A 56642-nucleotide genomic window follows, 5' to 3' on the forward strand; every position below is an offset into this window, starting at 1 on the left:
GCTCTACAGTAGATCCACGCCATGCGTGGATGGCGGTTACGCCGCCTGCAGCAACCCGCGTTCGATCAACCACGCCCGCGCATCCTCGGCGTCCTGTTCAAACCACGCCTTGGTGGATCCCAGCCGATACGTATACCCCCAGGCATCCATGTCGGCCATCAGCCGCGCAGTGCCAACACCCGGCAGCTGCCCGGCCAGCACGATCTGCAGGTAGCAGGTGGCATCTTCCTCGGCCACCGAGTCGGTGGCGTCGGTATGCACCCGCGCACGCCGCTCCGGCGGCAGCACGATCAGGTGGCAGGCTTCGTGCAGCATCGAATGCACGGGAGTGTCGTCGCGCACGTATACGTTGCTGGCGATGATGCCGGCCTCGGGCTCGCCCCAGTAGCTGCCGGGAATCGCTTCACCGGCCGCGACGTGGTGCAGCCGCAGGCCATGCGCGGCGAGCAGGCGCTGCGCATCGGCGAAGGCGATGTCGCCCACGCAGGTGATGTCCACGGCGGTTGTCGTATCGGTCATGCGGTTCGGGCAGCCCCGCCCATGCAGGCACGGGCGGGGCAGGAGATCAGGGTTTGTCCGGGCCTTCAGGCAGCGCCACGGAGATGTCCAGCACGTCGTGCTGGCCATCCTTCACCAGGTCGACCTTCACCGCATCGACGTCGATGTTCACGTACTTCTTGATCACTTCCAGCAGCTCACGCTGCAGCAGCGGCAGGTAATCGGGGCCGCCACGGTTGCTGCGTTCCTGCGCGATGATGATCTGCAGGCGGTTCTTGGCGGTTTCGGCGGTGGTCTTCTTCGCTTTGAGGAAATCAAACAGGCCCATGCTTACCCTCCGAACAGCTTGCTGAAGAAGCCCTTCTTCTCGACGTTGGTGAAGCGCATCGGGCGTTCTTCGCCGAGGATGCGCGCGACGGCGTCGTCGTAGGCCTGGCCGGCAGCGGACTCGACATCCAGGATGACCGGCTCGCCCTTGTTGGAGGCGTTGAGCACGTCACCCGACTCGGGGATCACGCCAATCGCCTTCAGGCCGAGCACTTCCTCGACGTCGGCGATGCTGAGCATCTCGCCACTTTCCACGCGCAGCGGGGTGTAGCGGGTCAGCAGCAGGAAGGCCGGCACGTCCTGGCCGGACTCGGCCTTGTGGGTCTTCGAATCGAGCAGGCCGATGATGCGGTCCGAGTCGCGCACCGACGACACTTCCGGGTTTACCACCACCACGGCGCGGTCGGCGAAGTACATCGCCAGGAAGGCGCCCTTCTCGATGCCGGCCGGGGAATCGCAGATGATGTAATCGAAACCGTCGGCGGCCAGGTCCTTCAGGACCTTGCCCACGCCTTCCTGGGTCAGTGCGTCTTTGTCGCGGGTCTGCGAGGCGGCCAGCACGTACAGGTTCTCGAAGCGCTTGTCCTTGATCAGGGCCTGCTTGAGGGTCGCTTCGCCGTGCACGACGTTGACGAAGTCGTACACCACGCGGCGTTCGCAGCCCATGATCAGGTCGAGGTTGCGCAGGCCGACGTCGAAGTCGATCACCGCCACCTTCTTGCCGCGCCGTGCCAGGCCGCAGGCCAGGCTCGCGCTGGAAGTGGTCTTGCCGACGCCGCCCTTGCCGGAGGTGACTACGATGATTTCAGCCAAAGGACTTCTCCTGGTTCTGCATGAGTTTGGAGCTGCGTCAGTCCAGCGCAGCGATCTTGATCTGGTCCTGTTCCAGCCACACCTGCACGGCTTTGCCGCGCAGGTTGTCCGGGACATCGTCCAGTACCTTATAGTGGCCTGCAATGGCCACCAGTTCCGCATGGAAATCACGGCAGAAAATGCGTGCCGCGGTGTTGCCCTGGGCCCCTGCCAGCGCGCGGCCGCGCAGGGTGCCGTAGATATGGATGCTGCCGTCGGCGATGACTTCGGCGCCGGCACCGACGGTGGCCATCACGGTCAGGTCGCAGTTCTCAGCGTACAGCTGCTGGCCCGAACGCACGTTGCCCAGCTGCATGCGGCCGGGTTGCGGTGCGGCGGCGTCGGCGACCTTGGCCACCGGCGTGGCCGGCGCCGGCTTCGGTTCGGCACGGGCCGCGCGACGCGGTTCAGGCGCGGACGGCGGCGGAGCCGGCTCGGCCTCGGCACGCTCGTACTGGGCGCGGAATTTGGCCAGCAGGGGCAGCCCGAGCTGCTGCGAGAGCAGGTCGACCGCGCTGGTGCCATAGGCCAACGCCACCGGCAGCACGCCGGCACTGCGCAGGCCATCGACCAGCGCCTGCGCGGTAGCCACGTCCGGCACCTGGCTCAGGCCGCCGAAGTCGAGGATCACCGCCGCGCGGCCGAACAGTTTCGGCGCACGGGTGACGCGTTCACGCATTTCCTGCACAAGGCGCTCGACATCAAGGGTGCGGATGCGCAGGTTGGCGACGCCCACCTGGCCGATCTTCAGTTCACCGGCCTGTTCGTAATCGAAATTCACCGCCACGCTCAGGTCCCCGTCGGCCGCTGTGCCTGTGCCGGCAGCTGCCGGGCACGTGTCCATGCCACATCCGGCAGCTTGCCGCCGTAGGTCTCCTGGACCCACGGGTAGCTGCACAGTTCCTTGGCCAGCATGCTGGCGCGCACATCGACCTGCGGCATGGTGTTCTGGCCCAGCTCGCGGAAGCCGAAGCTGCCGTGGAAGAGCAGGGCGGCATCGGCGCCATGGTCGAGGAAGACTTCGCAGGTCATCTGCGGGTAGCGCAGCTCGGCGAAGCTCTGCGCGTCGGCATAGAACGCACGGCCGACGCCACCGCCACGACGGCGGCTGGCGACCACGATGCGGTCGATATAGAAGAACGGGGTGTCCAGCTGTTGCTTGAACCAGGCGAAGTTGCTGCTGTCGTGCTGGCTGTCGCTGCCGAAGCCGATCAGGAAACCGGCCAGGTTGCCGTCGCGCTCGGCGACGCGGAAATACTCAGCGGTTTCGTAGAACAGGCGCAGGCGGGCCGCATCCAGGGGAAGGATGGCCAGGCCAGCGTTGTTGTTCAAAGCCAGGACGGAATCGAGCTCGTGCTCGCGCACGTCGCGGATGACAATCGACATTGTGACTCCGTGGGGTAACGCGGTTGGTCCGTCAAATTGGACCCTGCGCACGATTATTGCATGCCCGGGGTGGGCTGCGGCATGAACAGGGGGCCGCAGATGCATGACTTCCGTGGGAGTGCGCGACGCAGGCCGGGCCCGTAGAGTGCTGGCATGTTGGGAGTCCTCAGCCATACCCGCGTCCTCCGTCTGGCCGGCCTGTTTACCTGGGTCATGGTCGGCCTGCCACTGGCGTACTCGCAGTTCGAGAACCTGCACAGCCGCAGCGATATGGGCAGCTGGGCGATCCTGCTGTTCGTCGCCTACCTGTCCTTCGGCGCCGCGTACTACTGGCTGACCCGCCTCCTGCGCAGCGACAGCGACAGTCACACCACCTGGCTGGACCGCGGCCTGCTGCTGCTGCTGACGGTTTCGGCGCTGGGCGTCAGCTACCTCAGTGGTTCCGGCCTTGGCAGCATCCTGATGATGGTGGCTGCCGGCGTCATTCCGTGGATGCTGTCGGCGCGCCTGTGCGTGCTGTGGCTGCTGGTCAGCCAGCTGGCGGTGGCCCCGGTCTATTACATGCTGCTGCACTTCCCGCTGTTCGAAGCCGTGATGCAATCGCTGCTGTATGGCGGCTTTTCCATGTTCATCTTCGTGACCAGCCTTGTCGCGCGACAGCAGACCCAGGCCCGCGACGAGCAGCGAAGGCTCAATTCGGAGCTGCGCGCCACCCGCGCCCTGCTGGCCGAAAGCGCCCGGGTCAATGAGCGAACCCGCATTTCGCGTGAGCTGCACGATCTTCTGGGGCATCAGCTGACTGCGCTGACCCTGAACCTGGAAGTGGCCGGCCACCTGGCCGAGGGCCAGGCGCTGGACCATGTGAAGCGCTCGCACGCCCTGGCCAAGCTGTTGCTGGGCAACGTGCGCGAGGTGGTCAGCCAGCTGCGTGAGACCGGCGCCATCGATCTGGCCGCGGCACTGCGCCCGCTGACCGAGAATGTGCCTTCGCTGGACATCCAGCTGGACATCGAGGATCCGCTGAACGTGGAGGACCCGCAGAGGGCCCACGTGCTGCTGCGCTGCACCCAGGAGATCATCACCAACGCGGTGCGCCACGCCGGCGCCCGCCACCTGTGGATCAAGGTGTACCGTGAAGCCCCCGACCGGGTGGTGGTGGAGGCCCGCGACGACGGTGTCGGCGCGGATATGGTCAATGTGGGCAATGGCTTGCGCGGCATGCGCGAGCGCCTGCAACAATGTGGTGGCCAGCTGCAGGTCGAAACCCGCCCCGGTGAAGGCTTCCGGTTGCGGGCGACGGTGCCGGCAACGGTGCTGGTGGCCACCCTTACCAAGGTTCCTGAAGGAGTGCGTTGATGATTCGCGTCTGCCTGGTCGACGACCAAACCCTGGTGCGGCAGGGAATCCGCTCCCTGCTGGCGCTCGACGACGGTATCGAGGTGGTGGCCGAGGCCGGCGATGGCCGGCAGGCGGTCGAGCTGATACCGCAGGTGCGTCCCGACGTGGTGCTGATGGACATGCGCATGCCGGTGATGTCCGGGCTGGAGGCGCTGCAGGTGCTGTCGCGCCAGGAGCAGCTGCCGCCGACCATCATCCTCACCACCTTCGACGACGACCAGCTGGTGCTGGCCGGGCTCAAGGCCGGTGCCAAGGGCTACCTGCTCAAGGACGTGACCCTGGCGCAGCTGGTCGGTGCCATCCGCACCGTGGCCGAAGGCGGTTCGCTGGTGCAGCCGGCCGTGACCCAGCGCCTGCTGTCCGGCCTGGAGCATATGCGCAACGAGTTCGTCAGCCTGGACCGGCCGGACCCGTTGACCGACCGCGAGACCGAGATCCTGCGCCTGATGGCCAGTGGCTTCTCCAACAAGGAGATCGCCAATTCGCTGGGTGTGGCCGAAGGCACCATCAAGAACCACGTGTCCAACATCCTGTCCAAGCTGGGCGTGCGCGACCGTACGCGTGCCGTACTGAAGGCGTTCGAGCTTCAGCTGGTCTGAGGAAAACCTTTTCAGGACAATGACTTGAGGCCCAGGCATGGCCCTCGGGTGGGGTTGCCCCCTACTTCACGGGTATCGGTATGCGGTACCCTTCGAATTCTTTGTCCATACAAATACGCAGCCGGCAGGGAAACCGGTGCGCCAATCCCGATAAACAATGCCCGCGAAGCCTGCTAGGATTGGCGCTTCGCTTCAATCAACCCGGCCGTGGGATCGGCCCCGGAGACTCTCTGAATGACCCGTATTATCGAGTTCCTGATCGCCTTGGGGATCGTGGCTGGCCTGTTCGTCATCATTGGCGTATGTCTGCCGGGCGAGCGTCACATCACCGAAAGCATCGAGACCAACCGCAAGATGACGATCGTGTACGACACGGTCAGCAGCCTGCGCCGCTTCAAGGACTGGAACCCGCTGGTACTGCGCGATCCCGCCGTTGAACTGAAGCTGTCCGGCCCGGCCTCCGGCGTCGGTGCCACTCTCGACTTCACCTCCAAGGACCTGGGCACCGGTTCCTGGAAGATTACCGAAGCCGAAGAGAACAAGCGCGTTGCGATCGCCATCGATGACGCCACCAAGGGTCACGACAAGATCACCACCTTCACGCTGGAGCCGACCGGCAAGGGTGGCCGCAACGTCAAGATCACCCAGGACTATTCGGTGAAGTACGGCTTTGACCTGTTCGGCCGTTATGCAGGCCTGTATGTCAGCCGCCAGATCGGCGACGACATCAAGATGGGTCTGTCGCGCATGGCCAACATGCTGGCCACCGTCCCGAACGTGGACTACCGCACCCCGGAAGCCCCGCTGACCGATCTGGGCATCGTCGATGTGCCGGCTGAAGACCTGCTGGTCGTCAACGCCGGTAACGTGGACCGTGGTCAGGACACGATCACCAAGTCCATCAAGGACAACCAGGAGTGGATCAAGCGCGTGATGGAGGCCAATGGCCTTGAAGCCGCCGGTCCGTTCCGCATCATCACCACCGACTTCGGTCAGGAAAAGTACGCCTTCGACATCGCCCAGCCGGTGAAGAAGAAGGGTGCTGAAGGTGCCACCGCTGAAGAGCTGACCGTCAAGATCGACGGTGGCGCTCCGGTCAAGTACGTGCATGTGGCTCCGCACCGTTCGGCGCATGCCGCCTACACCGGCCACATGGCGGGTCTGGACGTGGCCCGCAACGGTCTGCGTGCCTGGGCCGTGACTTCCGGCAACGAAGTGATCGACCGTCCGTACGAAACCTGGAAGGACGGCATCGACAAGTCGTTCACCCCGGAAGGTACCTACGACATCTACTGGGCCGTCAAGTAAGCTTCGGCTGACCCATGTAGTGTTGGACACGAAAACGCGCCGCTCATTGCGGCGCGTTTTTTTTCATCTGGCGCCCGGCAAGGGCGCTGCGCAAGGAGCCCACATGTTCAATCTCGAACGTCGCGCACGTAAGCCTTCGCTGCTGGCCTGCCTGGGTGCGCTGCTGGCCGCCGCCTCGATCAGCCTGTCGGCCTACGCCTCGCACGGTGTGGCCGACCCGCTGGCGCAGCAGCATCTGAACATGGCGGCGCTGTATGCGTTCGCGCATGGTGCGGTACTGGTGGCGCTCGGACCGCGCGCGCAGGGAGCGATCGCGCACCTGGCGCTGTACGTGCTGCTGCTGGGAGTGCTGCTGTTTTCCGGCAGCCTGGTGGGCGGCGCGTTGTGGCAGTGGCCGACGCGGATGGCACCGATTGGCGGCACCAGCATGATGGCCGGATGGGTGTTGCTGGGGATCAATGCGTTGAGGCGGTGACGGCAGCGGAGATCGGCCAAGCACGACACCGCTGCGCCGTCAGCTTCTGTAGAGCCGAGCCATGCTCGGCTTCGAGCGAAGCGACCCGCTTTTGTCTTTGCTCTCTTGTTCCATCCTGCGGCCATGCACTGATTGCCCCAGGCTTTCGCCACGAGGGGCTCAGCCGTTGGCCGGCTTCCAGCACCAGTGCCACGGTTCGTAGACGATTCCGTGCGGGTTGTCGCGGGGGTAGCTCAGATGGAAGCCGTGCTCACCGGCATGGGCCTGCAGCCACGCGAACGCGTCGGTGGCTTCGAACGATTCTTCGGCCGGCGCGTCGCCCGGCGTGCCGATGTCCAGCGCGTGGCCGCTGTGGTGTTCGCTGAACCCCGGTGCGGCATTCACCTTCAGGATCTCTGCCACGCTCAAGCCGCGCGCCAGCTTCCGTTCGAAGATGCCCAGCTGGTAGGCATGGCTGCGGAAGCCGGAGATCGCGTCCAGCGCAATTCCGTCCTGTGCCGCGTGCAGTTGCATCCGCCGCCAGCCCTGCGCGGCGCCACGGCGCAGCCACAATGGGCGGGCGAAGCGGTCGCGACCGGCGAAGTGCAGCAGGCACGGTTCGGATTCCAGCGGCAAGCCGCTGCCGTCTGCGTAGCGCTGTGCATCCAGGCCAAGCTGCTGCAGGCGCTGCTGCAACCCGGCCAGCGGCAGCCATTGTTCTTCCAGCCCGGCGGCGAAGGGCCGCGCTGCCGCGGCATCCAGCAGCGCCAGTGCTTCCTCGACCCCGGGCTCGCGTGGCAGGCGCGGCACCATGGCGTGCACACCCTGCGCCAGTACCGCCGCCAGGTAGCGGCCATCGCGCTTGCGCCGCAGCACCCAGTGCGCCTGCGACAGCAGGCGTGCATCCAGGTTGCTGCGTGCACGCAGCAGGTGGGCGGGCCACAGCTCGATGGCCTCGGTATTGATCAGCAGGGGGGCGCGTCGTTGCATCGCCGCAGCTTACTGCCGTGGCGCCGACGCGGCCACCTTGCGCAGTGCATCGAGTAGGGCCTGCGGCCGGTCCACGCTGAGCAGCAGCGTGCTGCCATCACTGACCGGCAGGGCGAGGACGCGCGCACGGTCGGTGACCAGGGCGAAGCCCTTGCCGCCGCCCTGCAGGCGGAAGTGGCCCGAGTAGAAGCCCGGCATTGAATAGCCATTGGTTTTGACACGGATGCCGTAGCGGCGGTCACGCTGCAGGTCGACCACCTCGGCCTGGTCCAGCCGCAGCTGCGCCACCGGCACGCGCCGCCGATACATCGTCGAGCGCACGTCCAGCAGGTTGCCGGCCAGCGCCACGCGGCGGCGGAAGAATGCGGCTCCCAGCCCGACAGCGAGTACAGCGATGACGATCAGGCTCCATGCCGCACTGCCGCCCATCCGGAACCAGGGCGGCGACAGCGTCACTTCGATCCAGGGGGCGCCTGCCGGTGCCTTGTACAGCTGTGCGTACAGGCAGACCACGAAGGCAGCCAGCAGCGGCAACACGATCCAGAGCACGCGCAGCGGCGAGCTCTCGGCCACGTCAAAGGGTTTGGGGTCGCTGCCGCCCATGGTTCAGGCCTCCTTCTTGAACACCAGCATCGCCGGGCGCATCGGGGCCGGGATGATGACGTTGACCAGTTCCCAGCCAAGCTGGCCCTGGCGGGTCAGTTCACTCTGGATGTCCTCGGCCTTCAGGGTGCCCATCATCGTGGTCTTCACTTCGATGGTCTGGTAACTCCAGCGCGTGCTCATTCCTTGTCCTCCGGCGATGGCGTGGGTTTCGGCAGGCGTCCTGCCCTGCGCAGGGCGTCGCGCAGCACGTATTCGATCTGCGCGTTGAGGCTGCGCAGCTCGTCGTCGGCCCAGCGCTGCGCCGCGGCCAGGACCTCGGCGTTGATGCGCAGCGGATAGGCTTTCTTCTCACTCATGGGGGCTCCTGGCGGGGCGGTGGGGCGCCCCGTTGCGAGTGTGGCTCAATACAGCGAGCCGGCATTGACGATCGGCTGGGTGCCGCGGTCCGAGCACAGCACGGTCAGCAGGTTGCTGACCATGTGCGCCTTGCGCTCCTCGTCCAGTTCAACCACGCCGTTCTTCTGCAGTTCGGCCAGGGCCATCTCGACCATGCCCACTGCACCGGCCACGATGCGCGTGCGTGCGGCGATCACGGCGTTGGCCTGCTGGCGCTGCAGCATGGCCTGGGCAATTTCAGCGGCGTAGGCCAGGTGGCTGATGCGCGCGTCGATCACCTGCACACCCGCATCGGCCAGGCGCTCGGCCAGCTCGTTCTTCAGGTGCTGGGAGATCTCGCTGGCGTGGCTTCGCAGGGCCAGCTGGCCGTCCTCGTGCTGGTCGTAGGGATAGCTGGTGGCCATCGCACGCAGCGCGGATTCGGACTGGATGTGCACGAAGCTCTCGTAGTCGTCCACGTTGTAGACCGCTTCGGAGGCGTCGACCACCTGCCAGACGATCACTGCGGCGATCTCGATCGGGCTGCCGTCCAGCTCGTTGACCTTCAGCTTGCCGCTCTCGAAGTTGCGCACGCGCTGGCTGACCCGGCGCTTGGCGTAGAAGGGGTTGTTCCAGCGCAGGCCGTTGTCCTTGACGGTGCCGACGTACTTGCCGAACAGGCTCAGCACGGCCGCCTGGTTGGGCTGGATGGTGTACAGGCCGGCCAGGATGAAGACCGCGGCAGCGACCACCAGCACGCCGGCCAGCATCAGCAGCAGGTTGGGCGAGCCGGTGCTGGCCTTGGCCGCCACCCCCAGCACGAACAGCGCGCCGCCGGCCAGCGCAGCCAGCAGGGATCCGGCCAGGGTGCCGAGGCCGTTGAGGGAGGCAAGCGACTTCTCTTTCATGGCGGTACGTCCTTGAGGGTTCGAAGTGAAGATATCAAAGTGATATCACTTGTCGACTACCGTTCGTCGGATGCCATGGCCCGGGTGCCCGGCCAGCTAGAATGCCCACCCGCCTTCACATCGCTGCTGGAACTGCCATGGCCAAGCTTGGAACTCCGTTGTCCCCCTCCGCCACCCGCGTGCTGCTGCTGGGCTCGGGCGAACTCGGCAAGGAGGTGGCCATCGAGCTGCAGCGGCTGGGTGTGGAGGTGATCGCCGCCGACCGTTACGCCGACGCGCCGGCGATGCAGGTCGCACACCGCTCGCACGTGATCGACATGCTGGACGCGATGGCCCTGCGCGCGCTGATCGCCCAGGAGCAGCCGCACCTGGTAGTGCCGGAGATCGAGGCCATCCACACCGAGACCCTGGTCCAGCTGGAACAGGAGCAGGGCCTGCGGGTGATCCCGACCGCGCGTGCTGCACGCCTGACCATGGACCGCGAAGGCATCCGCCGCCTGGCCGCCGAAACCCTGGGCCTGCCGACCTCGCCGTACCGCTTCGTCGATACCGAGGCCGAGTACCGTGCTGCCGTGGCCGCCATCGGCCTGCCGTGCGTGGTCAAGCCGGTGATGTCGTCCTCGGGCAAGGGCCAGAGCACCCTGCGCAGCGAGGCGGACATCGCCCCGGCCTGGGAGTACGCGCAGACCGGTGGCCGTGCCGGTGCTGGCCGCTGCATCGTCGAAGGTTTCATCGATTTTGATTATGAGATCACCCTGCTGACCGTGCGCCACGCCGGCGGCACCTCGTTCTGCGCACCGATCGGCCACCTGCAGAAGGACGGCGACTATCGCGAAAGCTGGCAGCCGCAGCCGATGTCGAGCGCGGCACTGGCGCGCGCGGAAGAGATCTCGCGCGCGATCACCGACGACCTCGGTGGCTGGGGCCTGTTCGGTGTCGAGCTGTTCGTGAAGGGTGATGAGGTGTGGTTCAGCGAAGTGTCGCCGCGCCCGCACGACACCGGCCTGGTGACGCTGGTATCGCAGGAGCTGAGCGAGTTCGCGCTGCACGCGCGCGCCATCCTCGGCCTGCCGATTCCGGTGATCCGCCAGAGCGGCCCGTCGGCCTCGTGCGCGCTGCTGGCGCACGGCGAGGGCGTGCCGTACTTCAACAACGTCGCCGCCGCCCTGCAGGTGCCGGACACCGCCGTGCGCCTGTTCGGCAAGCCGAGCGTGCACGGCCATCGCCGCGTGGGCGTGACCCTGGCGCGCGCTGAAACGATCGACGAAGCACGCGCCATCGCGCGTGATGCCGCCGACGCCATCGGCGTCGAACTGCGCCCGTAAAGCGGTAGCGCCGGGCCATGCCCGGCGGCTTTCCCTGCGCTGCGTAAGTTTCCTGTAGAGCCGGGCCCACGCTACGCTCGGCTGCTTTTCAATCCGTGCCGCGCGCGAGAGCCGAGCGTGGGCTCGGCTCTACAGCGCAATCTGCCTTACGGCTTCACATCCACCCACACCAGGTGGTGGTCGCTGCCGTCGGCGATCTTCGCCTCCGGGCTTTCATTGGCCGGCCAGAAGATGCCGCTGCCGATGTACTCGAAACCGGTCGAGGGCAGTACGTAGTCCAGGCGCATGGTGCCGGACTTCGGGCCGAAGTCGCCGGTGGCGTGGAACGGTGCGCCCTTGCGCTCGATGCCCTTGGCCGCATAGGCCAGGCTGGTCTGCTCACCGCCGACGCTGCGCGGGGTGGGGTAGCGCAGCACGCGGGCGTTCTCGATCAGCTCGACGATCGCCTCATGGCGGCCATCGCCGTCGACCGGGTCGTTGTTGAGGTCGCCCAGGATCACGAAGCGTGCGTCCTGCGCCAGGCCACCGCACTGGCCCTTGTCGTCACACAGCCACGGCTTGTCACCCTTGGAAAGGTACTCCTGCCACAGGCGCAGCTCGTCGTGGTTGCGCGCCGCGTTGCGCTTCTCCGGACCGTCGAACACCGGCGGGGTCGGGTGCGAGACCAGCGCATGCACCACGCCGGCCGGGGTCTTCACCGGCACGTCCCAATGCGACTTCGACGACAGGCGCAGCTGCGACCACACCTGGTCGTTGTAGAAGCTCTGGCCGGTACGCGGATCGACCGGGCGGATGGCACCCGGCATCGCACTCCATTTCAGCAGCTGGAAGCTGCGTACCTTGGCTTCATCGATCGGGTAACGCGACAGCACCAGCATGCCGTACTGGCCCGGGTGCAGGCCGTAGCCCCACGCATCGTTGCCGCGGCTGCGGCCTTCGCCGCCGACCACGCCGTTGTTGTCCAGGTCCAGGCCACTGGGCACGCCGGTATTGACCGGGGCCAGATAGCGGTAGGCGAAGTGCAGCGGCTTGCCGCCGCCGGGCTGGGCGACTTCCAGGTAGCGCTTCTGGAACAGGTCGGCGGCGCGATGGGCGTCGTCGAAATCGAATTCGTTCAGCAGCACCAGATCCGGGCGCACCTGCTGCAGTACCGCGGCGATCTTGCGTGCGTGCTCGCTGTCGCCTTCCAGTTCCTTGATCAGGCCACCGGCGTCGTCGGAGTACAGCGAGGTGTTGTAGGTAGCCAGGCGCAGCGCAGTGGACGGCTTTTCGGTCATCGCGGGGGACGTGGCGAAGGCAGGGGCGGTGGCGCCGCAGAGCAGGGCCAGGGCGAGGATCAGGGGATGGCGGCGGGTCATGTTCATGGGCCGTATTGTGCACCTGGCCTGGTGTCAGCGGTTTGTCAGCGCCCGTCCAGTTCGTTGTCGAAATCGTGCCAGCGGCGGCCGTCGTACGCCTCCAGCGGATGGAAGCGGCGCTTGTAGTCCATCTTCTGGTGGCCGCGGATCCAGTAGCCCAGGTACACGTGTGGCAGGCCCTCGCGGCGCGCCCATTCAATCTGCTGCAGGATCGCGAAGGTGCCCAGCCCGCGCGCGGCGTGGTCCGGGTCGAAGAACGTGTAGACCGCCGACAGGCCGTGCTCGGTGACGTCGGTCACTGCCACCCCCAGCAGTTGGCTGGGCTGGCCGTCGTGGCCGGGCAGGCGCATTTCCATGAAACGGGTGTGCGACCAGCTGCCGATCAGGAACTGCTCGAATTCGTGCGGGCCGTGGTCGTCCATGCCGCCATTGGCGTGGCGGTGGGTGAGGTAGCGGTGATACAGCGCGAACAGGTCGTCGCGGGCGGTGGCGGCGGTGATCCGTACCTCCAGGTCGGCATTGCGGGCGGCGCAGCGGCGCTGGCTGCGGTCCGGAGCGAAGCGCGCCACCGGGATCCGCACCGCCACGCAGGCCTGGCAGTGCGCGCAATGGGGCCGGTAGACCAGATCGCCGCTGCGGCGGAAGCCCCAGCTCAGTGCCAGCGGATAGAGCGCACCGAGGCGGCGGTCGTTCGGGTCCAGCACCAGGTCGCGTGCCACCCGGTCCGACCAGTACCCGCAGGGGTGCTCGCCGGTCTGGAAAAGTCGCAGTTCGTCGTCTCTGTCGCCATGCATCGCCATGGGCACAGCATAGCCCCAGGTTGTCGCAGTGGCGGCGACTGTCCGCCGGATGAATGGCACCGGCAGCGGCGTCAACCGATGTCGCGCCCGGGCGTTGTTGTCCCCGAGGGTGAAGTGATCACCCCGACGCTGTTCCCATCCCCAGGAGTGACCTCATGATCCGTACCCCCCTGCTGCTGGCCCTGCTGCTCGGCACCTCCGCTTCCGGTATCGCGCTCGCTGCCGACACCCCGGCTACGCCCGCGCAGCGTCCGGCCAAACTGGACACCAACGGCGACGGCGTCATCGACCGCGGCGAAGCCGCTGCCAACCCGCGCCTGGCCGCGAAGTTCGACGAGCTGGACAAGAACAAGGACGGCAAGCTCTCGCGCGATGAGCTGCCGCGCTGGAAGCATGGTCGCCGTGGCCACGGCGGTGAGCGCTGGGCCAAGCTGGACGTCAACAAGGACGGCCGCATCAGCCGCGAGGAAGCCAAGGCCGATCCGCGCCTGGCCGCGCGCTTCGACCAGCTTGATCTGAACAAGGACGGCTATCTGGACAAGACCGACCGCGAGCTGCGCATGAAGCAGCATCGTGATGCCTGGTTCGCTGCCGCCGACACCAACAAGGACGGCCAGCTGAGCAAGGCCGAGTTCGACGCCGCCAAGGGCCCGATGCACGGTGGCCCGCGCCATGGCGGTCCGCGCGACGGTGGCGCACCGGCGCCGCAGCGCTGAGGGTCGACGCAGTGAATGACGACAACGCCGGCAGACTGCCGGCGTTGTCCGTTATACGTTTCCGCTGCGCATCAATGCATACACCACCAGGGCGATCACGAAGACGTTCGCGCCGATGATGCCGGTGCGCCCGTAGACGGATTCGTATTGCCAGTTGGTTCCGCTGCGGCCGCGCCGCGCCGAATCACGCGCGATCATGGGGGCCATCACGCGCTGCAGCGGCACCAGACACTGGTAGTTCACCGTACCCAGGCCGATGACGAGAATGGCAAGTTGCAGCCACAGCGGCACCTGCAGCATCAGCGAAACCAACAGGCTGGTGCAGACGACCATCGCAGTGAACGTATTGAGGTGCACGAACCGTCGCACGGCCGCCCGTTCCTGCGGGGTGTCTGCGAAGCGCAGCAGGAAGCGGCCCCCCAGATAGCTGCCGATGATGCCACCGACGACGCCCCCGGCAACGGCGGCCCAGTTGCTGGCGGGTATCAGGTGCAGCTGGCTGGCGGCGGCCGTCAGTGAACCCATGGCTGCGCCGCCTGCGGCACTGACGCCGCCCAGGCCCAGCTTGCTGCCGCCCACGCCGACGCCGGTGCTGAGCAGGATCGCGGCACTGGCGGTGCCGGGTGCGGCCACCAGGACCATCGACACCACGGCGGTGGCGAATGCAGCGCTCGGCGCGCTGCTGCGTGCGAACTCACCGAAGCGCTGCAGCAGGCCGTCGCGCACCAGGGTGCGGGCGCGCGACAGGCGCTTGCGCACCGCCGCGTCGCTGAGACCGAGCAGGTCGGCCACTTGCTGCGAGCGCTGGCCTTCGCGGTAGTACAGCAACAGCACTTCGCGGCTGTCGGCGGGTAGGGTGGAGATGATGTCCTCGGCGGCGATTTCTTCCTCCACCCGCTGCAGGCGATCGGCGGCGCCCGGCGACGGATCTGCGGCCATCCCCATCGCCACCTCGGCCGCCTCGCCGGTCAGTGGACGGCCACGCTGGGCGCGCAGCCAGTCGCGGGCCAGGTTGCGGGTGATCTGCCGCAGCCACGGCAGGAAGCTGGTCGCGCTGCGCAGCTGGTGCAGCTGCTGCCAGCCCTTCACAAAGGCTTCCTGGGCAATGTCCTCGCTGGCCTGGCGGTCGCGGGTGATGGCCAGCGCGATGGCGGTGACCGTGTTCTGGCAGGCCAGCACGATGCGGCCGTAGGCGTGCTGGCAACCGCTGGCGGCAGCGGGCAGTTCGCGTTCCAGGGTCTGGTCGATCGATGCGGCGAACGTCGTCATGGCGGCGGCTCTCCTGCTGGGATTGTGTCCCATGACGGAGCTGCGCGCCCAATGTGACCGCAGATGCTGATGCATCTGCGGTCCGCGCATTCCACCTCATCCCCGCGCCGTTGGCGCACCCCCTTGAACAACAAGGGGGCTCCAATCCTGACGGGTTACGGTGAAGTCGCGACCCTGCTGCCAGGCCGCTGTGCTCGCCGGGCATGGCCCGGCGCTACCGCCTCTTACTTGGAGGGCTGGATACGGACCCGGATTTCTTCCTCTTCCGGCGCGGCCTGAGGGGCCGGTTGCGCCTGCTGCGGCTGGGCCTGCGCGGCAGGAGCCGGTGCGGCAGGTGCCGGGGCGCCGCGATGGCGCAGGCCGATCACCAGCGCCACGCCGGCGATCACCACCAGCAGGGCGATGCGGATGCGCCAGGCCCAGCCGCGGCCGCTGCCGCTCGTTTCGGCGGTGTCGCGGAAGGCGAACTCGGCGGTTGGGTGGTCGCGGCGGGTGGTGTCGAGCAGGCGGGCCTCGCGCAGGATTTCGCGTGCGCGCGGCTGATCGTCGGCGCGCACGATCCAGACTGCCGGGTAGGCGTTGGCGTTGCCCAGGTCGGTATAGCTGAACTGACCGCGGCGGCGGGTCTTGTACGAGCGCCCGTTGGTCACCTTGACGTCGATGCCGTGCTCGCGCAGCAGGTCGGCTACGCCTTCGACGGTTTCCACGCGCTGGCTGCTGAAGATCTGGCGCATCGGTTTACTCCTTGGCCGGCACGGCGGCGGCCGCGGCCTGGTCGGGAACCACGCGGATCAGGCCCTCCTGCGCGGTACTGGCCACCAGCACGCCGTTGCGGGTGAAGAACTGGCCGCGGGCCAGGCCGCGCGAATCCTGCGCGCTGGGGCTGTCCAGCGAGTACAACAGCCAGTCGTCGGCACGGAACGGGCGGTGGAACCAGATTGCATGGTCGAGCGAGGCCATCTGCACGTGCGGGTGGTAGTAGCTGATCCCATGGGGGAACGTCGCCGTGCCCAGCAGATGGAAGTCGGAGGCGTAGGCCAGCAGCGCCTGGTGCAGCTCCGGGGCATCGCCTACCGGCTCGCTCAGGCGCAGCCACACCTGGTGGTAGGGCGGGCGCTTGGGCGGGTTCAGTTCGTCACGCGGGTAGACGTGGCGGAACTCGAACGGGCCGCCGCGCGACAGCCAGCGCTGCACCTTAATCGGCAGCCGCTCCAGCACTTCGGCCGGCAGCGGACGGTTCGGCTCGATGTCTTCCGGCTGCGGCACTTCGGGCATCTTGTGCTGGTGCTCGGCGCCGGTCTCGGCCTGCTGGAACGAGGCCGCACAGAAGAAGATCACCTTGCCGTGCTGGATCGCAGTCACCCGGCGTACCGAGAAGCTGCCGCCGTCGCGGGTGCGGTCCACGTCGTAGACGATCGGGTGGTCGATGTTGCCGGCGCGCAGGAAGTAGGCGTGCAGCGAGTGCACGTGGCGGCCGTTGTCGACCGTGGCCTGGGCCGCGGCCAGCGCCTGGCCCAGCACCTGCCCGCCGAACACGTACTTGGTGCCGATGTCGCGGCTCTGCCCGCGGAACAGGTTGTCCTCCAGCCGCTCCAGGGTGAGCAGGTCGATCAGCTCGGAGACGACGGGTTCGGGCGTGTCGTTCAAGGGGGCGGCCACGGCAGTGAAAGAGGGCCTGATTATACCGGTCAGGGGTCAGTTCCCTTTCGCCCGGCGAAAGGGATCTGACCCCGGGCGAGGCAACCGCTATTTGCCGAGGCGGGCCACGAGCGCCTGCAGGGCGTTCTGTGCGTCCGGCGCAAACCAGGCCTCGACGAAGCGGTCGAGCTGGATCAGGTCCGGTTGCAGCGCCACGTGCAGGTCCGCGCGGGCGATGGCGCGGGTCAGCAGCATCGGCTGGCGCGGCTGCTTGAGCAGGTTCTGCAGCCAGGCCACGGCACGCGCGACCACCAGGTCACCTTCGGCCAGTTCGTCGACCAGGCCGATCTGCAGCGCCTGTTCGGCCGGCACCAGCGAACCGGTGGTCAGCAGGACACCGGCGCGGTGCACGCCCACCGCACGGCGCAGCAGGCGCTGGATGCCCTCCGGTGCGATCAGGCCGACCTGCACTTCGTTCAGGCCGATGGCATACGGTCGCGACGGATCGGCGCTGCGCGCCATGACGCGGTAGTCGCAGCACAGGGCCAGCACGCAGCCACCCGCCGGGGCGTGGCCGGTGATCGCCGCGACCACCGGAATGCGGCTCTCGGCCAGCGTGCGCACGGCGCCAAAGAAGGCGTTCCAGGTGTCCAGCAACTTGTGCTTGTCATCGCCGTGCGAGAGCAGGTGCGGCACGTCCATGCCGCCGGTGAAGATGCGCTCGCTGCCCGACAGCACGATGCCGTGCGCGTCTTCGGCCATGGCCAGCTCGATGGCATGGATCAACTGCCGGCACAGTTCGGTGTCCAGTGCGTTGACCGGCGGCCGCGCCAGGCGCAGTTCGCGAATGGGGCCATGGTTGATCACCTCGATGAGCGTCGTCATGCTGCGGTCTCGTTGCGAAGAAGGAACCTGGACGATGATAACCAAACCATTCGTTGGCGTACTGTTGGTTCTGTGTGCGGCCGCAGCATCGGTTTCGGCGGCGGAACCGGCCTGCGTCACGGTGGAGCAGGGCTGGGCGCGGTTGCCACCGAATCCGGCGATGCCGATGACCGCCGGCTACGGCGTGATCCACAACGGCTGCAGCAAGGCGGTGGTGATCACCGGCGCAGCCAGCAGCAGCTTCGATGATGTGTCGCTGCACGAGACCACGATCGTTGATGGCGTCAGCCGCATGCGCGCGATCGAGCGCATGCCATTGGCACCGGGCGCGCGTGCCGAGCTCAAGCCCGGTGGCCTGCACCTGATGCTGATGCAGGGCAAGGGCGCGCTGAAGGAGGGGCAGGCAGTGCCGCTGCGGCTTCAGCTGGAGGGCGGTGGCGAGGCCAGCGCGACACTGACCGTGCGCAAGGTCGCGCCGTAACGCGTCGCCAGTTTCGCCGGGTCATGCTCGGCGAGACGCTACGTCCAGTCGTACGAGAACAGCACCGTGCGGCTTTCCGGCTCGTACAGCATCACGATGGCATCGGCGCCGGCCGCGCACCAGTTGTAGCCGGCGACTTCGGCCACGGCGAAGAACTTGTTGCCATTGCGGGTGATGGTTACGTCTTCCATGTCTGGCGTGCGATCACGGTCATGCATTGGAGGGAGGATTGAGATCCCAAATGCTGTCGGGATCTCTGCAGTCTCCGTCCAGTTGCCATACGAAATCGCGCCGCCCAGCGCATCCAGCCACGCTTGCTCGCCGGGCTCACCATCGCCATAGCGCGAATAGCTGGCCAGCCTGCCGTGCTGCTGGAAATAGGCCTGGGCCTTGGCATGGCTGCCGCGCATCTCAGCACTATGCGCACGCGCGTCTTCGTCTTCTACTGCGTCGCCCTGGAAATAGCCCTCGTTGCCGAGGAAGCGCATGCGGTTGTCGTCCGTTAATTCGAACGAGATCCAGTTGCTGCCGGTGAACTCGTTGTGGTGTTCTTCGGTGTTGTCGCCGATGCAGCCTTCGTACGGCTCGATCGGGCACAGCATCGTCGCCACCTGGCCAGCCAGTTCCGGGCGCAGCACGCCCAGGTCGATCTTCAGCAGCGGCAGCAGATGCTGGGCGAGCCACGCCTGGTCAGCGGGGAAGACGTCGGTGGGGAAGGGGACCATGCCGGGCAGCAGGTCGCTCAGTTCAGTCTGGTGGATCATGTCAGTCCTTTGAATTGCAACGGTAGCGCCGGGCCACGCCCGGCGGACCAGACGCCGACCAAGATCGGCATCTACCAGAAGCGGATCAGCTCGACGCGCTGCGGATCGCCTCCGGCAGCGGTGCGCTCCTGCCGGTCTGCGTATCCATCCAGACCACCACCACGTTACCGTCGGAATACAGCTTCGAATCGTCCTGCTGGTCGACGATGCGGTGGCCGATGGTCACGCTGCTGTTGCCCAGGCGCTCGACGAACAGCTCGACCAGGATGTCGTTGGGCCACACGATCGGCAGCCGGTAGTTGACGTTGGTCGCGGCCACCACCGGTGCGATGCGGTCGGTCATCGACACGCCTTCAACGCCCAGCATCCAGCGCACGCGGGCTTCTTCCAGATAGGAAATGTACTTGGCGTTGTTGACGTGGCCCATGCTGTCCATGTCGCGCCACCGCACGCTGATCGGGATGCGGGCCAGGATCTTGTGTTCGCTGCTCATCAGGCGTCCTTCTTCTTGCGGGTCGTCGCGGTCTTGCTGGTCTTGCCGGTGCTCTTGGCAGCCACCGCCTTCTTCGCCGGCTTCTCAGGCTTCACCTTGCGTGGCGGACGGGCGTCGGGCTTGTTGGCCACCGCAGCCGGTTGCTCCGGGCGCGCGCTGGTGGAGGGCAGCATGCGGGCCAGGAACTGGCCGGTGTACGACTGCGGGCAGGCCGCCACGTCCTCCGGCGTGCCGGTGACCAGGATGGTGCCACCGCGATGGCCGCCTTCCGGTCCCAGATCCACAATCCAGTCGGCGGTCTTGATCACGTCCAGGTTGTGCTCGATCACCACCACCGTGTTGCCTTCGTCGCGCAGCTTGTGCAGCACGCCCAGCAGCGCTTCGATGTCGTGGAAGTGCAGGCCGGTGGTCGGCTCGTCGAGGATGTACAGGGTGCGGCCGGTATCGCGGCGTGACAGTTCCTTGGACAGCTTCACGCGCTGCGCTTCACCACCGGACAATGTGGTCGCGCTCTGGCCCAGCTTGATGTAGCTCAGGCCGACGTCGACCAGTGTTTCCAGCTTGCGCGCGATCGACGGCACCGGCTCGAACAGCTTCAGCGCATCCTCGACGGTCATTTCCAGCACGTCGTTGATGTTGAAGCCCTTGTACAGGATCTCCAGCGTCTCGCGGTTGTAGCGCTTGCCATGGCAGACATCGCACGGCACGTACACGTCCGGCAGGAAGTGCATTTCGACCTTGATCAGGCCATCACCCTGGCAGGCTTCGCAGCGGCCGCCGCGCACGTTGAAGCTGAAGCGGCCCGGCGAATAGCCACGCGCACGCGCTTCGGGCACCTGTGCGAACAGTTCGCGCAGGGGAGTGAACAGGCCGGTGTAGGTGGCCGGGTTCGAACGCGGGGTGCGGCCGATCGGCGACTGGTCGATGTCCACCACCTTGTCGAACAGGTCCAGGCCATCGATCTCCTTGTAGGGAGCGATTGGATGCGAGGCGCCGTTGATCTCGTTGGCGGCCAGCGAGAACAGGGTGTCGTTGATCAGGGTCGACTTGCCCGAGCCGGACACGCCGGTCACGCAGGTCAGCAGCCCCGACGGAATCGCCAGGTCCACGCCCTTCAGGTTGTTGCCGGTCGCCCCGCGCAGATGCAGGGTCATTTTCGGGTTCGGGGTGTGCCGGCGCGCCGGGATCTCGATCGCGCGCTTGCCCGAAAGGTACTGGCCGGTCAGCGAGCGTGGTGCCTCCAGGATGTCCTGCAGGGTGCCCTGGCCGACGATCTCGCCGCCGTGCACGCCCGCGCCCGGGCCGATGTCCAGCACATAGTCGGCCAGCCGGATCGCATCCTCGTCATGCTCGACCACGATCACCGTGTTGCCCAGGTCACGCAGGCGGGTGAGGGTGCCGAGCAGGCGTTCGTTGTCGCGCTGGTGCAGGCCGATCGACGGCTCGTCGAGCACGTACATCACGCCGACCAGGCCGGCGCCGATCTGGCTGGCCAGGCGGATGCGCTGCGCCTCGCCTCCGGACAAGGTGTCGGCCTTGCGCTCCAGGGTCAGGTAATCCAGGCCGACATCGACCAGGAAGCCGAGGCGTTCGCCGATCTCCTTGACGATCTTCGCGGCGATCTCGCCGCGCCAGCCCGGCAGGCTCAGTTCGCTGAAGAACTTCAGTGCCTCGTCGATCGGCAGCACCACCAGCTCCGGTAGCGGACGATCGGCCACGAACACGTTGCGTGCCGCCTTGTTCAGGCGCGCGCCGTTGCATTCCGGGCACGGCTGTTCGCTGATGTACTTGGACAGCTCCTCGCGCACCGCCGACGATTCGGTTTCCTTGTAGCGGCGTTCGAGGTTGGGAATGATGCCCTCGAAGCGATGCTTGCGCTGGGTGCGGCCACCGGCTTCGGTGAAGTAGGTGAAGGTGATCGTTTCGTCGCCGCTGCCGTACAGCACGGCCTGCTGGATCTTGGCCGACAGCGAGTTCCACGCGACGTCCACGTCGAACTTGTAGTGCTTGGCCAGCGAGGCGATCAGCTGGAAGTAGTAGGCGTTGCGACGGTCCCAGCCACGCACCGCACCAGCGGCCAGCGACAGCTCCGGGTGCACGACCACGCGCGAAGGGTCGAAGAACTCGGCGATGCCCAGGCCATCGCAGCCGGGACAGGCACCCATCGGTGCGTTGAACGAGAACAGACGCGGTTCCAGCTCCGGCAGCGAGTAGTCGCAGACCGGGCAGGAGTACTTGGAGGAGAACAGTGCAGGCGTGGCGTCGGCGGTGTCCAGGCTCTGCACCGAGGCCATGCCATCGCCGAGCTTCAGCGCGGTCTCGAAGCTCTCGGCCAGGCGCTGCTTGATGTCCTCGCGCGGGCGGAAGCGGTCGATCACCGCCTCGATGGTGTGCTTCTGGCGCAGCGCCAGCGGCGGCACCGCATCGATTTCATGCAGCTCGCCGTCCACGCGCACACGCACGAAGCCCTGCGCGCGCAGCTGGTCGAACACCTGGGCGTGTTCGCCCTTGCGGTCGCGGATGACCGGGGCCAGCAGCATGTAGCGCTGTTCCGGGTCCAGGGTCAGTACCTGATCGACCATCTGGCTGACCGTCTGCGCTTCCAGCGGATAGCCGTGGTCCGGGCAGCGCGGAGTGCCGACGCGGGCGTACAGCAGGCGCAGGTAGTCGTAGATCTCGGTGATGGTGCCGACCGTCGAACGCGGGTTGTGCGAGGTCGACTTCTGCTCGATCGAGATGGCCGGAGACAGGCCTTCGATGTGGTCCAGGTCCGGCTTTTCCATCACGCTCAGGAACTGGCGCGCATAGGCCGACAGCGATTCGACGTAGCGGCGCTGGCCTTCTGCATAGATGGTGTCGAACGCCAGCGAGGACTTGCCCGAACCGGACAGGCCGGTGATCACGATCAGCTTGTCGCGGGGCAGGTCGAGGTCGAGGTTCTTCAGATTGTGCGTCCGCGCGCCGCGGATGCGGATGAAATCCATCGCCATGGGGGATCCGGTTGTGGGGGCGTTGGCTGGGTGCCGGGCCAGCAGGGAACGGCAATCGGTCAGCCTACCGAGGTGACCAGATGGGGGCAATGGGCGACAATGCCAGCCCGATGTCTCACCTGATGAGACAGGCCGACAGCTTTGTGTAGAGCCGGGCCATGCCCGGCTGCCTGGGCCCCGGACCGTTCAGCCGGGCATGGCTCGGCCCTACAGGGCCGGCCCCGGGCTGTGCAGGGGTTGACTTGACCCGCGCCCGCTGATCTGCGTACAATTCCGCTCCTGTCCGCCCTCGATGGCGGCAGCTCAGACCACAATAACTACAGAGGAAGGCCTGGTCATGTACGCAGTACTGGTCACCGGCGGTAAGCAATACCGCGTGGCGCAGGGCGAAAAGCTCCGCATTGAAAAGCTCGAAGTCGAAGTCGGCAGCGAGATCAAGTTTGACAACATCCTGATGCTGGGTGACAGCGACGGCGTGAAGCTGGGCGATGCGCTGAAGGGCGCTGCCGTCACCGCCAAGGTCCTGTCCCAGGGTCGTGCTGACAAGGTCCGGATCATCAAGTTCCGTCGCCGCAAGCACCACATGAAGCGTCAGGGTCACCGTCAGTACTACACCGAAATCGAGATCACCGGCATCGCCGGCTAAGCATCAGGAGAAGCAGTCATGGCACATAAAAAGGGCGTAGGCTCCTCGCGCAACGGTCGCGACTCCAACCCGAAGTACCTGGGCGTCAAGATCTTCGGCGGCCAGGCCATCGAAGCCGGCAACATCATCGTGCGTCAGCGCGGCACCCAGTTCCACCCGGGTTCGGGCGTTGGCCTGGGCCGTGACCACACCCTGTTCGCCCTCGTGGACGGCAAGGTGGAGTTCTCGGTCAAGGGCGCCAAGAAGCGCCGCACCGTCAGCATCGTCTCGGCCGACGCCTGATCCAGGCATCGCCGGCACCCGTGCCCCGGCATGGGAGTGCTGCATGAAGAGCCCCGCTTCGGCGGGGCTTTTCGTTAGAGTTGAAGCAAGACCGGCTTGGCCGGGTTACCGGCCCGCGGCCGGCATGACATTCAAGGTGGCGGCCAGCAGGCCGCGCCCATCGCAGGCATCGAAACAATGAAACTGGTAGACGAAGCAGAAATCGAAGTGTTCGCCGGCAACGGCGGCAACGGCTGCATTGGCTTCCGTCGCGAGAAGTTCATTCCGCTCGGCGGCCCGGACGGCGGCGACGGCGGTGCGGGCGGCAGCGTTTACATCCGCGCCGACGAAAACCTGAACACCCTGGTCGACTTCCGCCATGAGCGCATCTTCAAGGCGCAGCGTGGCGAGAACGGCATGGGGCGCCAGGCCTATGGCAAGGGCGGCGAAGACCTGACCATCACCGTGCCGGTCGGCACCGTGGTGATCAACGTCGCCACCGATGAAGTCATCGGCGACCTGACCCAGCACGGCGATCGCCTGCTGGTGGCCAAGGGCGGCCGCGGTGGCCTGGGCAACATGCACTTCAAGAGCTCGACCAATCGCTCGCCGCGCCAGGCGCTGCCGGGCGAGCCGGGTGAGGAGCGCACGCTGAAGCTGGAGCTGAAGCTGCTGGCCGACGTCGGCCTGCTGGGCTTCCCCAACGCCGGCAAGAGCACCCTGATCCGCGCCGTTTCGGCGGCGACGCCGAAGGTGGCCGATTACCCGTTCACCACGCTGTACCCGAACCTGGGTGTGGTGAAGGTGGAGAACTACCGCAGCTTCGTGATTGCCGACATTCCGGGCCTGATCGAAGGGGCCGCGGATGGCGCCGGCCTCGGTGCGCAGTTCCTGCGGCACCTGCAGCGCACCCGTCTGCTGCTGCACCTGGTGGACATCTCGCCGATGGAAGGTGGGGTGGAAGGCATTTCCCCGGTCGAGCAGGTGCGTGCGATCGAGCGCGAACTGGAAAAGCACGATCCGGAGCTGCTGCAGAAGCCGCGGTGGCTGGTGCTGAACAAGGCTGACCTGATGTTCGAAGACGAAGCGAAGGCCGCGGCCGAGCAGATCGTCGCCGAGCTGGGCTGGAAGGAGCCGTGGTTCCTGGTCTCGGCGCTGGGCCGCGAAGGCACCTTCCCGATCATGAGCCGGATCATGGCGTTCTTCGATCGCCAGAAGGAAGACGAGCTGGAAGCCCGCAACGCGCAGTGATGCCGTTGTGGTTCCATGCGAAAAACCCGGCTTCGGCCGGGTTTTTCATTTGGTAGTGCCGGCCGCGCGGCCCCGCGGATCGCCCGGACCGCAGGCAACAAAAAACCCGGCCGAGGCCGGGCTTTTGTCTGCAGCCCAAACCCCGAAGGGCAGGGCGGCAACGCCGGATCAGGCGGCCTTGAGGGCCTTGATGCGGTCGTTCAGGCGGCTCTTATGGCGAGCAGCCTTGTTCTTGTGGATCAGGCCACGCGCGCTGAAGCGATCCAGGATCGGCTGGGCAACGGCGAAGGCGGCTTCGGCGCCGGCGGCATCGTTGGCGTCCAGCGCCTTGATCACTTTCTTGACAGCGGTGCGCAGCATCGAGCGCTGAGCCACGTTGCGCGCGTTGCGCACGACGGTCTGCTTGGCGCGCTTCTTGGCGGACTTGATATTGGCCACGGTGGTGGTTTCCTGAAAAAATCGGTGTTATGGGAACAGCAAGCTAGCTAGTATGATGGCCCGAGAAATGCACGTCAAGTCGATTGTCAAGAGGGACGCTGAGTGAGTTCACCGAAGATGTTGCGAGGCCTGCTGTCGTTCAGCAGCATGACCATGGTCTCGCGGGTGCTCGGACTTGTCCGGGACCAGGTGATCACCACCACGTTCGGCACCAATGCGGTCACCGATGCGTTCTGGGTTGCCTTCAGGGTACCCAATTTCCTGCGCCGGTTGTTCGCCGAAGGCTCTTTCGCCACCGCTTTCGTGCCGGTGTTCACGGAAGTGAAGGAAACCCGCAGCCACGCCGAACTGCGTGAGTTGATGGCCCGCACCGCCGGTACCCTGGGGGCGGTGCTGATGCTGGTCACCGCCGTGGCGCTGATCTTCGCACCGCAGCTGGCCTCGGTCTTCTCAAGCGGCGTTGATACCGACCCGGTGAAGCAGGGCCTGCTGATCGACCTGTTCCGCCTGACCTTCCCGTTCCTGTTGTTCGTCTCGCTCACCGCGCTGGCCGGCGGCGCGCTGAACAGCTTCCAGCGCTTCGCCATGCCGGCGCTCACCCCGGTCATCCTCAACCTGTGCATGATCGCCGGTGCGCTGTGGCTGGCCCCGCGGCTGGGCGGCACTCCAGAGAAGCAGATCCTGGCACTGGGCTGGGCGGTACTGGCCGCCGGTATCCTGCAGCTGCTGTTCCAGCTGCCCTCGCTGAAGGGCATCAACCTGCTGACTCTGCCGCGCTGGGGCTGGCGCCACCCGGGCGTGCGCAAGGTGATGACGCTGATGGTGCCGACCCTGTTCGGCTCGTCGGTGGCGCAGATCAACCTGCTGCTGGACACCGTCATCGCGGCCAAGCTGACCGATGGCTCGCAGTCCTGGCTGTCGCTGGCCGACCGCTTCCTGGAGCTGCCGCTGGGCGTGTTCGGCGTGGCGCTGGGCACGGTGATCCTGCCGGCGCTGGCTCGCCACCACGTGAGTACTGACCGCGAGGGCTTCTCGCGCTCGCTGGACTGGGGCCTGCGCATGACCCTGCTGATCTCGGTGCCGGCCATGCTGGGCCTGCTGCTGCTGGCCGAGCCGCTGATCGCGACCATCTTCCAGCACGGCCAGTTCAGCGCCTTCGATACCCGCATGACCGCGCTGTCGGTGTACGGCCTGAGCTTCGGCCTGCCGGCGTTCGCCCTGCTGAAGGTGGTGCTGCCGGCGTTCTACGCCCGCCAGGACACCAAGACGCCGGTCCGTGCCGGTGTGGCCGCGCTGGTGGCCAACATGGTGTTCAACTTCGCGCTGCTGGCCGTGCTGTACCAGGTGATGGTGCCCGATGAGCTGAAAGCGCAGGGCGTAATGGCGGCCATCGGCAAGCAGCCGGGCCTGCACCTGGCGCTGGGCATTGCCAGCGCACTGTCCAGTTACCTGAACCTGGGCCTGTTGTGGTACTGGCTGGGCAAGACCGACGTCTACCAGCGCCGGCCGGGCTGGGGCGGCTATCTGCTGCGCCTGCTGCTGGCCTGTGCGGCCATGGTTGGTGTGCTGCTGGCCCTGTTGCACTGGCTGCCAGCGTTCTCCGCGATGGGTGTCTGGGAGCGGATCGGCAGCCTGTCGCTGCTGGTCGGCGGTGGCGGTGCGACCTACGCGGTGGCCATGCTGGCGATGGGCTTCCGCCCGCGCGACCTGCGTGGGCATTGATCGCGGCCCGTGGCGGCTATACTTCAGGGTTACACCATTGAAACGGCGGCCCCGGTCGGGCCGGAACGAGAGTTGATGAGCAGGCTGTTCAGAAGCGTCGAGGGCGGGGAGCTGTTCCCGAACGGAAGCGTGGTCTGTATCGGTGCATTCGACGGCCTCCACCTGGGTCATCGTGCGCTGGTCCGCCACGCGGTTGCCCGCGCGCGCGCCTTGGGCGTGGCCGCGGTGGCCGTGGCGTTCGAGCCGCTGCCGCGTGAATTCTTCGCCCAGGGCACGCCGCCGCCGCGGCTGACCCTGGCCCGCAGCAAGGTCGAGATCCTGCGCGAGCTCGGTGTCGATGCGATCGGCCTGCTGTGTTTCGACGCGGCAATGGCGGCGATGCCGGCCGAGACCTTCGTGCACCAGCTGCTTGTCAATCGCCTGAGTGCGCGTGAGGTCTGGATCGGGCCGGAGTTCTGCTTCGGCAACCGCCGTCGCGGCGACCTGGCCCTGCTGCAGAAGATGGGCGCCGAACTGGGCTTTACCGCGGGTGAAATCGAAGCGGTCGACCTGCATGGCGAGCGCATCTCCAGCACCCGCATCCGCCAGCTGCTGCAGGAGGGCGACTTCGCCCGCGCCAACGATCTGCTGGGCCGACCGTACGCGATCAGCGGCCGGGTGGTGCGCGGGCGCCAGCTCGGCCGTACGCTGGGCTTCCCCACCGCCAACCTGCGTTTCCCGAAGACCCCTGCGCTGTCGGGCATCTACGCGACCTGGGTGCACGGCGTGTTCGACCAGCCGTGGCCGTCGGTGTCCAGCTTCGGCACGCGGCCGACGGTGGAGGGCGTGGAGCCGCTGCTGGAAGCCCACCTGTTCGATTTCCAGGGCGACCTGTACGGTCGACACATCGAAGTGGAATTCGTCGCCAAGCTGCGCGACGAAGAGAAATTCAATGATCTGGCGGCCCTGACCGACCAGATGCACCGCGACGCCGAACAGGCGCGCGCCATCCTTTCCGAACATAGATTGCGAGCCACTGCGTGAGCCAGGACTACAAGACCACCCTGAACCTGCCAGCCACCGAATTCCCGATGCGCGGCGACCTGCCCAAGCGCGAGCCGGGCATTCTGGCGCAGTGGGAAGCGCAGGGGCTCTACCAGCAGCTGCGCGACAACGCCGCCGGCCGCCCTCTGTTCGTGCTGCACGATGGCCCGCCGTACGCCAACGGCCGCATCCACCTCGGCCACGCGGTCAACAAGATCCTGAAGGACATCATCGTCAAGTCGCGCTACCTGGCCGGCTTCGATGCGCCCTACGTGCCGGGCTGGGACTGCCATGGCCTGCCGATCGAGATCGCGGTCGAAAAGAAGTGGGGCAAGGTCGGCACCAAGCTCGACGCCGTTGAATTCCGCCAGAAGTGCCGCGAGTTCGCCGAAGAGCAGATCAACATCCAGCGCGTGGACTTCAAGCGCCTGGGTGTGACCGGCGACTGGGACAACCCGTACAAGACCCTGAGCTTCGACTTCGAAGCCAACGAGATCCGTGCGCTGGCCAAGGTCGTGGCCAATGGCCACCTGGTCCGCGGCGCCAAGCCGGTGTACTGGTGCTTCGACTGTGGCTCGGCGCTGGCCGAGGCCGAGATCGAGTACCAGGAAAAGGAATCGCCGGCGATCGACGTGGCCTACGCCGCGCGTGATGCGCAGGCCATCGGCCAGGCGTTCGGCGTGAGCGTGCCGGCCGACGTCGAAGTGGCGGTGCCGATCTGGACCACCACCCCGTGGACGCTGCCGGCCTCGCTGGCGGTATCACTTGGTGCGGAGATCAACTACATCCTGGCCGAAGGCCCGGCGCACAACGGCAAGCGCCGTTGGCTGGTGCTGGCTGCCGCGCTGGCCGAGCGCGCACTGCAGCGCTACGGCGTGGACGAAGTGGTGCTGCACGGTGAAACCACCGGCGCGGCGCTGGAAAACCAGCTCCTGGCGCATCCGTTCTACCCGGAACGCGGGATCCTGGTGCTCAACGGCGACCATGTGTCCGACGAGGACGGTACCGGTGCGGTGCATACCGCCCCCGGCCATGGCCAGGAAGACTTCGTGGTCAGCCAGAAGTACGGCCTGCTGGACAAGTACAACGCCGGCCAGGTGACCCCGATCGACGGCCGTGGCGTGTACCTGGAATCGACCCCGCCGGCCGGTGACGTGGTGCTGGCTGGCCAGCACCTGTGGAAGGCGCAGGAGGCCATCGTCGGCGTGCTGCGCGACAACGGTTCGCTGCTGGCGTTCCATCCGATCCGCCACAGCTACCCGCACTGCTGGCGCCACAAGACGCCGGTGGTGTTCCGCGCCACTCCGCAGTGGTTCATCTCGATGGACAAGGCCAACCTGCGCAACGATGCGCTGGCCGCCATCGACACCGTCGGCTGGTTCCCGACCTGGGGCAAGGCGCGCATCCAGAGCATGGTCGACGGTCGTCCGGACTGGACCATCTCGCGCCAGCGCACCTGGGGTGTGCCGATCGCACTGTTCACCCATCGCCAGACCGGCGAGATCCACCCGCGTTCGGTGGAACTGATGCAGCAGGTCGCCGACCGCGTCGAAGCCGAGGGCATCGACGTGTGGTATTCGCTGGATGCTGCCGAACTGCTGGGTGCCGAAGCGGCCGACTACGAGAAGGTCACCGACATCCTCGACGTCTGGTTCGATTCGGGCGTGACTCATGAGGGCGTGCTCGCCGCGCGTGGCTTCGGCAAGCCGGCCGATCTGTACCTGGAAGGTTCCGACCAGCACCGTGGCTGGTTCCAGTCTTCGCTGCTGACCGGCGTGGCCATCGACAAGCGCGCCCCGTACAAGCAGTGCCTGACCCACGGCTTCACCGTGGACGAGCACGGCCGCAAGATGTCCAAGTCGCTGGGCAACGGCATCGAGCCGCAGGACATCATGAACAAGCTGGGCGCGGACATCCTGCGCCTGTGGATCGCCTCGGCCGACTACAGCAACGAGATGTCGCTGTCGCAGGAGATCCTCAAGCGTAACGCCGACGCCTACCGTCGCCTGCGCAACACCGCACGCTTCCTGCTCGGCAACCTGGACGGTTTCGATCCGGCCCAGCACCTGCAGCCGCTGGATCAGATGGTCGCGCTGGACCGTTGGATCGTGCATCGCGCGTGGGAGCTGCAGGAGAAGATCAAGGCGGCCTACGACGGCTACAACATGGCCGAGATCGTGCAGCTGCTGCTGAACTTCTGCAGCGTGGACCTGGGCTCGCTGTACCTGGATGTGACCAAGGACCGCCTGTACACGATGCCGACCGATTCGCACGGTCGCCGTTCGGCGCAGAGCGCGATGTACCACATCGCCGAAGCGTTCACCCGCTGGGTCGCACCGATCCTGACCTTCACCGCCGACGAGCTGTGGGGCTACCTGCCGGGCGAGCACGCCGGCCACGTGCTGTTCACCACCTGGTACGACGGCCTGGCGCCGCTGCCGGCCGATGCGCAGCTCAACGCCGCCGATTTCGACCAGCTGCTGGCTGTGCGCGAGCAGGTGGCCAAGGTGCTGGAACCGATGCGCGCCAACGGTGCCATCGGTGCCGCGCTGGAAGCGGAAATCACCATCGCCGCCAGCGAAGAGCAGGCCGCGCGCTGGCAGCCGCTGGCCGATGAACTGCGTTTCCTGTTCATCAGTGGTGACGTGCAGGTGCGTCCGGCGACCACCGACGAGGTGTTCGTCAGCGCCCAGCCGACCACCAAGGCCAAGTGCGTGCGTTGCTGGCACCACCGCGCCGACGTCGGCAGCAATGCCGATCATCCGGAGCTGTGCGGTCGCTGCGTGAGCAACATCACCGGTGCCGGTGAAGTGCGGAGCTGGTTCTGATGGCCGCGCCCCGTCCACATCCGAACGCCCTGGTCTGGCTGCTGCTGTCGGCGGCCATCATCGGCCTGGACCAGTGGTCCAAGGCCTGGGTCCTGTCGAGCCTGCCGGAGTTCCAGCCGGTGGTGGTCATCGATGGCTTCTGGAACTGGTACCGCACCTACAACACCGGTGCGGCGTTCAGTTTCCTGAGCGACGCCGGTGGCTGGCAGAAGCACTTCTTCACCGTGCTGGCGATCGTCATCAGCGGCCTGATGGCCTGGTGGCTGCGCGGCACCGCCCGTGGCAACTGGAAGGCCGCCGTGCCGTATGCGCTGATCATCGGCGGGGCCATCGGCAACGTGATCGACCGCCAGGTGCACGGCCACGTGGTCGATTTCATCCAGTGGTACGTGGGCAGCTACACCTGGCCCTCGTTCAACATTGCCGATTCGGCCATCGTGGTGGGGGCCATCGGCATCGCCCTGTTTGGCCTGTTCGACGGCAAGTCCGCCAAAAAGGCGGATAATGCCAACCCGAAACCGTAAGCCGGCCGCTGCCGGGAGACTGAACTGATGGATGTGCTGCTCGCCAACCCGCGTGGTTTCTGTGCCGGTGTCGATCGTGCGATCGAGATCGTCAAGCGCGCGATCGAAACGCTGGGCGCACCCATCTACGTCCGCCATGAAGTGGTGCACAATCGCTTCGTGGTCGACGACCTGAAGCAGCGCGGCGCGATCTTCGTCGAGGAACTGGACGAAGTGCCGGACAACAACACGGTGATCTTCAGCGCGCATGGCGTGTCCCAGGCGGTGCGCCAGGAAGCCGAGCGCCGTGGCCTGAAGGTGTTCGACGCCACCTGCCCGCTGGTGACCAAGGTCCACTTCGAGGTCGCCCGCCACTGCCGTGCCGGCCGTGACGTGGTGCTGATCGGCCACGCCGGTCACCCGGAAGTGGAAGGCACCATGGGCCAGTGGAACCGCGAAGCCGGCACCGGCCAGATCTACCTGGTGGAGGACGTGGAGCAGGTTGCCACGCTGCACATCAACCAGCCGGAAAACTTCGCCTACACCACCCAGACCACGCTGTCGGTGGACGACACGCGCGGCATCATCGATGCATTGCGCGAGCGCTTCCCGGCGATGCAGGGCCCGAAGAACGACGACATCTGCTACGCCACGCAGAACCGCCAGGACGCCGTGCGCGACCTGGCCAAGCGCTGCGACCTGGTGCTGGTGGTCGGTTCGCCGAACAGCTCCAACTCCAACCGTCTGAGCGAGCTGGCCCGCCGTGAGGGCGTGGAGTCGTACCTGATCGACGGCGCGCACGAGATCGATCCGGCGTGGGTGGCAGGCAAGCAGCACATCGGCGTGACCGCAGGTGCCTCGGCGCCGCAGGTGCTGGTCGACGGCGTGCTCGCGCGCCTGGCCGAGCTGGGCGCCAGCGGCGTGGGCGAACTGGACGGCGAACCGGAATCGATGGTGTTCGCGCTGCCGAAGGAACTACGGTTGCGGTTGGTCGACTGACCGCGGAAGCGCCTCATCCACGCATGGCGTGGATCTACTGAAACTGCTCTGGCGGGTGCGAACCTTGGTTCGCACGCCTTTGGCGTGCGCGGATGAGCGCTCGCCCCATGACCTTTGGCCATGGGGCGGGGCACGTTACAGGCCTAGCATCGGAGGATTCTCCGTTGTTGGAAGTTGCCCGATGAAGACCCGAGCCTTGGCGATGTCGTTGCTGTTCGCGCTGGCGGCCACGCCTGCACTGGCGCAGACCTCGCCACCGGCGAACGCGGCGGCTGCCGGCCTGCTGCGCATCGAGGTCGACGCGCGCGATCTGGCCCGTCGCATCTTCAAGGTGACCGCCACGGTGCCGGCCAAACCCGGCCCGATGACCCTGCTGTACCCGCAGTGGATTCCCGGCAACCATTCGCCCACCGGCCCGATCGATAAATTGGCCGGCCTGCGCGTGACCGCCAACGGCAAGCCGCTGGCCTGGCAGCGCGATCAGTACAACGTCTATGCGTTCAAGGTGAACGTGCCGGAGGGCGCCAGCGAGATCGTCGCCCACTTCGATTTCCTGTCTTCGCAGGGTGGCAGCCAGGGGCGGGTGGTGATGACTCCGGAGATGCTCAACCTGCAGTGGAATGCCAATTCGCTGTATCCGGCCGGCGTCGATGCGCGCCAGCTGCAGGCGCAGGCCAGCGTGACCCTTCCCAAGGGCTGGTCATTCGCCACTGCGCTGGAAACCGCGCGCCGCGACGGCGACACCGTGGTGTTCAAGCCGATCTCCTACGACCACCTGGTCGATTCGCCGCTGTTTGCCGGCGAGCACTATCAGCGCATTGATCTCGATCCGGGCGCGAAGGTACCGGTGCACCTCAATGTGTTTGCCGACGACGCCAAGTCGCTGAAGCCGAGCGAGGCGCAGATCACGATGCACCGCGCGCTGGTGCAGCAGGCCGACAAGCTCTACGGTGCGCGCCACTACAACCACTATGAGTTCCTGCTGGCATTGACCGACCGCCTCGGTGGCATCGGCCTGGAGCATCACCGTTCCAGCGAGAACAGTGCCGATCCGGGCTACTTCACCGAGTGGGACAGCAACGCGTGGATGCGCGATCTGCTGCCGCACGAGTACACCCATTCCTGGAACGGCAAGTACCGTCGCGGCGCCGATCTGGCCACCGTCAATTTCAACGTGCCGATGGGCGACAGCCTGCTGTGGGTGTACGAGGGCCAGACCCAGTTCTGGGGCCAGGTGCTGGCGGCGCGCTCCGGGCTGTGGTCGGCCGCGCAGGCGCGTGACATGCTGGCCAATGTGGCCGCGACCTATGACCGTGGTCGGCCGGGCCTCGCCTGGCGTCCACTGCAGGACACCACCAACGACCCGACCATCGCCCAGCGCCGCACGTTGCCCTACCGCAACTACCAGATGAGCGAGGACTACTACTCCGGCGGCCAGATGCTGTGGCTGGAAGTGGAGGGCAAGATGCGCGAACTGAGCGACAATCGCCGCAGTCTGGACGATTTCGCGCGTGCGTTCTTCGGCGTCGGCAACGGCGACTGGGACGTCAACCCCTACACCTTTGACGACGTGGTGGCGACCTTGAACGGCATCGCGCCGTATGACTGGGCGACGTTCCTGCGCGGGCGCCTGGACGGCCACGGTTCGTTGACTGGCGGCCTGGAGCTGGCGGGTTGGAAGCTGGTCTACCGCGATACCCCGAACGATGCCTACAAAGCGCAGGAGAAGCGCGCGAAGGCGGCGCTGCTGGCGTACTCGCTGGGTGCGACCGTGCTCGACAACGGCACGGTCGGTGATGTGATCTGGGACAGCCCGGCCTTCAACGCCGGTCTTGCACCTGGCATGAAGGTGATCGCGGTGGGCGGGCGCGAGTACAGCAGCCAGCGCTTGAAGGACGCGGTGGCTTCGGCAGCGAAGGACAAGGCGCCGATCATGTTGCTGGTGAAGCAGTTCGACCGCATTGAAACCATGAGCATCGCTTACCACGGTGGCCTGCAGTACCCGGTGCTGGAGCGCATCACCGGCAAGCCCGACCGCCTTGCAGATCTGTGGAAGGCACGATGAACCCACGCGCCCGCGATGGCGTGATCCTGCTGACGGCGATCCTCGCCATCATGGGCGCATTCCTGCACGGCGATGGGCGTTGGCTGCACTGGCTGGCCAAGCCGGCCACCACGCTGCTGATCGCCGCCATCGTCTGGCGCGTGCATGATCCGGCGCCGCCGTTCTACCGCCGCGCGGTGCTGGCCGGCATGCTGCTGTCGTGCGTGGGCGATATCGCGCTGATGCTGCCGATGGACGCGTTCATGCCGGGGCTGGTCGCGTTCCTGCTGGCGCATGTCTGCTACATCGTCGCCTTCCGCGATGGCCTGCGTGCCGGGCGTGGGCTGTTCGGCGCCGCTGTGCTGCTGGGTGCATTTGCCGTGCTCAACGTGATGGGCCTGTGGCCGCACCTGCCGGTGCCGATGCGTGTGCCGGTGCTGGCCTACGTGGTGGTGCTGGCGTCGATGGCGGTGCTGGCCCTGGCACGGCAGTGGCGCAGCCCGCAGCCCGGTGCCGTGGACGCCCGAAGCGCCCGCTGGGCCGGGGCAGGTGCATTGCTGTTCGTGGCCAGCGATTCCCTGCTGGCCTGGGACCGCTTCGCCGGTGGCCTGCCGTTGGCCAGCCTGCTGGTGTTGTCCACCTACTACGGCGCGCAGTACGCCATAGCCCGTTCAGTTTTGCCTGGTCATCGCTAGCCTGGCCTCGTTATGATTTTCTGATGGCTAGGGGAATCAACGCGCTGTTTGCAGTTATCGATGCCATCCGGGCGGAGTGGTCAAAGCCTCGGGTCGCCATGCATCAGCATGGGGCGTGTCCTTTCCTGCTTCGATCCTTCTTCGTAGAACGTGGTGCTGCAATATCAGAAGACCGGCGATTACAGGGCTGCCCAGCGCAGTTGCTCGCATTCTGGAAGGTGTACGCTTCGGCGGAATTGTTCAAGGACGAGCAATTCGGTCAATGGGGCATGGAGATGCTCAGCGTCGAGGATGCACACGTTCAGACGACCTTCCTCGCTGGTTCGCGTCCGTTGGATTTCCGGAGCGGCGATGTCGTATTTGGCCGCTTCTACGGCGATTCAGATCTACTGGTGATGAACGCCTTTGGTACGGTGCTGGTCTGCCTGCCTTTGGACGAGCGAAAAGATTGGCCTGAAGCATCGGACTCGCTTGCAGGCTTCCTATCCCGGCTGCATGAAACCCAAGGTTCCAAGTACTGGGAGTTGTGATCCATCGAGGCTATCCGCATTGGCTGCCGGCTGGTTCAAGTCTTCTCGTCAGCGAACAAATGGCCTTGCTCTACCTGCTGGAGTAACGGCTGCCAGAGCTGGATGGGTCGCGTTGCCTACTGACGGCTTACGCCGCGGGCGTTGCCCTGTGCGTCGAACTGCAGCCGCACGGATTCGCGATCACCGGCCACTTCGTCCGGCAGCCATACCAGTTTGCCGGCTTTGCGCACGATCACGTAGACATGGCCGACTTCGGATGCGGGGTTCTGCAGCGCATTGCGCTGTTCCTGCAGCGCTTTGGCCACGCGTGGCACGGCATCGAAATCGATGCTGGCCAGGGATGTGCTGCTGCGCTGCAGGCTGATGGTCGGCGCGAACTGCTGCGGGTTCACCGGATTGCCCTTGCGCCACTGGCCACGTTCAAAGTGATAGCTGTCGACGTGGCCAGGCTGTTGCGGATCGACCAGATCCAGGTTGATGCGGCCATCGTCGTAGAAGTGGATGCTGTGGAAGACCGTCAGCCGCTGGCCGGCCAGTGCCGGCAGCTGCTCCAGTGCCTGACGGGCAGCCAGCAGGTAGTCCGCATCGAACAGGCGATTGTTGCGCTCGGGCGCCGCAGCGGTACTCGCCGCGGGGAAGGGCGCCGGGGACGGCACAAGCGATACGGGTTGTTCGCGCTGAGACTGAGACGGGACGGAGGGGGGCAACCGGTCCGGCTGTACCGAATGCCCCAGCGTTTCGCTGATGGTCTGCACTGCGCCGCCGGCAATGGCCGCGCCCGCCAGAACCAGCAGCAGTACCAGGAACACCGTGCGGGTGGAGGGAGGCTGCTTCATATTCCCTCCAGCCGCACGTTGCTGCGGTCATCCGGGTCGTACAGCAGCGTCACGTGCTCGCGCGGGATGTTGGCCAGTTCAATCAGCGGGATGAAGCGGCGCACGCGGGCCTGCTGCACGCTGCCTTCGCGGTCGATGTATTCCAGCTGGAACTCCACCTGTGGTTGTTCGTTGAGGTAGGTGCCGGTCTGACGGACCTTCAATACCCGGGCCTCCACGCCGATGCCGCGATACTTCAGCGCATCACCGCGGGCATCGGCGTGCAGCAGGCGGCCGAGCAGGCGCAGCCCCAGCGCATAGCCACACAGCACCAGCGGGCATACCAGCAGCGGGTGACCGAACGACAGGAAGGTCCAGCCCAGTCCCTCGTTCTGCAGCCGGTAGGCCAACACATAGGCAGCGGCAACGGCTGCGATGCCGAGTGCTGCACCGATGCCACGCCGCCACAGGCTGGCGACATTCAGTTCGGGCTGCGCACCGTCCAGCACGATGTTGGGAAATGCCCCGGGCGTCCGGCCCAGGCGCGCATCGATGTGCCTGCCCACCTCGAAGCGATGCAGCTGGGGTTTGCTGTCGACCACCAGCATCTGTTCGCGGATCGGCGTACCTGACAGGTTCTTGAAGGACAACTGCAGTTTCCACTGCGCGAAGCCGCGCACCTGCACGCCGGTCTGTTCGGCCTGTTCGATCAGTGCACTGCGCGGTTCACCGTCGGCCAGGATCGACTGCACCCGGTGCAGTGCGCGCGGTGGCCCCAGCAACAGGTAGTGCAGGAAGGCGAACAGCAGCGTCAGCCACAAGGCCAGCGACAGTGCGAGCAGCAACAGTGCCGGCCACGGCGCGCTGCGGTCGACCAACGCCACCGGCCACGAAGTGCCGAAATAGAGAATGCAGGGAAAAGGCAACGCGAAGAACAGCAGGAACGCGCCCCAGAACCAGAGATAGGCTTTCATGGGGGAAGGGGACCGCGGTGGAACAGGGCGCGTAGATTACTACGCTTCAGCGGAACTGCAGGGTAAGCAGGTAGTAGCGGCCGAGCGGATCGTCCAGGCCCGGCATCTGTCCGCCATTGCCGACCAGATAGTTCACCGGTTGCGCATCGAGTACGTTGTGCACATCCAGCGCTGCAACGATGCGCGGCCCCAGCCGACGTGCGAGGTGCAGGTTCCAGCGCAGCTGGCGTGGATTCATGCAGTGGTTCCGATCGACCTGATCCTGCGGGCACTCGGCCCCGGGCAGCCAGGCACGGGTGCGACCGACCTGGTTGCCGCGCAGGGCGATGTCCCAGTTGCTGTTCTGCCATTGCACGTTCAACACCGCAGCCAGCTCGGGTGTCACGTGGCCGCGCAGGTCCACGGCGGCCTCGTGGTCACGGCGGCGGCGCAGCTCCTGCTGTTTCAGCGCATCGAGCGACAACAACCACTGGCCGTTGCTGCCGCTGTCGATGCGGTACTCGCCACGCAGCACCCAGTTGCGGGAGGTGGTGCGGCCGATGTTGTCGAACGACAGGCGCAGGCTGCTCAGGTGGCCGTCTTCATCCAGTTCCCAGGTACTGCGATTCCACACCGCATCGCTGGGCTGCAGGGCGAGGATCTCGTTGCGCAGTTCCACGATGTTGTGGGTCAGCGACAGCGAGAACGTGTCGTTGGGTGTCCACGTGGCTGCCAGCGAATGGCTGCGCGATCGCTCGGCCTTCAGTGCATCGTTCTCTACGACGTTGGCCGTGACGCTGCAGCCGCCACCGCGGGTGGCGATTGCACATTCCGGAAGGGCACTGGACACCGGAAGCGTGATCGAGCCGAAGTAGCCGGGAGGCCGCCGTTGCTCGAACAGGCTCGGTGCACGGTAACCGCGCCCGCTGGCCAGCAGGAACGACCAGTGCGGCGTCGGGCTCCAGCGCAGCCCGGCACGAGGCGAGAACGCCATGAAGCCGCCGTCGCGGTCCCAGCGTGCAGCCAGGTCCGCGCGCAGCGTGGGTGCCAGCGGCAGGCCCAGCTCGGTGTAGACGCCACTGCTTTGTCGCGACAGGCGGCGTTGCTGCTGCGGCAGGCCCAATGCGAGGTCCCCCTGGCTGAGCAGCGCATCGGGACGCGAGGTCCAGCGTTCATGGCGCAGGTCGATGCCGGTGGCCAGCTGTGCAGGACCACCAGGCAACGCCATCAGCTCACGCTGCACGCCCCACCAACCCTGCCACTGTGCGGTTCTGCCGCGGTTGCGGATGGATGGAAACAGCGTGTCCACCTCGGCCGCCGGAGGTGCGTCGAAGCCGGGAGTGAACCTGCGCGCCTGCGTTGCTTCAAGCAGGCGCGTCGTGCGTACGGTGCCAGCAGTGGACAGTGTGACTTCGCTGCGCTGCGCGCTGATGCCCGCCTCCCAGCTGCGCCGGCCCTGGTCACGGCCGATGCCGACGGTGACGTCCGCATCGGTGGCGCGGACGCTGGGGCGCACGTTGCCGGCCTCGCGCAGCACACTGTTGAAGGTGATTCCGCGCGAGACTACGGCAACGGCAGTCGGGCCCAGGTCGAAGCGCTGACGGTTGTGACTGGCCCGTGCCTCGACATAGGCATAGCGTCCCTCGCCACGTTCATGCCGGTAGTGCAGGTAGGCCGACGCGGTATCCGAGGCGGGCTGCAGCGAACGCGGGCGCGCGCTGTCAAACCAGCAGCCATCCTCGCGCCGCTTCAGGGGCGGCTCGCAGCGTCGGGCGGGCACGTACCAGTTGCCGAAGATCGCGCCGATCGGATACAGCGAGGTTTCCGCATGCCAGTCACGCTGGTCACCGGCGACATGCTCGACACGGTGCAGATCCAGGCCGGCAAACCAGCGGTCCCCATTGCCACGCGCGCCGCCCGTGGCGGCCTGCAGGCGGTACTGGCCCGCATCGCCGCGGCTGCTGAGTCCGGTCTGCAACATGGCTTCGGGCCCATCGGCCTGGTCGCGCAGGATGATGTTGACCACGCCGGACATGGCATCGGCCCCATAGATGGCCGAGGCACCGCCGCGTACCAGTTCGATGCGGTCGACGAAGCTCAGCGGAATGCCGCCGAGGTCGGTGAGCCCACCCTGTTCCAGCGACACCATGGGATAACGCGGCAGGCGCCGGCCGTTGACCAGGAACAGCGTCGCCCGCGGGCCCATGCCGTCCAGGCTGGTGGTGGCCGCTGCACCCACCGGCAGGTACTGCGAATCGCCGCCGCGCGAGGTACTCATGGCGGGATGGCCGTTCATGCCGGGCAGGTGCCGCAGCAGGTCGAACAGATTGCCGTAGCCACTGCGCAGGATGTCGTCGCGATCGATGGTGGTGACCGGCAGTGTGGTCTGCACCGAAGAGCGCGGCAGCCGGCTGCCGGTGACGTGGATGGGTGCCAGTTCCACCTGGTGTGGCGTGTCGGCGGACCTGGGAGCCGGGTGCGGCAGGCGCGGGGCTGCGACCGCTTTCGGTGGCGTGGCAGGTGGCTCGGGATGGACACGTCGCACGACAAAGGCACCCGAGGACGTGCGCAGGATGTTCACCGGCAGGCCGGCGACCAGCAGCTTCAGGGAGGCCCCGGTATCGCGTTGGCCACGTGTGCCAGTGGTGCGCAGATCATCCAGTTCACGTGCGTCGAACAGCAGGGCGGTGCCACTCTGCCGGGCCCATTGCTGCAGTGCCGGCACCAGTGGGCCCGCACCCACGTCGATCTCCAGCGTGCCGGCGGGCTCGCCGGCATCGGCCATCGGTAGTGCGGCAACACCCAGTGCAAGGCATAGCAGGGCGCGGAGCAGCCCCCACTGCAGCGCACCCGGACCTGCCTTCACTGCCGGTCTCCTCAGTAGGTGCGGCGCAGTTCCAGCGCGCCATCCGGACGCGTCTGGCCAGCCACGGACCAACCCAGTTCCAGCGCCGACAGCAGCTCCTGTGCATCACCGGCGCGGAAGGTGCCGCTTACAGCCAGGTCGGTGATCTCCGGATCGACGATCACCAGCGGCGTGCGGCCATAACGGTTCATGCGCTCGACCACGATCGACAGGGGCGTGGCATCGAACACCAGTTGCCCCCGCAGCCAGCCTTCAGCGGCTGCGTTGGACGAGAGGGCAGGGCCCGGCTGGATGCGGCCGGAGGGCAGTACCTGCAGCTGTTGGCCAGGCGCCAGCGTGTGCTGCGCTGCGCCGTTGCTGACTTCCACGGCACCTTCCAGCAGCGCGACCTCGACCAGGCCGTCGCGCAGGCGTTCGACCTGGAAGGTCGTGCCGATGTCGCGGATCGTACTGTCGCCGGCGTGCAGTTTCAGCGCCTTGTTCGACGGTGCGACCTGCAGTTGCAGCCGGCCCCGCTCCAGCACCAGATCACGATGGCGCCAGCCGAAGCGGGCGTGGAGGGTGGTGCCGGCATCCAGCATGGCGACGCTGCCATCGGCCAGCGTCTGCTGCTGTGGCTGGTGCGAATCATTGGCGTAGACCTGCGGCGTCGGGTTGCCGTCGACGGCAACCATCCAGCCGATGCCGATCGCCATGCAGACACCGGCAGCAGCGGCCACGCCCGGCAACCAGCGCCGGCGCGGCGGACGCGCCGCGCGTGCCGCGGCGGTGCGCAGCCAGGGGTCAGCTGCAAGCGCCGCACCCTGCTGGAACAGGGTTTCGGCCTGCACCCAGGCTTTGACGTGGGCCGGATCTTCGGCCAGCCAGTCCTCGAACGCTTCGCGTTCGGCCGACGTGCAGTCCGGGGCTTCCAGGCGGGCTACCCAGGCGCTGGCGCGTTCAAACAGCTGTGCATCATCCCTGTGCGGGGTGCCACTCATTGGCCGTCCCTGTCGTTGTGCAGCGGATCCGATCCCAACTCCTGACGCAGGCCCTGCAGGGCCCGGGCGATATGTTTTTCCACGGTCTTGGCAGTAATTCCACAATGCCGCGCGATCTGCGTGTAGCTCATGCCGGTGATGCGGTTGAGCAGATAGACCTCGCGTGCGCGTTCGGGCAGCTTGAACAGGGCCTGCCGCAGCAGGGACAGCATCTGCCCTGACTCGGCCTGGCGCAATGGATCGGGCGAGGAACTGGACGGTTCGTCGCTGCCATCGTGTTCGGCCAGCGGCAGATGCGGCCGCGACTGCGGCGAGCGGCCGCGGTCTGCCAGGCGGTTGCGGGCGATACGATACAGCAGCAGGCGCAGTTCGTCCGGACCCTGTGCGCGGTAGCGGATCAGCCGCTCCATGCAGTCCTGCGCGATATCCTCCGCATCCTCAGGCCCGACCCCCCGCGTGCGCAGGAACGCGCACAGCGGTGCGCGCTCTTCGCGTACGAACGCGATGAAGGCATCCGCAGGTGCGGGTAGCTCCGGCGCGCGATGGATCAGGGGAGACGGGGTGGACAGGGCTGGCCTCGACTGTCGGTGGCGAATGCGTCATCGAGTTTTACGCGACGATGACCGGATGGGGAAGAGTGTGCATCGATCGGATTCTCATTGTGAATGTATTCATTTTTCACGATCCGTTCCACTGGGGGAGATCACCCCACTGCGGCGTTGATCGTTCTACCCGCGTGTTGCGGGTGGAGAGAGAACACATGAAGTATTCGAAGTTGAGCCTGGCCCTGGCCGGGCTGATGGGCGTTGCCGCCATATCCGTGGTGGATGACGTCATGGCAATGAATTATCACGTGCAGGGCGATCGCATCTTCCTGAGTGGCGATGTGACCTACGCCGACGTGGTGTCCCTGCCGGCACTGCTGGCCAAGGCGCAGGCCGAAGGCCGGCCGGTCCGTGAGGTGGTGCTGCGCACGTCCAATGGTGGTGCGTTGATCGCCGGCGAGTGGCTGCAGGGCATCATCCGCACCTCCGGACTGAACACCATCGTGTCCGGCAATTGCATCTCGTCCTGCTCGATCATGCAGTCCGGTGGCGTCGAACGCTATCTGGCCGGCGATCTGCCGCTCATCGACTCGGTGCAGATCCACGCGGCCAGCAGCGGCGGCAAGGTGATCTACACGCCGTCGCCGCGCATGACCCAGATCTATACCGGCAACTACGGTGGTGGCATGGATGCCGGGCTGCTGCACAAGGCCATGTACGAAGTGGTGAAGCCGAATGGCCTGCTGGTGTTCCGCGATCCGGCACGCAGCACCGGTTCCTCGGTCACTTTCGACCCCGATGGCAGTGGCAGCAAGCTGGAGTCGTTCCCCGGCCAGGATATCTACAGCAACAGGATCATCACCGCGAGCGGGTACCGCGATCCGGGCGACACCTTGAATGTCACCGCCAACGTGACCGGCGACATCAACCCCGGCTACCTGCGTACCGGACGCCAGTTGCAGGCGTTCGTCGATGATGATTTCGCGCGCTGGAATACCGACTGGCGATCCACCTACATCAATCTCGCGCAGAGCATCTACAACGCATCCAGCAAGGGTCCGCAGGGCATCGGTGCGCTGTCGGTGCAGGGTTACCTCAGTGACCCGGACATCCAGGACCTGTTGCTGTCCAAGCTGCGGCTGGCTGATCTGGATGTCTCCACGCTGGACAACGCCATGGGCGTGATCCGGGTGACCAACGGCGCCACCTGGCGCACGTCCGCGACGACGGGTGCGGATTTCATGCTGGTCGACAATGGCACCATCGCGCTGGAAGGCGGTGCCCTGCGCGCATCGGAAGTGCGCGTGCTCGGCGCAGGCATGCTGGTCGGCCATGGCGACGTGGCGGGTACTGCGATGGACCGCGCTGCATTGCTGGACGGCACCGGCCCGTCGTACCGCGAAGACGGTTTCAACCGCCTGCGCGTGTTCGGCACGCTGATGCCGCGCGGTGGCGACCTGGTCACCCATGGCTACGTCAACATCATGCCGGGCGGCAAGGTGCTGTTCGACGTTACAGAGAATGGCGGCACCGCTGCAGGCCGCCTGCGCGTGGGTACCTTCTTCGATGACGAGCAGACCGAGGGGGCACTGGTGATCTCCAAGGGGGCCTTCCTCGAACTGAACGTGGCGCAGGGCTACTACGGCCAGGATTTCCGTCGTGATCTGGTTGAGGGCCCGATCTACCAGGGCGGCTTCGAAGAGGCCGTGCGCCTGGGTGACACCGGTTATAGTGCCAGCATCAGCGGTGATGTGTTCCGTCCCCGCCACAATTCGCTGTTGAGCTTCAACGTGAAGCAGACGGCCGATGGCCTGTGGCTGACCGCCAACCCCGGCTTTGACCAGCTGGGCCTGTTCGCCAACGGTACGTCCGGCGACGGCCTGGGCCGTGCGCTGGCGACTGCTTCCGATCGCCAGGACAAGGGACTGAGATCGCTGCTGGGCGCACTGCAGTTCGCCGACCGCGATGTGATCGCACAACAGGCCGGTGCCCTGCGCGGTGATGCGCACGCCAGCCTGCGCCTGGCCGACACCGCGCTGGTGGGCAGCATCGGCAACGTCGTGCAGCAGCACCAGTCGGCCATGCGCAGCGGCGGCGATGCCGATGGCCTGGCCTCGCAGGTGGCGCAGTCGGTCTCCTCCCAGCCGGGCATGCGCCATGGCAGCCTGTTCAACCAGCTGGCGATGCACCTGGTCGAGCCGGCGCCGGGCAGCGTTGCGGGTAGCGGTGATGCCGGACGCAGCCATGGCATCTGGGCACGTGGTTTCGCCAGCCATGGCCGCATCGATGCCGACGGTGGCGTGGCCGGCCTGAGCCACACCATTGGTGGCATCGTGATCGGTGCAGACACCCGCGTGGCCGATGACCGCGTGACCCTGGGTGTCAGCGTGGCGGCGGCGGACATGTCGACCAAGGCCAGCGATGGCTCTGGTTTCACCGGAGATGTGCGCGCGCTGGACGTGGGCGGCTACCTCGATGCGACGTACGCGCGCGGCTATCTGTCGGCAGCGGTGCGCTACACCGATCTGCGGCATGACACTCGTCGCAGCATCGGTGGTATCGATGGCCTGCAGCAGCCGCTGCGCGCCAAGTACAGCAACGATGCGATCTCCGCGCGTGTTGAACATGCGTTCTCGTTCACCACCGGCAAGGGCCTGGTGATCCAGCCGTTGCTGCCGGTGGTGGACTACGCGCGTACTTCGGCCACCCGCTTCAACGAAGGGCAGGGCGCTGGTGCGCTGGTTGGCCGCAGTGGCAGCCTGGAGAGCATCCGCGTGGGTGCGGGCCTGCAGCTGTTCAAGACCTTTGAGGGCAACAACGGTGAGCGCATCACGCCGCGCGCCCGGGTGGTCTGGCAGAAGGAGCTGGGCGATTCGCAGGCCCGCTACAGCACCGGCTTCGCCGCGGCACCGGATCTGGTGTTCGGCGCCAGCAGCCAGGCGGTGGGCGAGCAGGTGCTGGCCTGGAACGTCGGCGTGACCAGTCGCGCCAGCGAGCGCCTGTCGATCATGGCCGACTACGTGGGTGAGCGCCGCGACGGGCAGATCCAGAACGGCGTGATGCTGGGCCTGGGCTACCGGTTCTAAATGGCACCCGGCACCGGCGATGACGGCATCGCCGGTGCCATCCCAACGCGGGCGCTGCTGCGGTATGGTCGGTATGGCATTCCACCCAGGCCCATCCATGCAGATCGCCGTCTTCAGTGCCCGTCCCTACGACCGCCGCTTCCTTGATGAGGCGAACCAGCGCGATGCGTCTGAGGACGGCTTTGCGTTCGTGTACTTCGATGTGGCGCTGGACGTGCATACGGCGGCGCTGGCGCAGGATTGCGCAGCCGTATGCGTGTTCGTCAACGACCGCCTGGATGCGCCGGTACTGCATGCCCTGCATGCGATGGGGGTGCGGGCCGTGCTGCTGCGCTGCGCAGGTTTCAACAACGTGGATCTGGCGGTTGCGGAAGCGCTGGATCTGTTCGTCGCACGCGTACCAGCCTATTCGCCTGAAGCCGTGGCCGAGCATGCGCTGGCGCTGGTGATGACCCTCAACCGGCAGACCCATCGCGCCTACAACCGGGTGCGCGAAGGCAACTTCATGCTCGATGGCCTGCTCGGGCGCACCCTGCATGGCCGCACCGTGGGCATCGTCGGTACCGGCAAGATCGGCCTGGCCACTGCGCGCGTCTTCAAGGGCATGGGCTGCATCGTGCTGGGACACGACCCGTATCCGTCGTCTGCGTTCGGCGGAATCGGCGATAGGGTCGGGCTGGATGAACTGCTGGCACGCGCCGACATCGTGTCGCTGCATTGCCCGCTGACGCCTGAGACCCACCACCTGATCAATGATGCGTCGCTGGCGCGGATGAAGCCGGGCGCGATGCTGGTCAACACCTCGCGCGGCGGGTTGGTGGATACCCATGCAGTGATCCGCGCGCTGAAGGCGCGCCGGCTGGGTCATCTGGCCATCGACGTGTACGAGCAGGAAAGCGCGCTGTTCTTCCAGGACCTGTCCGGCGAGATCATCGACGACGAGGCCTTCCAGCGCCTGATGACCTTCCCCAATGTGCTGGTGACCGGCCACCAGGGCTTCTTCACCGTGGAGGCGCTGCAGGAGATCTCGGCGATCACGCTGGGGAACCTGCAGGATTTCGCGGCCGGGCGGGTGTGCGCCAATTTGGTGGGGACTGGCTGAGCCGGCGACATCGTGACTGCGACGCCTGTTCTGTCGCGCACCACATCTCCGGATCCACACCAACGCGAAGTGCAGCCGGAGGTGGCGCTGGGTGCGCTGGTGCTGGTGGCGGACGGCGATGCCGGCTTCAATGATGGCTTCAACGGCGTCCGGAACGAATGCGATGTCGTCGAGCGGTCGTGCTGTGACGCAACGCGACAGGTTGGGATGTGATGCGTACCATCAAGGCGGCCAAGGGGGGCGCCGACGATTCCTGTACCTATGAGTAAAACGACGTTCCGAGCCACCATGAAGTGGGTCAACCTCGCGGCGGCGGCTTCAATTGACCTGCTGACCGGCACCCTCTAGAATTGCCTGCTAAGCCGGAATAGCTCAGTTGGTAGAGCGGCGCATTCGTAATGCGTAGGTCGCAGGTTCGACTCCTGTTTCCGGCACCAGTTGCATGAAAAGCCCCGGCCTTGGCCGGGGCTTTTTGTTTGGGCGGATGTGGGAAATCATGGGCGCGAACCCCTATCAGGTTCAAGCGCCCGCACCGGCTGCCGCAGCACGGTCTTCAACCGCGCAGCGTCGGTCCTGCGCGGGTCGCCCAGGTAGATCTCGTGATGGGGGCCGGCGAAGGTGTAGCCCAGCGAAGGCATCAGTTCGTCGTGCAGATGGGCCAGGGCCGGACCCTCGTCATCGTAGGCGCCTACATGCAGGGTCTGCAGGCAGATGCCCTCCTCAATCACCTGATGGCGAAGACTGGCCGGTGCGTCGCCCAGTTTTTTCGCCGCCTTGGCGATGGCAGCCTCCAGCTGCTCTGGACGGATCCCGTCCGGCGTACGGATCATCACCGTCCACCTCCACTCATCCTTGCGGCGTTCCACAAAGCTCGACGGATCCTCTGCGGTCCAAAGCGCTTCCAGCGGTGGCACCACGTAGTCCCGGCCCTTGGCCTTCAGCGCGAACTTCAGTGCATAGCTGACCGAGTAGAGCCACTGCACCGCCTGCACATACGCGGGGGCGGTATTCGGATCCCCGTGGCCGTCGACCATCAGGTAGGGCAGGGGCGGTACGTCCACCGTCACGAACCGGCCCACCGGGGGCTGGTACAGCGCGCGATCGCGCTTCTTGAAGTCGATCTTGTCCATGGGCTTCCTCCAGCGCCGAGCATCCCATGCCGGGCACCCGTCAGCACGCCTGAACAGGTTCAGATGACTTTGCCGAACGAGGGCGGACCGCCGGCCAGCACCCGATGCTAGGATGCCGCCCTCGGGTGTTCTGCCCGCCGCGCCCGTGCGGTGCGACAACGTGTCGCAGCCAGAAACGGGCCTTTCCTGCGCTCGATTATTGTCAATGCCTTTCTTAAATGGTGGGTGACGGCCTAAAATTGAAAGGCTGACTCGACCCCACCTCCCTGCCTGTCTTCCGGACCGGTGGGACCGGCTTTGGCCGGAACAGGCAGGACGGGGAACGGCATTCCCTCGCAATTGGATCGACCGATGATTCCGTTGAAAACCCTTGGGCGCTGGTTGCGCCCGGGCCTGCTGCTGTCGTTGCTGGTGATGCTCACCGGCTGCGATGCCGTGGCCATCCTCAGTCCGAAGGGCCAGATCGGCCAGGATGAGAAGACCCTGCTGATCACGGCCACCGTGCTCATGCTGCTGGTCGTCATCCCGGTCATCATCATGACCCTGACCTTCGCGTGGAAGTATCGCGCCTCCAACACCAAGGCCCGTTACGAGCCGAAGTGGTCCCACTCGACGGCGATCGAGGTGGTGGTGTGGTCCATTCCCTGCATGATCGTGCTGGTGCTGGCGGTCCTGACCTGGCGTTCGTCGCACGCACTGGACCCGTACAAGCCGCTGGATTCGGACGTCAAGCCGGTCACCATCGAGGCGATCTCGCTGGACTGGAAGTGGCTGTTCATCTATCCGGAAGAGAAGGTGGCGGTCGTCAACGAAATCAAGTTCCCGGTCAACACGCCGCTGAACTTCAAGATCACGTCCGATTCGGTGATGAATGCCTTCTTCATCCCGCACCTGGGCAGCATGATCTACTCGATGGCTGCGATGGAGACCAAGCTCCATCTGATCGCCAACGAGACCGGTGAATTCCCGGGCATGTCCTCGCACTACAGCGGCGCGGGCTTCGCCAAGATGCACTTCACCGCCTACTCGGTCACCGATGCCGAATACCGCCAGTGGCTGGACCAGGTCCGTGCCGGCGAGCAGACCCTGGACAAGACCTCGTTCAAGGCGCTGGGTGAAGCACGCAACGCCGAGTGGTACCCGGTCACCTACTTCGGCAAGACCGAAGAAGGCCTGTTCGACTGGGTCATCGCCAAGCACATGGGCGACAACAAGCACTACGGCATGAAGCACTCGCACGCTGGTGCCGCCGCTGCCGATGCCGCCAGCCATGAAGCGCACGAGGGCCACGCCCCCAGTGACGCACATGATTCCAAGGAATCGGGTGAAAACCTGGATGCCAACGAACACGAACACGCGGGCCATGCCGGCCACGCGGGTTCGGGAGAATGAACATGTTGGGAAAACTCTCTCTTGAGTCGATCCCCCACGATCCAATCGTGCTGACCACCCTGGTCGGCGCGGTGCTGGGTGGCCTGGGCGTCATGGCCCTGATCACCAAGTTCAAGCTGTGGGGCTATCTGTGGAAGGAGTGGTTCACCTCGGTGGATCACAAGAAGATCGGCGTGATGTACCTCATCGTCGCCTTCGTCATGCTGCTGCGTGGCTTCTCCGACGCCATCATGATGCGTACCCAGCAGGCGCTCGCCGTCGGCGGGTCCGAGGGTTACCTGCCGCCGCACCACTACGACCAGATCTTCACCGCCCACGGCGTGATCATGATCTTCTTCGTGGCGATGCCGCTGATCACCGGCCTGATGAACCTGGCCGTGCCGCTGCAGATCGGTGCGCGCGACGTCGCGTTCCCGTTCGTCAACTCGCTCAGCTTCTGGCTGTTCGTGTCGGGCGCTGTGCTGATCATGCTGTCGCTGTGGATCGGTGAGTTCGCTGCCACCGGCTGGCTGGCGTTCCCGCCGTTGTCGGGCATCGAATACAGTCCAAGCGTCGGCATGGACTACTACATCTGGGGTCTACAGGTCGCAGGCCTGGGTACCACGCTGAGCGGTATCAACTTCTTCATCACCATCCTGAAGATGCGTACCCCCAGCATGAAGCTGATGCAGATGCCGGTGTTCACCTGGACCGCCCTGGTGACCAACGTGCTGATCGTGGCTGCCTTCCCGGTGCTGACCATCACCCTGGTGCTGCTGACCCTGGACCGCTACCTGGGTACGCACTTCTTCACCAATGATGGTGGCGGCAACGCCATGCTGTACATCAACCTGATCTGGATCTGGGGTCACCCGGAGGTGTACATCCTGGTCCTGCCGGCGTTCGGTGTGTTCTCCGAAGTCATCGCGACCTTCTCGCGCAAGGCGCTGTTCGGCTACAAGGGCATGGTCTACGCCACCGCCTGCATCGGCGTGCTGTCGTTCATCGTGTGGCTGCACCACTTCTTCACCATGGGCTCGGGTGCCAACGTCAATGCCTTCTTCGGCATCACGACGATGATCATTTCGATCCCGACCGGCGTGAAGATCTTCAACTGGCTGTTCACCATGTTCCGCGGCCGCGTGCACTTCACCACCCCGGTGCTGTGGACCATCGGCTTCATGGTCACCTTCGTCATCGGCGGCATGACCGGCGTGATGCTGGCGATCCCGGCCATCGACTTCGTGCTGCACAACAGCCTGTTCCTGATTGCCCACTTCCACAACGTCATCATCGGCGGCGTGGTGTTCGGCATGTTCGCCGGCATCACCTACTGGTGGCCGAAGATGTTCGGCTTCCGCCTGAACGAGTTCTGGGGCAAGTGCGCGTTCTGGTGCTGGTTCATCGGCTTCTACGTGACCTTCATGCCGATGTACGTGCTGGGCTTCATGGGCATGACCCGTCGCCTGCAGAGCACGGTCAACCCGGCCTACGAGCCGCTGCTGCTGATCGCCGCCGCAGGTGCCTTCATCGTTGGCGCCGGCATCCTGTGCCAGATCATCCAGGTGGCCGTGTCGATCCGCGACCGCAAGAAGACCGTCGACCTGACCGGCGACCCGTGGGATGCCCGTACGCTGGAGTGGGAAACCTCTTCGCCGCCGGCCTTCTACAACTTCGGCACGCTGCCGGAAGTCACCGAGCTGGACGATTTCTGGGAGCGCAAGCAGCGTGGTGAAGCCTGGCCGAAGCCGGCCAAGTACACCGACATCCACATGCCGCGCAACACCGGCACGGGCGTTGTCATCGGTGCCTTCAGCCTGGTGTTCGGCTTCGCGATGATCTGGCACATCTGGTGGCTGGCCATCGTCGGCTTCGTCGGCATGATCGCCACGTTCATCTACCGCACCTTCGACCAGGACGTGGACTACTGGGTCCCGGCCGCCGAGGTGGAACGCATCGAGAACGAACACCGCAAGCACCTGGAAGCCCAGGGCCTGGTGAAGTCGGAGCTGAAGGCATGAGCACCAATACCTCGACCCTGAGCCACGGGCACGCCGCGCACGCGGCGGCCCATGGCCATGACGACCACGAGCACCACGACACCGGCGGCAATACCGTCTTCGGTTTCTGGGTGTACCTGATGAGCGACTGCCTCATCTTCGCCTCGCTGTTCGCCACCTACGTGGTGCTGGCGGGCGGCACCGATGGTGGCCCCACCGCGAAGGACCTGTTCGAACTGCCGTTCGTTGCATGGGAAACCGCGCTGCTGCTGACCTCGTCGCTGACCTTTGGCCTGGGCATGATCGCCATGCACCGCAAGCAGATGGGCCAGATGTACCTGTGGCTGGGCATCACCTGGCTGCTGGGCTTCGGCTTCATGTGCATGGAAGTGTGGGAGTTCCAGCACCTGATCCACCAGGGCTACGGTCCGGACCGCAGTGCCTTCCTGTCGGCGTTCTTTGCCCTGGTCGGTACCCACGGCCTGCACGTCAGCGCCGGCCTGCTGTGGCTGCTGGTGATGTTCGTGCAGCTGAAGAAGTACGGCCTGACCCCGACCAACAAGACCCGCATGGCGTGCCTGAGCCTGTTCTGGCACTTCCTGGACCTGATCTGGATCGGCGTGTTCTCCGTCGTCTACCTCAATGGAGCCCTGTAATGGCACATGACAACCATGCACACGACCACGGCACCGGCGGCGAAAGCCATGGCACCGTGAAGTCGTACCTGATCGGCTTCGTGCTGGCGGTGGTGCTGACCGTCATCCCGTTCTGGATGGTGATGTCGGGTGATTTCTCGCGCACCGTCAACGGTGTGGTGATCGCGATCACCGCGGTGCTGCAGATGCTGGTCCACCTGGTGTTCTTCCTGCACCTGGACCGCTCTTCGGAAAGCCGCTGGAACGTCAACGCTGCGGCCTTCACCGTGGTGGTGATCGGCATCATCGTGGTCGGCACCCTGTGGGTCATGCACAACATGAACGTGCACATGATGCACTGACGTCCTCGCGACGTTGCCACGCAGAAAGGCCGCCCTCGGGCGGCCTTTCTGTTTGCCGTGGGAGGGGCGGCGAGGAACATCCACGCACGGCGTGGATCTCCTGATGAGGTGGGTGCGGAGCTTGCTCCGCACATCGGCTCAGCCCACCCGGCGCAGAAATTCCTCGGCGTCCATCGGTCGGCCCAGGTGGTAGCCCTGCAACTGGTCGCAGCCCAGTTCGCTCAGGTACTCGCGCTGCGCCTGCGTCTCCACGCCTTCGGCCACCACCTGCAGCTGCAGGGTGCGTCCCAGCGCGATGATCGACGAGACGATGGCGGCGTCCTCTTCATTGCATTCCAGGTCATGCACGAACGCGCGGTCGATCTTCAGTTCGGTGGCCGGCATGCGTTTCAGGTACAGCAGGCTGGAATAGCCCGTGCCGAAGTCGTCGATGGCAATGTGCACGCCCATCGCGGTCAGGTCGTTGAGGATCGCCAGGCTGGCGTCGACGTCCTTCATCGCCGTGGTCTCGGTGATCTCCAGGGTCAGCCGCGCCGGCTCGATGCGGTGCCGTTCGAGCACCTCGCGCACGCTGTCCAGAAGGGCCGGGGAGGAGAACTGCAAGGGCGACAGGTTCACTGCCATCGACCATTCGGCATGTCCGGCATCGTGCCACGCACGCAACTGCGCACAGGCGCGGTCCAGCACCCAGTCGCCGATCGGCAGGATCAGGCCGCTGCGCTCGGCGATGGGAATGAACACGTCCGGCGCCAGCAGGCCCAGCTCCGGATGCTGCCAGCGCAGCAGCGCCTCGGCGCCGGTGGCTGGCGCGCCCGCGGCCGGGAACTTGGGCTGGTAATGCAGGATCAGTTCATTGCGCATCACGGCCTTGCGCAGGTCCTGCAGCAGGCGCAGCTGACGGTTGGCGCTGAGCTGCATCGATGGGGTGAAGAACGTATAGCCGTTCCGCCCGGTTTCCTTGGTGTGGTACATCGCAGCGTCGGCGTGTGCCATCAGCTCGCGCTCATTGCCGGCATCATCCGGATACAGGGCGATGCCCAGGCTGGCGCTGACCTGCAGCTCGGCTGCATCCAACAGGAACGGTTCGCCAGCCGCCGCGATGATCCGCTCGGCCACCACCACCGCATCGTCGGGAATATCGATGGCCAGCACGATCACGAACTCGTCGCCGCCGAGGCGGGCGAAGGTGTCCTGCGGACGCAGCAGGCCGCCGATACGCTGCGCTACCGCCACCAGCAGGCGGTCGCCGAGCTGGTGCCCGTAGGCATCGTTGACCGCCTTGAAGCCGTCCAGGTCGCAGAACATCACCGCCACTGCATGGTTGCGGCGCCGCGCCTTCTCGATGGCCTGCTCGATGCGATCCTGCAGCAGCATGCGGTTGGGCAGCTGGGTCAACGGGTCGTGCAGGGCGGCCTGGATCAGCTTGTTGTTGGCATGCGCCAGCGAATCGGCCAGCAGACCGGTGCGCACGCGCATCTGCCGGTCGAACAGCGAGGCGACCAGGGCGATACCCAGCGTGGCCACGGTGGTGACGATCACCAGCACCGCCAGCCAGCGCGTGTCGATGCCACCGCTGCCGACCGCGCCGCAGATGCTGCCCTCCGGGAAGCGCGCCGCGGCCATGCCGGTGTAGTGCATGCCGACGATGGCCAGGCCCATCACCAGCGAGGCCAGTGCGCGCAGGCGCATGGTGTTGCGCTGCTCGGCACGCAGGCGGAATGCGATCCACAGCGCAGCACCGGCGGCGCCGATGGCCACCGCAATGGAGGCGGCGAACCAGCCCGGGTGATAGTCGATGCCCGGCTGCATGCGCATCGCGGCCATGCCGAGGTAGTGCATGGTGGCAATGCCCAGGCCCATCAGCACGGCGCCGGCCAGCAGCCGTCGCCAGGGCAGGCTGGGCCGCGACACCAGCCACAGCGCATAGGCAGAGGCGCCGATCGACACTGCCAGCGAGTAGAGGGTGATACCGAGGTCGTAGCCGACCGGGATCGGCAGGTCGAAGGCCAGCATGCCGATGAAATGCATCGACCAGATACCCAGGCCCATCGCCGCTGCACCGCCGGCCAGCCACCAGCGGGCCACGCGGCCCTCGGCCGTGGCCAGGCGGCCGGCCATGTCCAGCGCTGTGTACGAAGCAAGAATGGCCACCAGCAGGGAGATGGCGACCAGGCTCTGACTGTAACTGCCAGTCATGTTGAATCCAGAGGGGGAGGGAGGGGCGCCCGCAAGGCGCACGCCCGCGACCCCTATCGGCGCGGGTGGGCAGGACTTGAGCGGTCGCAGCACCTGCGACCCGGCTCGGCTATCCTGCCACGCCTGTTCCCGTTGCTGGAAATCATCCAATGGCAAAAGCCCGCATCGCCTACGTCTGCAATGAATGCGGCGCCGAATTCAGCAAGTGGCAGGGCCAGTGCACCGAGTGCAACGCCTGGAACTCGCTGTCGGAAATCGTGCTGGAGAGCGCGGCGGCGGCCAAGGCGCCAACGTCGCGCCGGGCCGGCTGGGCGGGCAAGATCGACCCGCCGAAGATCACCGCGCTGAAGGACGTGGAGCAGACCGAGCACCGCCGGGTCAGCACCGGCATCGGCGAGTTCGACCGCGTGCTCGGCGGCGGCCTGGTCGAGGGCGCGGTGGTGCTGGTCGGTGGCGACCCCGGCATCGGCAAGTCGACCCTGCTGCTGCAGGCGGTGGCGAAGATGGCGGCTGAATTGCCGGTGCTGTACGTCACCGGCGAAGAGTCGCTGGCGCAGGTGGCCGGCCGCGCGCACCGGCTGGAGCTGCCGCTGGATGGCGTCAATGCGCTGGCCGAGACCGGCGTCGAGTCGATCCTGCAGCATGCCTCCAGGGCCGGACCGCGGCTGATCGTGGCCGATTCCGTGCAGACCCTGTGGACCGAGAGCCTGACCGCCGCGCCGGGTTCGGTCAGCCAGGTGCGCGAGAGCGCCGCGCGACTGGTGCGCTTTGCCAAGGAGACCGGCACCGCCGTGTTCCTGGTCGGTCACGTGACCAAGGAGGGCGGCATCGCCGGCCCGCGCGTGCTCGAACACATGGTCGATGCGGTGCTGTATTTCGAAGGCGAGAGCGGCAGCCGCTTCCGCCTGCTGCGCGCCTTCAAGAACCGCTTCGGTGCAGTCAACGAGCTGGGCGTGTTCGCGATGGGCGACAAGGGCCTGAAGGAGGTCTCCAACCCATCGGCGATCTTCCTGTCCGGTGGCAGCACCCATCAACCGGGCAGTTGCGTGATGGTCACCCGCGAGGGCACCCGGCCGCTGCTGGTGGAGGTGCAGGCGCTGGTTGATGCGTCGCCGCTGTCGAACCCGCGCCGTGTCGCGGTTGGCCTGGAGCAGAACCGGCTGGCCATGCTGCTGGCGGTGCTGCATCGCCACGGCGGTGTGCTGGTCGGCGATCAGGATGTGTTCGTCAATGTGGTCGGTGGCATTCGCGTGCAGGAGACCGCGGCCGACCTGCCGGTGCTGCTGGCGGTGCTGTCCTCGCTGCAGGATCGGCCGCTGGCGGAGAAGACCATTGCCTTCGGCGAAGTCGGTCTGTCCGGCGAGATCCGGCCGGTACCCAATGGCGAAGACCGCCTGCGTGAGGCGGCCACCCATGGCTTCAAGCGCGCCATCGTGCCCAAGGCCAATGCGCCGAAGGGCGGTTCGGTGAAAGGCATGGAAGTGATCGCGGTGGAGCGCCTGTCCGAGGCCATCGACGCGGCGTGATGCCAGCACTGTAGAGCCGAGCCCACGCCCGGCTGCTTTCTGTAGCGTCGAGCCATGGTCGACGGGTGGTCGAACAGCAGCCGAGCATGGCTCGACGCTACAAAGAGCGAACAGCAGCCGAGCATCGGCTCGGCTCTACACATGTCCAATGCAGCAACGGTCAGCTTCCCTGTGCTAGTTTTTCCCGCTCGACGAAGACGCCCTCTGGCGTCTTTCCGTGCCCAGGAGTAAACGATTACATGCAGGACACCGCGCTCACCGCCCCCAACGCCGAAATCCGTCGCGCCGGGGTCGATCTCAATGGACTGATGACGGTGCTGGGCAAGCACCTGTATTCCACCCCGGTGGTGGCGCTGCGTGAGCTGGTGCAGAACGCGCACGATTCGATCATCCGTCGCCGCATCGAACAGCCCGGCATCGAAGTGCCTTCGCGCATTTCGGTGCAGGTCGATGCCGCCGCTGGCGTACTGCGCATCACCGACACCGGTGCCGGCCTGACCCGTCAGGAAATCCACGATTACCTGGCCACCGTCGGCGTCGGCTACACCCGTGGCCTGCGCCAGGGCGGCGAGGACGATGAAGGCCTGATCGGCATGTTCGGCCTCGGTTTCCTGTCGGCCTTCGTGCTGGCGCGCCGGGTCAGCGTGCGTACCACCTCGTACCAGACGCCGGAACTGGGTCACCTGTACGTGTCCAGCAATGCCGAGCAGTACACCGTCAGTGAGGTGCCGGCACGTGCGATCGGTACCGAGGTGGAACTGGAGCTGCATCCGGATTTCCTGCCGCTGGCCAACGAAGCGCGCCTGCACGAGGTGCTGGGCCGTTACTGTGCGCTGCTGTCCGAGCCGATCTTCATCGGCGCTGCGGGCGAGGCGCTCAATCCCGAGCCGCCGCCGTGGCGTGGGCAGGGGGATGTTGCTCTGCATCCGGTGCAGGCGCGCCGCCAGGCGCTGCAGTTCGCAGCGCGCTTCGAGCATGATTTCGAGCCGATCGTCACCGTGCCGTTGCGTGCCGATGGCAACAGCGATGCCACCGGCCTGCTGTGGGTGCAGGACGGCGCTACCTACGGCACCAGCGACAACCGCAACCTGTCGGTGTTCGTGCGCGGCATGCTGTTGGATGACGATGCGCGCGACCTGCTGCCGCCCTGGGCTGGGTTCATTGGCGGGGTGATCGAATCCTCGCGGCTGACGCCTACCGCCAGCCGCGAAGATCTGCAGCGCGACGACCAGTACCGCGCCGTGCAGCATGCGCTGCTGGAAGCGCTGATTGATGGCCTGGCCGACGTCGCGCGGCAGCAGCCGGAGGCCTGGCGACGCGTTCTCACGCGCCACAATGAGGCCTTGCTGGGCGCAGCGCTGTGCGATGATCGCCTGTTCGACCTGTTGCTGGAGCACGTGCGCGTGCCGACCTCGCAGGGCGACCTGCCGGCCAGTGCGCTGCCCGCACGTGGCGCCGTGCACGTGATCCTCGACAACGGCGGCGGCTTCGAGGAAATGCTGTTCCGCGCGATGGGCGTGCCGGTCGCGCACGGCCATCGCTATGCGGTGGTGCCGTTCCTGCGCCGTTGGGCCCAGGCCAAGGGCCTGCGCTTGGTTGAATTGGGGACCGAACAGGGCAACCGTGCACTGTTCCGCAGCGATGACAGCCTCGACGAGGCGCAGCTGGCATGGCTGCGCGAGCAGCTCGGTGATGGCGAACAGCTGCTGCCGGCA

The 56642-nt window shown here is 66.2% G+C and carries 54 protein-coding genes and 1 tRNA gene (1 of these 55 running past the window's edge); 28 read left to right on the plus strand and 27 right to left on the minus strand.

Annotated elements, in window-relative coordinates; genetic code table 11:
• Positions 1–36: 36 nt before the first annotated feature.
• Genes G5A07_RS06230 through G5A07_RS06250 form a run of 5 tightly spaced genes read right to left on the minus strand, consistent with a single transcriptional unit; the run spans position 37 to position 3063 of the window.
• Positions 37–519: a hypothetical protein gene (locus G5A07_RS06230; RefSeq protein ID WP_057502711.1), complete on the minus strand. Its 483-nt coding sequence runs from the start codon at positions 517–519 to the stop codon at positions 37–39.
• 46 nt (positions 520–565) lie between these two features.
• On the minus strand, positions 566–826 hold the full coding sequence (gene minE / locus G5A07_RS06235; protein WP_004148073.1) for a cell division topological specificity factor MinE: 261 nt from the start codon (positions 824–826) through the stop codon (positions 566–568).
• 2 nt (positions 827–828) lie between these two features.
• A complete protein-coding gene (gene minD / locus G5A07_RS06240) occupies positions 829–1638 on the minus strand; it encodes a septum site-determining protein MinD (RefSeq protein ID WP_010483375.1) in 810 nt (269 codons plus the stop codon).
• Between the two features lie 37 nt (positions 1639–1675).
• Positions 1676–2521, minus strand: a complete 846-nt coding sequence (gene minC, locus G5A07_RS06245; protein WP_049455603.1) for a septum site-determining protein MinC — start codon at positions 2519–2521, stop codon at positions 1676–1678.
• Positions 2467–3063 (minus strand): GNAT family N-acetyltransferase, encoded by a 597-nt coding sequence (locus G5A07_RS06250; RefSeq protein WP_010483371.1) that lies wholly within the window; start codon positions 3061–3063, stop codon positions 2467–2469. The genes minC and G5A07_RS06250 overlap by 55 nt, the downstream gene beginning before the upstream one ends.
• Before the next feature lie 153 nt (positions 3064–3216).
• Here G5A07_RS06250 and G5A07_RS06255 point away from each other — a divergent pair, with 153 nt between their 5' ends.
• The 4 genes from G5A07_RS06255 to G5A07_RS06270 all read left to right on the plus strand — a co-directional run bounded on the left by G5A07_RS06255 (position 3217) and on the right by G5A07_RS06270 (position 6843).
• Positions 3217–4419 (plus strand): sensor histidine kinase, encoded by a 1203-nt coding sequence (locus tag G5A07_RS06255; protein ID WP_010483369.1) that lies wholly within the window; start codon positions 3217–3219, stop codon positions 4417–4419.
• Positions 4419–5060, plus strand: a complete 642-nt coding sequence (locus tag G5A07_RS06260) for a response regulator transcription factor (RefSeq protein ID WP_005408537.1) — start codon at positions 4419–4421, stop codon at positions 5058–5060. The genes G5A07_RS06255 and G5A07_RS06260 overlap by 1 nt, the downstream gene beginning before the upstream one ends.
• 234 nt (positions 5061–5294) lie before the next feature.
• Entirely contained in the window at positions 5295–6368 is a 1074-nt protein-coding gene (locus tag G5A07_RS06265; RefSeq protein ID WP_021203110.1) for an SRPBCC family protein, read from the plus strand.
• 103 nt (positions 6369–6471) lie between these two features.
• The gene (locus G5A07_RS06270) at positions 6472–6843 is read left to right on the plus strand and encodes a DUF423 domain-containing protein (protein ID WP_191863034.1); all 372 of its coding nucleotides are present in this window, start codon (positions 6472–6474) and stop codon (positions 6841–6843) included.
• A 159-nt stretch (positions 6844–7002) separates the two neighbouring features.
• On the opposite strand, the gene G5A07_RS06275 is transcribed toward G5A07_RS06270, so the two are convergent.
• From G5A07_RS06275 to G5A07_RS06295, 5 genes are read right to left on the minus strand one after another with little or no spacing between them, the layout of a single operon-like run.
• Positions 7003–7812, minus strand: a complete 810-nt coding sequence (locus tag G5A07_RS06275) for a M15 family metallopeptidase (protein WP_010483364.1) — start codon at positions 7810–7812, stop codon at positions 7003–7005.
• Positions 7813–7821: 9 nt separating this feature from the next.
• On the minus strand, positions 7822–8415 hold the full coding sequence (locus G5A07_RS06280; RefSeq protein WP_191863035.1) for a PH domain-containing protein: 594 nt from the start codon (positions 8413–8415) through the stop codon (positions 7822–7824).
• 3 nt (positions 8416–8418) lie between these two features.
• Positions 8419–8598, minus strand: a complete 180-nt coding sequence (locus G5A07_RS06285; protein WP_010483360.1) for a DUF4177 domain-containing protein — start codon at positions 8596–8598, stop codon at positions 8419–8421.
• A complete protein-coding gene (locus tag G5A07_RS06290; RefSeq protein WP_010483358.1) occupies positions 8595–8774 on the minus strand; it encodes a hypothetical protein in 180 nt (59 codons plus the stop codon). Before G5A07_RS06290 ends, G5A07_RS06285 begins: the two co-directional genes overlap by 4 nt.
• 45 nt (positions 8775–8819) lie before the next feature.
• Positions 8820–9701 (minus strand): SPFH domain-containing protein, encoded by an 882-nt coding sequence (locus tag G5A07_RS06295; protein ID WP_019659308.1) that lies wholly within the window; start codon positions 9699–9701, stop codon positions 8820–8822.
• A gap of 137 nt (positions 9702–9838) precedes the next feature.
• Here G5A07_RS06295 and purT point away from each other — a divergent pair, with 137 nt between their 5' ends.
• Positions 9839–11026: a formate-dependent phosphoribosylglycinamide formyltransferase gene (gene purT, locus G5A07_RS06300; protein WP_049404703.1), complete on the plus strand. Its 1188-nt coding sequence runs from the start codon at positions 9839–9841 to the stop codon at positions 11024–11026.
• A 146-nt stretch (positions 11027–11172) separates the two neighbouring features.
• Here purT and G5A07_RS06305 read toward each other — a convergent pair whose 3' ends face one another.
• Both G5A07_RS06305 and G5A07_RS06310 read right to left on the minus strand, forming a co-directional pair.
• On the minus strand, positions 11173–12390 hold the full coding sequence (locus G5A07_RS06305; protein WP_053442671.1) for an endonuclease/exonuclease/phosphatase family protein: 1218 nt from the start codon (positions 12388–12390) through the stop codon (positions 11173–11175).
• Between the two features lie 38 nt (positions 12391–12428).
• Positions 12429–13184, minus strand: coding sequence for an arginyltransferase (locus G5A07_RS06310; RefSeq protein ID WP_010483343.1), 756 nt, complete (start codon positions 13182–13184; stop codon positions 12429–12431).
• A gap of 155 nt (positions 13185–13339) precedes the next feature.
• Here G5A07_RS06310 and G5A07_RS06315 point away from each other — a divergent pair, with 155 nt between their 5' ends.
• Positions 13340–13900, plus strand: coding sequence for an EF-hand domain-containing protein (locus G5A07_RS06315; RefSeq protein ID WP_191863036.1), 561 nt, complete (start codon positions 13340–13342; stop codon positions 13898–13900).
• Positions 13901–13951: 51 nt separating this feature from the next.
• Here the strand turns inward: G5A07_RS06315 and G5A07_RS06320 are convergent, their stop codons facing one another.
• The 4 genes from G5A07_RS06320 to G5A07_RS06335 form a co-directional block, all read right to left on the minus strand.
• Positions 13952–15169 carry a sigma-70 family RNA polymerase sigma factor gene (locus tag G5A07_RS06320; RefSeq protein ID WP_043396739.1) on the minus strand — a complete coding sequence of 406 codons (1218 nt, stop codon included), beginning with the start codon at positions 15167–15169 and terminating at the stop codon, positions 13952–13954.
• 224 nt (positions 15170–15393) lie between these two features.
• Positions 15394–15903 carry a pathogenicity-like protein gene (locus G5A07_RS06325; RefSeq protein ID WP_043396735.1) on the minus strand — a complete coding sequence of 170 codons (510 nt, stop codon included), beginning with the start codon at positions 15901–15903 and terminating at the stop codon, positions 15394–15396.
• A 4-nt stretch (positions 15904–15907) separates the two neighbouring features.
• Positions 15908–16816, minus strand: coding sequence for an acyl-CoA thioesterase II (tesB, locus tag G5A07_RS06330; protein ID WP_005412623.1), 909 nt, complete (start codon positions 16814–16816; stop codon positions 15908–15910).
• Positions 16817–16915: 99 nt separating this feature from the next.
• On the minus strand, positions 16916–17692 hold the full coding sequence (locus G5A07_RS06335) for an enoyl-CoA hydratase/isomerase family protein (RefSeq protein WP_010483336.1): 777 nt from the start codon (positions 17690–17692) through the stop codon (positions 16916–16918).
• A gap of 34 nt (positions 17693–17726) precedes the next feature.
• On the opposite strand from G5A07_RS06335, the gene G5A07_RS06340 reads away from it, so the two are divergent.
• The gene (locus tag G5A07_RS06340) at positions 17727–18173 is read left to right on the plus strand and encodes a copper chaperone PCu(A)C (RefSeq protein WP_191863037.1); all 447 of its coding nucleotides are present in this window, start codon (positions 17727–17729) and stop codon (positions 18171–18173) included.
• Positions 18174–18211: 38 nt separating this feature from the next.
• On the opposite strand, the gene G5A07_RS06345 is transcribed toward G5A07_RS06340, so the two are convergent.
• The 3 genes from G5A07_RS06345 to uvrA all read right to left on the minus strand — a co-directional run bounded on the left by G5A07_RS06345 (position 18212) and on the right by uvrA (position 22420).
• Positions 18212–18937 carry an enolase gene (locus G5A07_RS06345; protein WP_191863038.1) on the minus strand — a complete coding sequence of 242 codons (726 nt, stop codon included), beginning with the start codon at positions 18935–18937 and terminating at the stop codon, positions 18212–18214.
• 85 nt (positions 18938–19022) lie between these two features.
• Complete coding sequence (locus G5A07_RS06350; RefSeq protein ID WP_010483330.1) at positions 19023–19430, minus strand: thioesterase family protein; 408 nt, start codon at positions 19428–19430, stop codon at positions 19023–19025.
• Positions 19430–22420, minus strand: a complete 2991-nt coding sequence (gene uvrA / locus G5A07_RS06355; RefSeq protein ID WP_191863039.1) for an excinuclease ABC subunit UvrA — start codon at positions 22418–22420, stop codon at positions 19430–19432. The genes G5A07_RS06350 and uvrA overlap by 1 nt, the downstream gene beginning before the upstream one ends.
• A 337-nt stretch (positions 22421–22757) precedes the next feature.
• On the opposite strand from uvrA, the gene rplU reads away from it, so the two are divergent.
• The 3 genes from rplU to cgtA all read left to right on the plus strand — a co-directional run bounded on the left by rplU (position 22758) and on the right by cgtA (position 24578).
• Positions 22758–23066 carry a 50S ribosomal protein L21 gene (gene rplU / locus G5A07_RS06360; protein ID WP_005408557.1) on the plus strand — a complete coding sequence of 103 codons (309 nt, stop codon included), beginning with the start codon at positions 22758–22760 and terminating at the stop codon, positions 23064–23066.
• Between the two features lie 18 nt (positions 23067–23084).
• The gene (gene rpmA / locus G5A07_RS06365) at positions 23085–23348 is read left to right on the plus strand and encodes a 50S ribosomal protein L27 (protein WP_005415704.1); all 264 of its coding nucleotides are present in this window, start codon (positions 23085–23087) and stop codon (positions 23346–23348) included.
• A gap of 177 nt (positions 23349–23525) precedes the next feature.
• Positions 23526–24578 (plus strand): Obg family GTPase CgtA, encoded by a 1053-nt coding sequence (cgtA, locus tag G5A07_RS06370; RefSeq protein WP_049455611.1) that lies wholly within the window; start codon positions 23526–23528, stop codon positions 24576–24578.
• 168 nt (positions 24579–24746) lie between these two features.
• Here the strand turns inward: cgtA and rpsT are convergent, their stop codons facing one another.
• Entirely contained in the window at positions 24747–25016 is a 270-nt protein-coding gene (rpsT, locus tag G5A07_RS06375; protein WP_005408560.1) for a 30S ribosomal protein S20, read from the minus strand.
• A 117-nt stretch (positions 25017–25133) separates the two neighbouring features.
• Here rpsT and murJ point away from each other — a divergent pair, with 117 nt between their 5' ends.
• The 8 genes from murJ (at position 25134) to G5A07_RS06415 (ending at position 35360) form a co-directional block, all read left to right on the plus strand.
• Entirely contained in the window at positions 25134–26738 is a 1605-nt protein-coding gene (gene murJ / locus G5A07_RS06380) for a murein biosynthesis integral membrane protein MurJ (RefSeq protein ID WP_191863040.1), read from the plus strand.
• Positions 26739–26813: 75 nt separating this feature from the next.
• Entirely contained in the window at positions 26814–27761 is a 948-nt protein-coding gene (locus G5A07_RS06385; RefSeq protein WP_191863041.1) for a bifunctional riboflavin kinase/FAD synthetase, read from the plus strand.
• A complete protein-coding gene (gene ileS, locus G5A07_RS06390) occupies positions 27758–30589 on the plus strand; it encodes an isoleucine--tRNA ligase (RefSeq protein WP_191863042.1) in 2832 nt (943 codons plus the stop codon). The genes G5A07_RS06385 and ileS overlap by 4 nt, the downstream gene beginning before the upstream one ends.
• A complete protein-coding gene (gene lspA / locus G5A07_RS06395; protein ID WP_010483311.1) occupies positions 30589–31113 on the plus strand; it encodes a signal peptidase II in 525 nt (174 codons plus the stop codon). Before ileS ends, lspA begins: the two co-directional genes overlap by 1 nt.
• A 27-nt stretch (positions 31114–31140) precedes the next feature.
• Positions 31141–32091: a 4-hydroxy-3-methylbut-2-enyl diphosphate reductase gene (gene ispH / locus G5A07_RS06400; RefSeq protein ID WP_019337505.1), complete on the plus strand. Its 951-nt coding sequence runs from the start codon at positions 31141–31143 to the stop codon at positions 32089–32091.
• A 181-nt stretch (positions 32092–32272) separates the two neighbouring features.
• Positions 32273–34156, plus strand: coding sequence for a M61 family metallopeptidase (locus G5A07_RS06405; RefSeq protein WP_191863043.1), 1884 nt, complete (start codon positions 32273–32275; stop codon positions 34154–34156).
• The gene (locus G5A07_RS06410; RefSeq protein WP_191863044.1) at positions 34153–34830 is read left to right on the plus strand and encodes a lysoplasmalogenase; all 678 of its coding nucleotides are present in this window, start codon (positions 34153–34155) and stop codon (positions 34828–34830) included. The genes G5A07_RS06405 and G5A07_RS06410 overlap by 4 nt, the downstream gene beginning before the upstream one ends.
• Before the next feature lie 23 nt (positions 34831–34853).
• On the plus strand, positions 34854–35360 hold the full coding sequence (locus tag G5A07_RS06415; RefSeq protein ID WP_019337508.1) for a hypothetical protein: 507 nt from the start codon (positions 34854–34856) through the stop codon (positions 35358–35360).
• A gap of 116 nt (positions 35361–35476) precedes the next feature.
• On the opposite strand, the gene G5A07_RS06420 is transcribed toward G5A07_RS06415, so the two are convergent.
• The 5 genes from G5A07_RS06420 to G5A07_RS06440 are packed head-to-tail and all read right to left on the minus strand — an operon-like array spanning position 35477 to position 41480.
• Entirely contained in the window at positions 35477–36196 is a 720-nt protein-coding gene (locus G5A07_RS06420) for a hypothetical protein (protein WP_049411367.1), read from the minus strand.
• Entirely contained in the window at positions 36193–37149 is a 957-nt protein-coding gene (locus G5A07_RS06425) for a hypothetical protein (RefSeq protein ID WP_010483300.1), read from the minus strand. The genes G5A07_RS06420 and G5A07_RS06425 overlap by 4 nt, the downstream gene beginning before the upstream one ends.
• Positions 37150–37195: 46 nt before the next feature.
• Positions 37196–39994, minus strand: a complete 2799-nt coding sequence (locus G5A07_RS06430; RefSeq protein WP_191863045.1) for a TonB-dependent receptor — start codon at positions 39992–39994, stop codon at positions 37196–37198.
• Between the two features lie 11 nt (positions 39995–40005).
• Positions 40006–40974 carry a DUF4880 domain-containing protein gene (locus G5A07_RS06435; RefSeq protein WP_191863046.1) on the minus strand — a complete coding sequence of 323 codons (969 nt, stop codon included), beginning with the start codon at positions 40972–40974 and terminating at the stop codon, positions 40006–40008.
• Positions 40971–41480, minus strand: coding sequence for an RNA polymerase sigma factor (locus G5A07_RS06440; protein WP_029379863.1), 510 nt, complete (start codon positions 41478–41480; stop codon positions 40971–40973). Before G5A07_RS06440 ends, G5A07_RS06435 begins: the two co-directional genes overlap by 4 nt.
• A 254-nt stretch (positions 41481–41734) precedes the next feature.
• Between G5A07_RS06440 and G5A07_RS06445 the strand changes: the two genes are divergently transcribed.
• The 4 genes from G5A07_RS06445 (at position 41735) to G5A07_RS06460 (ending at position 46144) form a co-directional block, all read left to right on the plus strand.
• Positions 41735–44605, plus strand: a complete 2871-nt coding sequence (locus G5A07_RS06445) for an autotransporter outer membrane beta-barrel domain-containing protein (RefSeq protein ID WP_191863047.1) — start codon at positions 41735–41737, stop codon at positions 44603–44605.
• 97 nt (positions 44606–44702) lie between these two features.
• Complete coding sequence (locus G5A07_RS06450; protein ID WP_191863048.1) at positions 44703–45707, plus strand: 2-hydroxyacid dehydrogenase; 1005 nt, start codon at positions 44703–44705, stop codon at positions 45705–45707.
• Positions 45708–45719: 12 nt separating this feature from the next.
• Entirely contained in the window at positions 45720–45920 is a 201-nt protein-coding gene (locus G5A07_RS06455; protein ID WP_149866597.1) for a hypothetical protein, read from the plus strand.
• 148 nt (positions 45921–46068) lie between these two features.
• A tRNA-Thr gene (locus tag G5A07_RS06460) sits at positions 46069–46144 on the plus strand.
• Positions 46145–46201: 57 nt separating this feature from the next.
• Here G5A07_RS06460 and G5A07_RS06465 read toward each other — a convergent pair.
• Positions 46202–46837, minus strand: a complete 636-nt coding sequence (locus G5A07_RS06465) for a GyrI-like domain-containing protein (protein ID WP_010483289.1) — start codon at positions 46835–46837, stop codon at positions 46202–46204.
• A gap of 351 nt (positions 46838–47188) precedes the next feature.
• Here G5A07_RS06465 and cyoA point away from each other — a divergent pair, with 351 nt between their 5' ends.
• The 4 genes from cyoA to cyoD are packed head-to-tail and all read left to right on the plus strand — an operon-like array spanning position 47189 to position 51205.
• Positions 47189–48229 carry a ubiquinol oxidase subunit II gene (gene cyoA, locus G5A07_RS06470; protein WP_010483288.1) on the plus strand — a complete coding sequence of 347 codons (1041 nt, stop codon included), beginning with the start codon at positions 47189–47191 and terminating at the stop codon, positions 48227–48229.
• Positions 48230–48231: 2 nt separating this feature from the next.
• The gene (gene cyoB, locus G5A07_RS06475; protein ID WP_005408582.1) at positions 48232–50229 is read left to right on the plus strand and encodes a cytochrome o ubiquinol oxidase subunit I; all 1998 of its coding nucleotides are present in this window, start codon (positions 48232–48234) and stop codon (positions 50227–50229) included.
• Positions 50226–50864, plus strand: a complete 639-nt coding sequence (gene cyoC, locus G5A07_RS06480) for a cytochrome o ubiquinol oxidase subunit III (protein ID WP_005408583.1) — start codon at positions 50226–50228, stop codon at positions 50862–50864. Before cyoB ends, cyoC begins: the two co-directional genes overlap by 4 nt.
• On the plus strand, positions 50864–51205 hold the full coding sequence (gene cyoD / locus G5A07_RS06485) for a cytochrome o ubiquinol oxidase subunit IV (protein WP_005408584.1): 342 nt from the start codon (positions 50864–50866) through the stop codon (positions 51203–51205). The genes cyoC and cyoD overlap by 1 nt, the downstream gene beginning before the upstream one ends.
• A gap of 138 nt (positions 51206–51343) precedes the next feature.
• Here the strand turns inward: cyoD and G5A07_RS06490 are convergent, their stop codons facing one another.
• On the minus strand, positions 51344–53401 hold the full coding sequence (locus tag G5A07_RS06490; RefSeq protein WP_099560448.1) for a bifunctional diguanylate cyclase/phosphodiesterase: 2058 nt from the start codon (positions 53399–53401) through the stop codon (positions 51344–51346).
• 149 nt (positions 53402–53550) lie between these two features.
• On the opposite strand from G5A07_RS06490, the gene radA reads away from it, so the two are divergent.
• Positions 53551–54927, plus strand: a complete 1377-nt coding sequence (gene radA, locus G5A07_RS06495; protein WP_049482731.1) for a DNA repair protein RadA — start codon at positions 53551–53553, stop codon at positions 54925–54927.
• 239 nt (positions 54928–55166) lie between these two features.
• A protein-coding gene (locus G5A07_RS06500; protein ID WP_049411354.1) for an ATP-binding protein crosses the window boundary here: on the plus strand, positions 55167–56642 show its 5' portion. It continues 381 nt past the right edge of the window; 1476 of the gene's 1857 nt are visible here — the first part of the coding sequence; it begins with the start codon at positions 55167–55169; its stop codon lies beyond the right edge, outside the window.

Source organism: Stenotrophomonas sp. AS012628 (assembly GCF_010608305.1).
In the GTDB taxonomy this organism is placed as follows: domain Bacteria; phylum Pseudomonadota; class Gammaproteobacteria; order Xanthomonadales; family Xanthomonadaceae; genus Stenotrophomonas; species Stenotrophomonas geniculata.

Coding starts and splice junctions, on each gene's coding strand:
- G5A07_RS06315 (WP_191863036.1), top strand. CDS start 13,340: ATGATCCGTACCCCCCTGCTGCTGGCCCTGCTGCTCGGCACCTCCGCT.
- G5A07_RS06270 (WP_191863034.1), top strand. CDS start 6,472: ATGTTCAATCTCGAACGTCGCGCACGTAAGCCTTCGCTGCTGGCCTGC.
- G5A07_RS06255 (WP_010483369.1), top strand. CDS start 3,217: ATGTTGGGAGTCCTCAGCCATACCCGCGTCCTCCGTCTGGCCGGCCTG.
- minC (WP_049455603.1), bottom strand. CDS start 2,521: ATGGACACGTGCCCGGCAGCTGCCGGCACAGGCACAGCGGCCGACGGG.
- G5A07_RS06335 (WP_010483336.1), bottom strand. CDS start 17,692: ATGACGACGCTCATCGAGGTGATCAACCATGGCCCCATTCGCGAACTG.
- lspA (WP_010483311.1), top strand. CDS start 30,589: ATGGCCGCGCCCCGTCCACATCCGAACGCCCTGGTCTGGCTGCTGCTG.
- G5A07_RS06350 (WP_010483330.1), bottom strand. CDS start 19,430: ATGAGCAGCGAACACAAGATCCTGGCCCGCATCCCGATCAGCGTGCGG.
- minE (WP_004148073.1), bottom strand. CDS start 826: ATGGGCCTGTTTGATTTCCTCAAAGCGAAGAAGACCACCGCCGAAACC.
- ispH (WP_019337505.1), top strand. CDS start 31,141: ATGGATGTGCTGCTCGCCAACCCGCGTGGTTTCTGTGCCGGTGTCGAT.
- G5A07_RS06230 (WP_057502711.1), bottom strand. CDS start 519: ATGACCGATACGACAACCGCCGTGGACATCACCTGCGTGGGCGACATC.
- G5A07_RS06415 (WP_019337508.1), top strand. CDS start 34,854: ATGGCTAGGGGAATCAACGCGCTGTTTGCAGTTATCGATGCCATCCGG.
- G5A07_RS06280 (WP_191863035.1), bottom strand. CDS start 8,415: ATGGGCGGCAGCGACCCCAAACCCTTTGACGTGGCCGAGAGCTCGCCG.
- G5A07_RS06275 (WP_010483364.1), bottom strand. CDS start 7,812: ATGCAACGACGCGCCCCCCTGCTGATCAATACCGAGGCCATCGAGCTG.
- cyoC (WP_005408583.1), top strand. CDS start 50,226: ATGAGCACCAATACCTCGACCCTGAGCCACGGGCACGCCGCGCACGCG.
- G5A07_RS06325 (WP_043396735.1), bottom strand. CDS start 15,903: ATGCGCCAGATCTTCAGCAGCCAGCGCGTGGAAACCGTCGAAGGCGTA.
- G5A07_RS06435 (WP_191863046.1), bottom strand. CDS start 40,974: ATGAGTGGCACCCCGCACAGGGATGATGCACAGCTGTTTGAACGCGCC.
- G5A07_RS06410 (WP_191863044.1), top strand. CDS start 34,153: ATGAACCCACGCGCCCGCGATGGCGTGATCCTGCTGACGGCGATCCTC.
- G5A07_RS06250 (WP_010483371.1), bottom strand. CDS start 3,063: ATGTCGATTGTCATCCGCGACGTGCGCGAGCACGAGCTCGATTCCGTC.
- G5A07_RS06445 (WP_191863047.1), top strand. CDS start 41,735: ATGAAGTATTCGAAGTTGAGCCTGGCCCTGGCCGGGCTGATGGGCGTT.
- G5A07_RS06285 (WP_010483360.1), bottom strand. CDS start 8,598: ATGAGCACGCGCTGGAGTTACCAGACCATCGAAGTGAAGACCACGATG.
- rpmA (WP_005415704.1), top strand. CDS start 23,085: ATGGCACATAAAAAGGGCGTAGGCTCCTCGCGCAACGGTCGCGACTCC.
- G5A07_RS06340 (WP_191863037.1), top strand. CDS start 17,727: ATGATAACCAAACCATTCGTTGGCGTACTGTTGGTTCTGTGTGCGGCC.
- G5A07_RS06465 (WP_010483289.1), bottom strand. CDS start 46,837: ATGGACAAGATCGACTTCAAGAAGCGCGATCGCGCGCTGTACCAGCCC.
- G5A07_RS06295 (WP_019659308.1), bottom strand. CDS start 9,701: ATGAAAGAGAAGTCGCTTGCCTCCCTCAACGGCCTCGGCACCCTGGCC.
- cyoD (WP_005408584.1), top strand. CDS start 50,864: ATGGCACATGACAACCATGCACACGACCACGGCACCGGCGGCGAAAGC.
- radA (WP_049482731.1), top strand. CDS start 53,551: ATGGCAAAAGCCCGCATCGCCTACGTCTGCAATGAATGCGGCGCCGAA.
- G5A07_RS06305 (WP_053442671.1), bottom strand. CDS start 12,390: ATGAACATGACCCGCCGCCATCCCCTGATCCTCGCCCTGGCCCTGCTC.
- G5A07_RS06450 (WP_191863048.1), top strand. CDS start 44,703: ATGCAGATCGCCGTCTTCAGTGCCCGTCCCTACGACCGCCGCTTCCTT.
- G5A07_RS06320 (WP_043396739.1), bottom strand. CDS start 15,169: ATGACGACGTTCGCCGCATCGATCGACCAGACCCTGGAACGCGAACTG.
- purT (WP_049404703.1), top strand. CDS start 9,839: ATGGCCAAGCTTGGAACTCCGTTGTCCCCCTCCGCCACCCGCGTGCTG.
- G5A07_RS06385 (WP_191863041.1), top strand. CDS start 26,814: ATGAGCAGGCTGTTCAGAAGCGTCGAGGGCGGGGAGCTGTTCCCGAAC.
- rplU (WP_005408557.1), top strand. CDS start 22,758: ATGTACGCAGTACTGGTCACCGGCGGTAAGCAATACCGCGTGGCGCAG.
- G5A07_RS06260 (WP_005408537.1), top strand. CDS start 4,419: ATGATTCGCGTCTGCCTGGTCGACGACCAAACCCTGGTGCGGCAGGGA.
- G5A07_RS06265 (WP_021203110.1), top strand. CDS start 5,295: ATGACCCGTATTATCGAGTTCCTGATCGCCTTGGGGATCGTGGCTGGC.
- G5A07_RS06420 (WP_049411367.1), bottom strand. CDS start 36,196: ATGAAGCAGCCTCCCTCCACCCGCACGGTGTTCCTGGTACTGCTGCTG.
- cgtA (WP_049455611.1), top strand. CDS start 23,526: ATGAAACTGGTAGACGAAGCAGAAATCGAAGTGTTCGCCGGCAACGGC.
- cyoA (WP_010483288.1), top strand. CDS start 47,189: ATGATTCCGTTGAAAACCCTTGGGCGCTGGTTGCGCCCGGGCCTGCTG.
- G5A07_RS06405 (WP_191863043.1), top strand. CDS start 32,273: ATGAAGACCCGAGCCTTGGCGATGTCGTTGCTGTTCGCGCTGGCGGCC.
- uvrA (WP_191863039.1), bottom strand. CDS start 22,420: ATGGCGATGGATTTCATCCGCATCCGCGGCGCGCGGACGCACAATCTG.
- G5A07_RS06345 (WP_191863038.1), bottom strand. CDS start 18,937: ATGATCCACCAGACTGAACTGAGCGACCTGCTGCCCGGCATGGTCCCC.
- G5A07_RS06425 (WP_010483300.1), bottom strand. CDS start 37,149: ATGAAAGCCTATCTCTGGTTCTGGGGCGCGTTCCTGCTGTTCTTCGCG.
- G5A07_RS06490 (WP_099560448.1), bottom strand. CDS start 53,401: ATGACTGGCAGTTACAGTCAGAGCCTGGTCGCCATCTCCCTGCTGGTG.
- G5A07_RS06310 (WP_010483343.1), bottom strand. CDS start 13,184: ATGGCGATGCATGGCGACAGAGACGACGAACTGCGACTTTTCCAGACC.
- murJ (WP_191863040.1), top strand. CDS start 25,134: ATGTTGCGAGGCCTGCTGTCGTTCAGCAGCATGACCATGGTCTCGCGG.
- cyoB (WP_005408582.1), top strand. CDS start 48,232: ATGTTGGGAAAACTCTCTCTTGAGTCGATCCCCCACGATCCAATCGTG.
- G5A07_RS06290 (WP_010483358.1), bottom strand. CDS start 8,774: ATGAGTGAGAAGAAAGCCTATCCGCTGCGCATCAACGCCGAGGTCCTG.